Here is a 55,749-nt window from a genome sequence, read left to right on the forward strand (position 1 = left end):
CCAGATCCGGCCCGAGGACGAACGCATCCATGGGGCCCGCGCCGCCGACATCCGCTCCGAGGCCTGTCTGCGGCTCGATCTCGGCCCCGGCACGCGGCCGGGGATGCTGGTCCTGGGGTCCGAGGATCCGCATCATTTCTCGCCCCAGCAGGGGACGGACCTGCTGGCCTTCTTCGGCGCGGTGTTCGAACGGGCACTGCGGCGGTGGCTGGCCTGACCGACGCATCGCGGATGACAGGAGCCGGACGATGACGGCCAGCAGGCCATGACCGACGGCCTGGCCATCGCGCCCGCCCTGCGCGCGGCCCTGTCGGACTGGCTGGCCGAAGGCTCCGCACGGCGGGGGCTTTCGCCCCATACCCTGGCGGCCTATGCGGCTGATGTGAGCGCCTTCCTGCATTTCCTGGCCGGGCACCGGGGTGGCGCAGGCGGGGTGGCCGGGATCGCCGATCTTGCCGTCGCGGACCTGCGGGCCTTCATGGCGCATGAGCGCGGGCGCGGCCTGTCGGCCCGTTCGCTGGCGCGCCGCCTCTCGGCCGTGCGGGGCTTCCTGCGCTGGCTGGCCGAGAGGGAGGGCTTCGACGCCACGGCCGCCCTTTCGGCCCGCGGGCCGCGCCCCAAACCCCGCCTGCCCCGTCCGCTGCCCCCCGAGGCCGCGCATGCCGTGCTCGCAACAGTGGGACAGGAGCCCGCCGAACCCTGGATCGCCGCACGCGATGCCGCGGTGATCACGCTGCTGTGGGGTTGCGGGCTGCGCCTGTCCGAGGCCCTGTCGCTGCGCGGAGGCGAGGCCAGTCTGCCCGAGGTTCTGCGCATCACCGGCAAGGGGGGCAGAGAACGCCTTGTCCCCACCCTTCCCGTCGCGCGCGAGGCGGTGGCCCTCTATGCCCGTCTCTGTCCCCATCCGATCCGGCGCGAGGGTCCGCTGTTCCTGGGGGCGCGGGGCGGACCGCTCAATCCGCGCCTGGTCCAGCGGGCGATGGAGCGGGCGCGGCTTGCCCTCGGCCTGCCGGCCACGGCGACACCCCATGCGCTGCGTCACAGCTTTGCCACGCATCTGCTGGCCGCCGGGGGCGATCTGCGCGCGATCCAGATGCTGCTCGGCCATGCCTCGCTCGCGACGACGCAGGGCTACACGGCCATCGACATGACCCGCCTGCTGGCGGTCTATGACGCGGCGCATCCGCGGGCGTGACAGCGGCGCGCCCGCCCCTATCTTGGCCCGTCACGAAGGAAGAGGAGACAGGAATGATCGGCGGGCTGGCCACGGATGCCTGGGATGCGACGCGCAACATGGCCGAAAGCCTGACCGCCCCCTTCCGCGATCCGGTGCTGCGGCTCGGCGTCACGGGGCTGTCACGGGCCGGCAAGACGGTCTTCATCACCTCGCTGGTGGCGAATCTGCTCGACCGCGGGCGGATGCCGCAACTGCGCGCCCATGCCGAAGGGCGCATCCTGTCGGCCTGGCTCCGCCCCCAGCCCGACGACAGCGTGGCCCGCTTCGCCTATGAGGATCATCTGGCCGCCCTGACCGCGCCCCAGCCCCGCTGGCCCGAGGGGACGCGGCGCATCTCGCAGCTCCGGCTGTCGCTGCGTCTGGCGCCGGGCGGCCTGCTGGGCCAGCTCCGCGGGCCACGGACGCTCCATCTCGACATCGTGGACTATCCCGGCGAATGGCTGCTCGACCTCGGGCTGCTGTCGCAGGACTATGCCGCCTGGTCCGAGGCCGCCCTGCGCAAGGCGGGGCATCGGCCCGGGGGGACGGCCTTCCTCGACCGTCTGAAGGGCCTCGATCCCGCCGCCCCTGCCGGCGAACCCGTGCTGAAGGCGCTGGCCGAGGCCTATGCCGCCCATCTGCGCGAATCGCGCGCGGCGGGCTTTGCCGATCTTGCGCCGGGCCGCTTCCTGCTTCCCGGCGACATGGAGGGATCCCCCGCGCTGACCTTCGCCCCCCTGCCGCCCGCACCGGGCGCCCCCCGCGGCAGTCTCTGGCGCGAGGCCGCCCGGCGCTACGACGCCTATCGGCGGCTGGTCGTGAAGCCCTTCTTCCGCGACCATTTCGCGCGCATCGACCGGCAGGTGGTTCTGGTGGACGTTCTGGGCGCGCTGGCCCGCGGGCCGCGCGCCTTCGACGACCTGCGCGAGGCGATGGCCGGCGTGCTCTCGGCCTTCAACCCCGGCCGTTCGGCCCCTCTGGCCCGGCTGCTCGGTCAGCGGCGGGTCGAGCGCATCCTCTTCGCGGCGACCAAGGCCGATCACCTCCATCACAGCCAGCACCCCCGCCTGGCAGCCCTGACCGAGGCCCTGCTGCGCGAGGCGCGCGACCGCGCCGCCTTTGCCGGCGCCCGCATCGAAAGCATGGCCATTGCCGCCCTGCGCACCACCGTCGAGGATCAGGCACGCCTTGGCGGAGAGATGATCGATGTCGTGCGCGGGCGGCTGTCCGACGGGCGGCAGGTGGCGCTCCATCCCGGCGACCTGCCGGAGGATCCCGCGCGCCTGCTGGCCCCTGCCCGCGCGGGCCGGGACTGGGACGGCGAGCGCTTTGCCATGCCGGATCTGGCCCCGGCCCCGCTGACGCTGCGCCCGGGCGAGGGTCCGCCCCATATCCGCCTCGACCGGGCGGCGGAATTCCTGATCGGAGACCGGCTGTGAGCGAACCCGACCGCCCTGCCCCGCCCCCCCGCGGCCCCGTCCTGCTGGAGCTGGGGGACCTCCCGCCGCCGGCCCCCGAATCGGCCCCGCCCGTGGAAGAGGTCGCGCCGCCCCCCGCCATGGCCCGCGCCATGCGGCTTGCCGCGCGGCCGCGATCGCGCCTTGCCGGCCTGTTCTGGTCGCTTCTGGGCAGTTTCCTTCTCTTCGCCCTGTCGCTGGCCGCCTGGGACTGGGCAGCGCGCCTTCTCGAGCGGCACCCTCTTCTGGGGGCGGTGGCCACGGGCCTGCTGGCGGGAACGGTGGTCGTCGCCATCGTCATCGCCGGGCGCGAGATGCTGGCCATCCGCCGCCTCGCCCGCATCGACCATCTCCAGCGGCGTGCCGCCACGGCCCTGGCCACCGGAAGCCTGGCCGAGGCGCGGGCCGTCGCGGCGGATCTTGCGGATCTCCATGCCGGCCGCGGGGGAGAGCTGGCCGGCGCCGCGGCCCGTCTCCGCCAGCACGGCACGGAGATTCTGGACGCCGATGGTCTTCTGCGGCTGGCCGAGGCCGAACTGCTCGTCCCGCTGGACCGGCTCGCCTCGCGCGAGGTGGAGGCAGCGGCGCGGCAGGTGGCCGCCGTCACGGCGGTGGTGCCGCTGCCCCTGGCCGATGTCGCCGCGGCCCTCGCGGCCAATCTGCGCATGATCCGGCGGGTGGCCGGGATCTATGGGGGCCGTTCGGGATTTCTCGAATCGCTGCGGCTGGTGCGGGCGGTGATGACCCATCTTGTCGCCACCGGGGCCGTGGCGGTGGGCGATGACCTGATCGGATCGGTCGCGGGGGGGACCGCGCTGGCCCGTCTGTCGCGCCGCTTCGGCGAGGGCGTCGTCAATGCCGCCCTCACCGCCCGCGTGGGCCTTGCCGCCATGGAGGTCTGCCGCCCCCTGCCCTTCCTCTCGCAGGAGCGCCCGACGGTCACGGCCGTCCTTGGCCGGGCGCTCCGGGGCCTGTTCGGCCGCGACTGACGCCCGTCCGGCGACGCAGACCCCGCGCAGGCAGAGGCCGGGGCGGATACGCCGGGGGGGCGGGCCGGGGGTGGTCAGGCGCGTCCGCGCTCGGCCGCAAGGACCATGTCGATCATGCGCTGGGTTCCACGGCTCCATTCGAGGGGGCATGGGTAGGGCACCCCTTCGCGCAGCGAACGGCCGAAGGCCTCGACCTGCAGGACATAGTGGTTCGCGGTCGGCCAGCGTTCGGTCCGGCGTTCGTGGCCGATCTCGATCGTCAGCTGCGCCAGGTCATGGACACCGGCATTGAAGGGGGCCGGGGCCACGCGCAGCACCCCCCTTTCGCCATGGAAGACGACTTCCTGCCGCGGCGCCATGCGCATGGCCGTGAAGCCCGACCAGGTGAAGGAGGGAAAGCGCGCGACGACATGGGCAAAGACATCCACCCCGTTTTCCCGCCGGACATGGGCGTGTTCGATGGCCTCCGGCTCCTCGCCGGTGACGAAACGGGTGGATCCGAAGGTGTAGACGCCGATATCGGGCAGCGATCCGCCGCCGGTCTCGGGCCGGTTGCGGATATTGCCCATGTCCGTGAGGTGATAGCTGAAGGCCGCATCCACATGCCGCAGGGCCCCGATCGCCCCCCCCTGCACGAGCTCGCGCGCCCGCTGCCACTGGGGATGGTGGACGATCATGTAGGCCTCGGCCACGAGCACCCCGGCCCGATCGCGCGCCGCGATGAGGCGGTCGAACTCCTCCTCGGCCATGGCGATGGGCTTTTCGCAGAGGACATGCTTGCCGGCCTCTGCGGCCCGGATGGTCCATTCGACATGGAGATGGTTGGGCAGCGGGATGTAGATCGCCTCCACCTCCGGATCGGCCAGCAGGGCCTCATAGCTGTCATGCACGCGCAGGCGCGGCTGGAAGGCGCGAAAGCCTTCGGCCTTGGCCGGATCCGAGGTGGCCAGCGCCACGAGATCGGCCCCTTCGGCCATGTGGATCGCCCGCGCCATCTGTTCGCGCGCGAAATTGGCGGCGCCCAGCACGCCCCAGCGGACTGGTTCCTGCATCGCTTTCCCCCCGTTGTGCTGCGCCGGCAGGCTAGCAGCGCAGGCGCGGGGTGCAAGGTGCCGTCAGATCCGGTGCAGCACCAGCAGCGTCATCAGCCTGAGCGGCGGCAGGCGCCGTTCCTCGCCCGGGCGCAGGCGCGGCTCGGACAGGACCTCGGCGCGGGAGAAGTCGGAATGCCATCCCAGACGGTCGGCCAGCGGCGCCATCGCCCGCTCCAGCGCGGCCCGCGCGCCCCGCCCCTCGACGGCGAAATGCGTGACCGTGACAGCCTGTCCGCCGGGGCGCAGGACGCGGGCGATCTCGGCCATCACGCGGCGCGGCTCGGGCACGACGGAAAGGACATGCATGGCCGCCACCACATCGAAGCTTTCATCGGCAAAGTCGAGCGAGCGGGCATCCATGATCCGCAGGGATTCGACCGTGGGCCGCCGGCCATGGGCCGCCCGCGCGCGCTCGAGCATGGCCTCGCTGGCATCGATGCCGGTCACGCGGATATGGGGCGCGTAATGGGGCAGCGCGAGCCCCGTGCCCACCCCGATCTCGAGCACGCGCGTCACGCCGTCCCGCCCCGGGGGGATCGCGTTGATCCGTGCCACCGCCTCGCGTCGGCCTCTCTGGGTGACGGCACCGAAGGTGCGGTCATAGATCGGCGCCCAGCGGCGATAGCTTGCCTCGACGGCCTCGATCTCCATTCAGTTCCTCCTGTACCGGCGGACAGCGGCCCGCGCCACCACCAGAAGATAGGCCGCGCAGAACAGCAGCAACGTGACCCAGGGGAATGTCAGCACGAGGGCCAGCGCCGCGACAAAGCCGACGACCACCCATTTCGCCCGCTCGGCGGGGATCCGCATGGCCTTGGTGGAGGGCGTGGGAATGCGGCTGATCATCAGATAGGCCACGAGCAGGACATAGGCCTCGATCACCAGGGGCGGGCGGGGCAGCCCCGGCCAGACGGCCGAGAGATAGATCGGCACGAGGGCCAGCGCCGCCCCGGCCGGGGCCGGCACACCGACGAAATGGCTGTCATCCCGTTCCTCCTTCGGCCTGCGCGCGCCGACATTGAACCGCGCGAGCCGCAGCACGCAGGCGATGGCCAGCACGAGGACCACGACCCAGACCAGGGCCCGATCATCGGCCAGCGACCAGAAATAGAGCGTCAGCCCCGGCGCCACGCCGAAATTCACGAAATCGGCCAGCGAATCGAGCTCGGCGCCGATCTCGCTCTCGCTGCGGAGCAGCCGGGCCAGGCGCCCGTCCACCGCATCGAGGGCGCCGGCCACGAGGATCAGCAGCACCGAGAGGTGATAGTCCCCCAGTGCTGCAAAGCGGATGGCGGTGAGGCCGGCGCAGATCGCCCCGACGGTGACGAGATTGGGCAGCAGGCGCCACAGGGGCATGGTCCCCGACGGCCCGTCCGGGGGAGCATCCTCGGGGAGGCGCGGTTCCATGGCCCGGTCGCCTCAGTCGCGCCGCGCCTGGCGGCGCGGCTCGTCCGAGGCCATGTCGGCCAGGACCGTCTCGCCGGCGATCATGGTCTGCCCGACGGCCACCAGCGGCTCCACCCCCTCGGGCAGATAGACATCGACGCGCGATCCGAAGCGGATCAGGCCGAAGCGCTCTCCCACCGCCAGCACGCGCCCCTCATCGGCAAAGCTGACGATCCGCCGCGCCACCAGCCCCGCGATCTGCACCACGACGACGATGCGGCCATCGGCCATCCCGATGGCATAGGCCATGCGTTCGTTGTCCTCGCTCGCCTTGTCCAGCGAGGCATTGAGGAACCGCCCCGGCCGGTAGGCGCGGCGGATCACCCGTCCCGGCACGGGGGCGCGGTTCACATGACAGTCGAAGACATTCATGAACACGCTGACCCGCGTGAGAGGCACCGCCGGCAGGCCCAGTTCGGCCGGGGGAATGGCCGGTCCGATCATGGAGACGACGCCATCGGCGGGGCTGACCACCAGCCCTTCGCGCAGCGGCACGCTGCGGGGCGGATCGCGGAAGAAGTAGTAGCACCAGACAGTCAGCCCGACGCCGAGCCAGCCCACCGCACCGAAGGCCAGGAACAGGATCAGCGTCAGCACGGCCGCCCCCAGCAGGAAGGGACGCCCCTCCGGGTGCATGGGCTTGATGACCGTGTCGATCATGTTCATGCGCGCCTCCCCTGCGGCCGGAGCGCCGCCGGGCCGCGCCCGCCCGGGATGCAGCCGCCGGTCACCGCCCCGGCCGGCTCTCCTGCCATGCGTCCCGCCGGGCCTCCGGTCATGGCGTCGTCATGCATCCTCGAGCAGGCCGCGCTCGCGGGCGAGCTCGGTCATGCGTTTCTGGAGCTTCTCGAAGGCGCGCACCTCGATCTGCCGGATCCTCTCGCGCGAGACGCCGTAGCGCTCGCTCAGCTCCTCGAGCGTGACCACCTCATCGCTCAGCCGCCGCTGGACCAGGACATCCCTTTCGCGGTCGGTCAGGACGGACATCGCGGCGGAGAGCAGCTCGCGCCGGGCCTCGAGTTCGTCGCGCTCGGCAAAGGCCGCTGCCTGATCGGCATCCTCGTCCTCGATCCAGTCCTGCCACTGGGTCGCGCTGTCCTCGGCCGCCCCCACCGTCGCATTGAGCGAGGCATCGGCTGCCAACAGACGGCGGTTCATGGACACGACCTCATCCTCGCTGACGCCGAGATCGGCGGCAATGCGCCGCACATTCTCGGGGCGCAGGTCGCCTTCCTCGAGAGCGCCGATGCGGGCCTTGGCCTTGCGCAGGTTGAAGAACAGCTTCTTCTGCGCGCTGGTGGTGCCCAGCTTCACGAGGCTCCAGGAGCGCAGGATGTATTCCTGGATCGCGGCCCGGATCCACCACATGGCATAGGTGGCCAGGCGAAAGCCCTTGTCCGGATCGAACCGCTTGACGGCCTGCATCAGGCCGACATTCGCCTCGGAGATGACCTCCGACTGCGGCAGCCCGTAGCCGCGATAGCCCATGGCGATCTTGGCGGCCAGCCGCAGATGGCTGGTGACGAGCTTGTGGGCGGCACTGGCGTCCTGATGGTCCACCCAGCGCTTGGCCAGCATGTATTCCTCCTCGGCATCCAGCATCGGGAACTTGCGGATTTCCTGGAGGTAGCGGTTCAGCCCCTGCTCCGGCGAGGGGGCGGGAAGATTCGCGTAGGTCGCCATGTCGGCCCCCCTTTCCAGATGTTACGATGCCTAACATGCCCTCGGGAACGGGGGCAAGAAAAGCCCACGCCCATCCGGGCGGAGATGAAGAAATGGTGATCGGATGCCCCCGCGGACATCGCCGATGGCATGGCTCAACCCCTGAGCTGCCCGAGCAGTTCCCCCATGTCCGCCGGCAGCGGCGAGTCGAAATGCAGCCTCTGTGCCGTGACGGGATGGATGAAACCCAGCGTTGCGGCATGCAGCGCCTGACGGGGAAAGGCCGCCGCCGCCCCGGCGCCCGGTGCGGAAGCGGGCATGCGCCGCTGCCGACCATAGACCGGATCGCCCAGAAGCGGATGACCGACATGCGACAGATGCACCCGGATCTGATGGGTCCGCCCGGTCTCCAGCCGGCATTCGACGAGGGCGGCCGCCCCGTGAAAGGCCTCGAGGACGCGGACCCGCGTCACGGCATGGCGCCCCCCCTCATGGGTGACGGCCTGCCGCTGCCGGTCCGTCCGATGGCGGGCGATCCCCGTGGCGATGCGCAGGATGCCCCCGGCTTCCCAGGTCACGCCGCGCAGGCCGGCCAGACGCGGATCGGCCGGATCGGGCACGCCGTGGCAGAGCGCGAGATAGCGCCGTTCCACGGCATGTGCGGCAAACTGATCGGCCAGGGCCCGATGCGCCCGGTCGCTCTTGGCGGCGACCAGAAGGCCCGAGGTGTCCTTGTCGATGCGGTGGACGATCCCCGGCCGCATCACGCCCCCGATGCCGGACAGGCTGTCCCCGCAATGATGCATCAGGGCATTGACCAGCGTGCCTTCGCGACTGCCGGGGGCGGGATGGACGACCATGCCGGCGGGCTTGTCCACCACGATCAGGTCGTCATCCTCCCACAGCACGCGCAGGGGGATGGGCTGGGCGCCGATGGCGCTCGGCTCCGGGGGGCCGAGATCGATCTCCACCGCGGCGCCGGCGCGGACGGGGGCGGCAGGATCGGTCGCCACGCGGCCGTCCACGCGCACGGCCCCTTCGGCGATCAGCCGGGCCAGGCGTGAACGGCTGAGCATCCCATGCGCCCCCGCCTCTGGCACGTCCCGGGCCAAGGCTCTATCAAGGCGCGGCGGCGGATCGGCCGCGAGAGTGAAGGTCAGACGCTCGGTCATGGACGAGGACTCCGGCAACCCGGCCGTTCTACCCCCCGGGCTGCGCGCGCTCCAGCGCCTCGTGACGGTGCTGACCGTCACGATGATCCTGGGCATCGCGATCCTGGTCGGGGCCTTCCTGTGGCGTCTGAACGCCGCGGGTCCCGATCTGCCGGCCGGCATCGCGCTGCCCGATGGGGCGCGGCCGTTGGCCTTCACGCAGGGGGCTGACTGGTTCGCGATCGTGGTGGAGCAGGACGGGGCAGAGCGCATCCTGATCCTCGATCGCCTCACGGGCCGGCTGCGCCAGTCCGTGACGATCGACGCCAGCCCCTGACCGTCCGCCGGCAGATCGGCCCCGATCGCCCGATCGACAGTGGCGCGGCCATCGCCGGAAAACCTGCCCCATGCCGCCAGGCTGAGGCAGGAGGACCGAAGGCCTCATGCATCCGGGACCGGACCGCGCCGACGCCCCGATCCCGCGGGCCTGCCCCTGCGACCCCAGGACGCCGCTGCGCAATGACCCCCCGCAGCACCCTGATCCAAGGCTGTATGACCCCGGGCTTGGGGATCGGGCTGGCGATTCCCCCTCGCCTGAACGTCTTATCGGTTTGTTCATTAATTTGGGGTAGGATGCATTCATCCGGAGGTTGAACACCCTTCGGTTGAAACCGAATCGGGGATTCTGCCGATGATGCCATCCATCGCCGCCGGATCGGACGGTTCTGCCCCCGCTGGTGGGGGGGCCGTCATGCATCGGCTTCCCCGCCGCATCGCCTGCGTGATCGCGGGGACGGTCCTGCTGTTCGTTCTCACGACGGTCCTGGCGATCTGGTGGCTGGCCGGCGCGCTCGACCGGCAGGCGCAGGAGCAGACGGCCGCGCAGGTCGGCATCGCGCGGGCGAACCTTCTGGGCGATGCACGGATGATCGCCCTCGATTACGCCAAATGGGATTCGGCCGATCAGGCCGTGCGTCGGGGGGATGCGGCCTGGCTTCTGGACAATGTGGGCTCTGCCGCGCTGATCGGACAGGTCGTGCAACTCGTGGCCATCTGGGGGGGGGCCTTCGACAGGCCCATGGCCTGGCAGGACGATGGCCTGGTGGAACCGCGGGCGGATCTGATCGATCCCGCCCTTCTTGCCGCGGCAGAGGGGCAGATCGCCCAGGCCCTGCCCGGCGGGTTCGATGCGTCTGCCTTCTTCGCCTGGCATGACGGCGCCCTGTTCGTCATGGCCGTCTCGCGTTTCGAGGCCATCGAGCAGGCCGCCGCCTATCCGGAGGAGGAGCGCTTCTCCGGCCATCTGCTGATGGGCATCCGCCTGGACGCGGCGATGGTGGCCGGCATCGCGGATACCCTGCTGCTTGAGGATGCGAGGGTCCTGCCTGCCCGGCCGGCAACGGGCTCCATGCTGCCGCTTCCGGGCATCGATGGCAGGCCCGTCGCCTGGTTCGCGTGGGAGACGCCCCGGCCCGGCACGGCGATGCTGGGGCGGCTGCTGCCCTTCCTGATCCTGCTGATGATGCTGTCGGCCGGGCTCGCCTGGGGCGGGGCGCGCCTGATGCGTCGAGGCGCACGCGACCTTCTCGCCGCCGAGCAGCGGGCCTCGCTGGCCGCGCGCACCGATACCCTGACCGGCCTGCCCAACCGCGCCGCCCTGCATGAGGCCCTGGCGCATCCGGCCCGCACCGGGGAAAGGGGGGTTCTGTTTCTCGATCTCAATGGCTTCAAGGACATCAACGACAGTCTGGGCCATGCCGCCGGGGATGCGGTGATCGTCGATACGGCCCGGCGTCTGGCCGCGCTGGCGGATGATCGCGTGTTGGTTGCGCGGATCGCAGGCGATGAATTCGTGCTGCTCGTGACGGGGCCCGATACGCGCGACCGGATCGAATCCCTTGCCCGGGCCATCGCCGAGAGTTTCGACAGGGAGCCCTTCATGGTGATGGGGCATCATCTGCCTCTCCATGCGGCCATCGGCTATGCGGTCCAGGACGAGGACGGGCAGACAGGGGCCGATCTTCTCCGCCAGGCCGATCTGGCGATGTACGAGAGCAAGCGCCTCAGGGCCCGCAGGCCCGTGGCCTTCAGCGCCCTTCTGGAGGAGGCCGCACAGAACGCCTTCCTTGTGGAGCGGGCCCTGCGCACGGCGCTCGTCTCGCGGCCCGAGGAGATCAGCGTCGCCTATCAGCCGATCGTGGCGCCCGATGGCAGCTTTCACCAGGCCGAGGCGCTGGCCCGCTGGACCGCACGCGACCACGGGCCGGTCCCTCCCTCCCGTTTCGTTGCCGTGGCCGAGAAGGCGGGCCTCGTGATGGATCTGGGCCGCGTGGTCCTAGGCCATCTGTTGCGGGATCTGCGCGATCACCCGGCCTGCGGGTCAGCGTGAACATCTCGCCGCTCCAGCTTGCGGCACCGGATTTCATCCCCGATCTGGTGGCCGATCTCGACCGCCACGGCATCGACCCCCACCGAATCGAGGTGGAGCTGACCGAATCCGTCCTCATCCGCGATCCCGTCCTGGCTGCCCGCCATCTGGAGGAGCTGCGTGCGGTGGGATTCCGCCTCGCGATCGATGATTTCGGAACCGGGTATTCCTCCATCGCCTATCTGGAGCAGCTTCGCTTCGACACGCTCAAGGTGGACCGCTCCTTCGTTTCGGGTGTGCGCGCCTCACCCAAACGCCATGCCCTGCTCAGCGCCATGATCGCCATGGCGCATGGGCTTGATCTGTGCGTGGTCTGCGAAGGGGTGGAGACGGCCGAAGATCTGCATCTCCTCCGGGAACTGGGCTGCGATCTGATGCAGGGGTTCCTGTTCGACCGCCCCCTTCCGATCGCAGAGCTGGAGAAGCGCTGGCTGAAGCGCGCGGGGCAGGCGGCGGCATGACAGTCGCTCCACGGCGGGGCAAGGCGGCGCCGAAGGGCTGGCGTTAACGATTTATTTACCTTGTTGCTGTTCAATGGCGGCAGCGAATCACCTCGGAAAGGATCTGCTGCCGACACTGCCGACACAATTCCGTATCCGCTGTTTGGTCCCGATCCGGCGCGTCTGCAGCCGGGGGCCCTCTTCCGACCACCGTCCTGCCGGTCCCTGACCGGCCCTGTCCCCGTGCAAGGCTGGCGGGGCGGGGTGGTCTGTTGTCCCAAGCATGGAGATCAGAAGGTCATGTCCTGGTGGAAGGGTCTCGACAGGGACCTCTATGTTGCGCTCGAGAGTATCGAACGGGCGGCTCCGCCCCTGCCGCTTGCCCGTGCGCTGCGCGACCGGCCCGGGGCGGGTGCGTCCTGCAGGCCGGTGGCGGTCCTGGCCCGTCAGATCGCCACCCCGAATTACGAGACGTTCTGGTTCGTCCGCCTGGCCCGGCGCCATGGCTTCCGGCCCGTGGTGATCGAACATGCGTCAGACCGCTTCACCGTCCACAATCCGGTCAAGCGGGCGCTTGTCACGCTTCCCGTCGTCGTGGGGCGAAGCCGCAACGGCCGTGCCATCCTGCGCCGTCAGCGGATCGTGACGGCCGAGGCGGCCGAAGGATGCCCGATCGAGGCGATCCGCCTGCCCACGGGAGAACGCCTGGCCGACTATCATCACCGCAAGCTCCGCTCCGTGATGGGCGATCAGGCGCCCGAGGTGATGGATCTGCGGGCCATCCTGCCCGACGCGGCCGCCGGGCCCGAACAATACTATCCGGAATTCTTCAAGCTCCTTTCGGGCGGCCTTGTCCTGCTGGAGGATTTCGTCGCCTGCGACCGGACCGCAGCCTTCTTCCAGCGCGTTGTCCTGCCGGCCTGGCAGCAGGCGGTTGCCGCAACAGGGCGGCGCCCCCAGATTGCGCGGCTGATCCCCGGGCATCGCACGGCATCGCCGCGCTGGATCGCCTATCCCCCTGCCATGGCGGATGATCCGGCATGGCTGCGCCCCCTGCACCGTTCTGAGGCTGTCCCGGGGATCGCGGCATGATGCAGGCAGGCTGCCCCCGGCAAGGGCGGGCAGGCGTTGGTCCCTCGTCCCGGCGGCAGGCGGCACGGGGTCCGGTGCATGTCCTGCCGTGCCGCCGCCCTGGCGACGAGCTCCCCCGCCCCTTCCGGCGCAGGCCGGATCACGGCCGGGCGGAGGGGGGATCTGCGGCAGCGCCCCCCGATCGGGGGCGGGGCCTCGCCTGCAGCGGCCCCGGCTGTCCCGGTCCGGCGCAGCATGGACGGGGATCGGCAGCATGGACGGCGGACCGGGGGGCCGCTATGCGGGGCGCGGAGGTTCCGCCATGCCCAGATCCGCCCTGCCGAACGCCTCTGTTCCCCCCATGGCCCGGGCCGCCCGATGAGCGGTCGCGTGCTTGTCACGGGGACGGCCGGCTTCATCGGCTTCCATCTGGCCCGCCTGCTGCTGGAGGAAGGGTTTTCCGTCCATGGCTATGACGGCTTCACGCCCTATTACGACCCGGCTCTCAAGCGGCAGCGCCATGCCATTCTGCTTGATCATCCTGGCTTTACCGCAACCGAGGCCCTGCTGGAGGAGAAGGGCCGGCTGATCGAGACGGCCGAACGCTTCGTGCCCGATGTCATCGTCCATCTGGCCGCGCAGGCCGGCGTGCGCCACAGTCTGGAGGCCCCGCGCAGCTATCTGGAAAGCAATGTGGCCGGCAGCTTCGAACTGCTCGAGGCGGCACGGATCGTCGGGGTGCGTCATCTGCTGATGGCGTCCACCTCATCGGTCTATGGCGGGAATGCCACCCTTCCCTTCCGCGAGACGGACCGCACCGACTGGCCGCTGTCGATCTATGCGGCCAGCAAGAAGGCGGCCGAGGACCTGGCCCATTGTCATGCGCATCTGTGGAACCTGCCCACGACGATGCTGCGGTTCTTTACCGTCTACGGGCCCTGGGGGCGGCCCGATCTTGCGCTCTACCGCTTTGTCGAAGCAATCCTCGAAGACCGGCCGATCGATCTGTACAATCATGGCAACATGCGGCGGGACTTCACCTATGTGGATGACCTCGTCCGGGCGATCCGGCTGCTTATGGATGTGGTGCCCCGGCGACCCGAGGATGGCCGGGTCCCCGAGTGGGACAGCCTGTCGCCCGTCGCGCCCTACCGGGTCGTGAATATCGGCAGTTCGCGGCCGGTCTGCCTTCTCGCTTTCGTCGCCGCCGTCGAAGCGGCGCTGGGCCGTCAGGCGCGGCGCAACCCGATGCCGATGCAGAAGGGGGATGCACCCGCCACCTGGGCCGATGCCTCGCTGCTCGAGCGGCTGACCGGCTACCGTCCCGATACGCCGCTCGATATCGGTGTGGCACGCTTCGTCGCCTGGTATCGGAGCTGGACTGGCCGGTAAGGCGCCAGCGGGCCGGCCTCATGCCAGCGCTGCCTTGCTATTCGGCGGCCCAGGCCAGAGCCGGGGCAGGCAGCCTCTCACGCAGCCGGCGCTGTTCGATCGACAGTCGGGTCAGTTCTCCGGCCAGGGCACCGATCGGGCGCCAGCAACCGGATGGGTCTTCGGCCGCCCGATCCGTGTTCGATCTTTGTTCCAGCATGAAGCCCCCCTTGGCGATCCCGCCAGACGGTCAATAGGTGCGGATCAGTCCCACAAGCCGGCCCTGCACGCGCACCCGATCTTCGGAGAGAAGGCGCGTTTCATAGGCGGGATTGGCGGCCTCGAGGGCAATCATCCCAGCCTGGCGCCGGAAGCGCTTGAGCGTCGCTTCCTGCCCGTCAACAAGGGCGACGACGATGTCCCCGTTGTCGGCGGTATTCGTTTCGCGGATCACGACGACATCGCCGTCATTGATCCCCACATCCCGCATCGAATCGCCCCGCACCTCGAGCGCGTAATGCTCGCCATGGCTCAGCATGGATTGCGGGACGGCGACATGGCGCATGACCTCGCTGATGGCGGCAATCGGCACGCCGGCCGCGATGCGCCCCATGAGGGGGGATTTCGCAGGCCGCCGCCTCGACCGGCAGGCCCCCCCGGGGAGCGGGCAGACCCGTGCGATCCCCCCTGGATGACGCGCGGCGTGAAGCCGGAGCGGCGCCCGCTTCTCTCGGCCAGGGCGTCGGGCATCCGGACGATCTCCAGCGCCCGGGCGCGATGCGGCAGGCGGCGGATGAACCCCCTTTCCTCCAGCGCCGTGATGAGGCGGTGAATCCCCGACTTCGACCGCAGATCGAGCGCCTCCTTCATCTCGTCGAAGGAGGGGGGCACGCCGTCGCGTTGCAGGCGGCGATCGATGAATTCGAGCAGGTCGAGCTGCTTTCTGGTGAGCATCGGGGAAACTCCCGGTCCGGCCTTCCCCATGTTCTGGAGTCGTTCCCGTTTTGTGTCAAGCCGTTCCCGTCAAATCGGAAGGATTTCCACCCTGGCGCCCTCGGAGAGCGGCGGGCTTCCGGCCGGCTGGAGGAGAAGGCAGTCGGCTTCGGCAAGCACCGAGAGAAGCGACGAATCCTGCCGGGGGAAGGGAATGACGCGCCCATCGGGGCCAAGACGCGCCCGCAGGTAGTGCTCGCGCGGGCCGCCGGCGGGCAGAGCGGCCCCGAGAACCGCCGTCTGCCGCGGGGCGGGCTGCGGCGGCAGACCCAGCATGGCAAGGATCATCGGACGCAGGAAGACGATGGCGCAGACCATGGCGCTGACCGGGTTGCCGGGCAGACTCAGCAGCAGACGTCCGTCCGGAAACCGGCCGGCGAGCAGAGGCTTGCCGGGCCTCATCGCGACCTTGTGAAAGGACAGTTCGGCCCCGGCCGCCTGCGCCACCGGCGCCACGAGATCGTGATCGCCCACCGATGCGCCGCCGATCGTCACCACCAGATCGGCGCCTTCGGCCAGCGAAAGGGCATAGGTCAGGGCCTCGCGGTCGTCGGGCACGACAGGCAGGATGCGCGGCGCGGCACCGGCCTCGGTCAGCAGGGCATGAAGGCCGAAGGCATTGGCTGCGAAGATCTGGTCCGGTCCCGGCATCTCGCCCGGCATGACGAGCTCGTCGCCGGTGGACAGGATCGCCACCTCGGGCCGCCGGGCCACGGACAAGGCCGGATGGCCGAACGCGGCCAGCAGGGCGATCTCGACAGGCCGGAGGCGGCGCGGCGCGCTGAATGTCATGCCAGCGGTGAAATCCCCCCCCCGCAGGCGGACATGGCCGGCGACCGCATCGGGAGAGAGACGGACATGATCGCCATCGCGGATGACCTCTTCCTGGATCACCACGGCATCGGCCCCTTCGGGCAGAGGGGCGCCGGTGAGAATCCGCACTGTCTGCCCCTCTGCCAGGCGCCCCGCAAAGCCCTTTCCGGCAGCGGACTCGCCCACGATGCGCAGGCGCGCGCCGGGGGCCGCATCGGCCCGGCGCACGGCCCATCCATCCATTGCGGAACTGTCGAAAGGCGGCTGATCGCGCAGCGCCGGCACGGGCCGCAGCAGCACGCGCCCGACCGCAGCCTCGAGCGGAACCGTCTCCTCCCGCACGGGGCCCAGCAGGGCGAAGAGCTGCTCCAGTGCCTCGGCGACGGAGATCATGCATGCCTCATGGGGCTTCGTAGTGACCCGACCGGCCGCCCTCCTTGCGGCGCAACCGGATGCTCCCGAGGTTCATCGCCCTGTCCGCGGCCTTGAGCATGTCGTAGAGTGTCAGGCCCGCCACGGCGACGGCGGTCAGGGCCTCCATCTCGACCCCGGTCCGGCCCGTCGTTCGCACCGTGGCGGTGATCCGCACACCGGGAATGGCCTCGTCGGGTTCCAGGTCGATCGCGACCTGCGAACGCGGCAGGGGATGGCAGAGCGGGATCAGATCGGCCGTGCGCTTGGCGGCCATGATCCCGGCGATGCGCGCCACGCCCAGGGCATCCCCCTTGCCCACCCGCCCTTCCTGCACGAGGGCGAGGGTCGCTGGGGCCATGGTCAGAACCCCTTCCGCGATGGCAAGGCGCTCGGTCACCGCCTTGCCGGAAACATCCACCATCCGGGCGGCGCCATCCTCTCCGAAATGGGTCAGGGTCATGCGCCACCCGCCGCCGGAAGGGGAGAGGCCAGCAGACGGCGGGTTGCCGCGGTGACATCCGCCTCGCGCATCAGGCTTTCTCCGATGAGGAAGGCCCGCGCCCCGTGCCGGGCGAGATCCGCCAGATCCTCGGGGCGGAAGAGGCCGCTTTCGGCGACGACCAGGCGGTCGGCGGGGACAAGCGGGGCGAGGCGCCGGCTGACATCCAGCGACACGGCGAAGGTCCGCAGATCGCGGTTGTTGATGCCCAGAAGCGGCGAGCGGAGGCGGAGTGCGCGTTCCAGTTCGGCCTCGTCATGAACCTCGATCAGCACATCCATGCCCCAGTCGAGGGCGGCGGCCTCCAGTTCGGCCGCCTGGGCGTCCGAAACGGCGGCCAAAATGACGAGGATGCAATCGGCCCCGAGCGCCCGCGATTCGGCGACCTGCCAGGGATCGAAGAGGAAGTCCTTGCGCAGCACCGGCAGGCCGGCCGCCTCCCGGGCCTGCGTGAGATAGAGGTCCGCCCCCTGGAAGGAGGGCGCATCGGTCAGGACGGACAGGCAGGTGGCCCCGCCTTCGGCATAGGCCCGGGCGAGGCCGGGAGGATCGAAATCCGCCCGGATGAGGCCCCGTGAGGGCGAAGCCTTCTTGATCTCGGCGATGAGGCCATAGCCCCGACCGGCGGCCTCCCGCAGGCGGCGGGCAAAGGGGCGGGGCGCCGGGGCGGCGCGGGCGGCGGCCTCCAGATCGGCCAGGGGGGTGGCCGCCTTCCGGGCGGCGATTTCCTCGAGCTTGTAGGCCCGGATGCGGTCGAGCGTATGCATGGCCCCCTGATAGTGCCGCGGAAGGCAGGGCGGAAGGGGCGAAGCCGCTGTCCGGCGCCGATCCTGAAGGCGCCCCCTGGCGCGTGCGGCCCCGCGGCCCGCGGGCTCAGCCTTCGCTGCCGGGGGGTTTCAGTGGCAGTTCCGGCGTCCCCTGCCCTGACAGGAAGCCCGCTGCCCGCAGCTCGGCCAGATTCGGCAGATCCGCGGGCGAGGCGAGTCCGAAATGATCCAGGAACGCCTCGGTGGTGACATAGGTGACGGGCCGCCCCGGTGTCTGGCGGCGTCGGCCGAGGCGGATCCAGCCGATCTCCATCAGATGGTCGAGCGTGCCGCGGCTGACCGAGACGCCGCGGATCTCCTCGATCTCGGTCCGCGTGACCGGGCCGTGATAGGCGACGATGGCAAGCGTCTCGATCGCGGCCCGCGACAGGCGTCGTGTCTCCACCGCCTCGCGCGAGAGCAGATGCGCCAGATCCGGGGCGGTGCGGAAGGCCCATCCCCCGCCCACCTGCCGCAGCACGACCCCCCTGCCCTCGTAGTGCCGGCGCAGCCGATCGACCGCGGCGCGCGCATCCGACCCCGGGGGCAGGCGGCGTTCGAGTTCCGCCAGCGGGACCGGATCGGGCGAGGCGAACAGGATGGCCTCGACCATGCGCGCCTGCTCCTCGGGCGGGGGCGGATCGGGCGGGGTCATTCCGGCCGACGGGCGCGCAGCTCGATGGGAGAGAAGGGGACCGGCTGGCGAAGCTCGGCAAGACCTTCCTTCACCAGTTCCAGCGCTGCCGCAAAGGTGGCCGCCATTGCAGAGCGCCGGCGGGCCGGTTCCTGTGTCCAGCCCGCGGGCAGCCAGTCGGAGAGGAGCGACCAGTCAAGCATCTCGCCGATCAGCGGGCGCAGCCGTTCCAGCGCCTCCTCCATCGTCAGGACGGCCCGGCGATCGAGCGCGAAGGGGCGGAACTCGTCGCGGGTCCGGATGCGCGCATAGGCGGCAAGAAGGTCATGAAGGCTGGCGGTCCAGCGAATCGTCACGCATTCATCCCCCTTTTCGGGCGCGCCGCGCGGGAACACCTCGCGGCCCAGTCGGGGACGCGCCATCAGCCGCTCGGCCGCCTCGCGCATCGCCTCGAGCCGGGCGAGCCGGAAGGCGAGGTCGCGGGCCATCTCCTCGGCGTCCGGCTCCTCTCCGGGGGGTTCCGGCAGCAGCAGACGCGACTTGAGATAGGCCAGCCAGGCGGCCATCACGAGATAGTCCGCGGCCAGATCGATGCGGGCCCGGGCCGCCCCCTCGACAAAGGCGAGATACTGCTGCGCCAGCGCGAGGATGCTGATCTCGCGCAGATCCACCTTCTGGCTGCGTGCCAGCGCAAGAAGCAGGTCCAGCGGCCCTTCGAAGCCCCCGACATCGACGATCAGCGCCGCGGGCACCGGATCGGGATGAGGGGTCCCGTCCATCAGGATCCTCCGGCGAGAAGATCCCCGATCTCTTCCTCGAGCGCCCGGAGATCCGCCGGCTCGGGGATCCGGCGGGCAGCCAGGGCGCGGGCGGCTCGACGCTCGGCCTGAGGGGTGAGGGACCCGGCCGCGCCGGCGACCTGTTCCATCCCTTCGCGATCGCCCTTGCAGTGCAGGACCAGGTCCACACCGGCGGCGAGCGCTGCGCGCGTCCGTTCGGCCATGCTGCCCGAGAGCGCCTCCATGCCGATGTCGTCGCTCATCAGCAGGCCGTCGAAGCCGATCTCCTCGCGGATGAGGCGGATCGCCTCGGGCGAGGTGGTGCAGGGGCGGGATGGATCGATGGCGCTGAGGACTATATGCGCGGTCATCCCCAGCGGCAGGTCGGCAAGCGCCCGGAAGGGGACAAAATCCCGTTCCTCGAGCCTCTCGCGCCGGGCATGCACGCGCGGCAGCTCCAGGTGGCTGTCCACGCGGGCGCGGCCATGGCCGGGGATGTGCTTGAGCACCGGCAGAACCCCCCCGGCCAGAAGACCCTCGGCGCAGGCACGGGCGGCGGCCACCACCGTCTCCACATCGCGGCCATAGAGGCGGTTGCGCAGGACCGGATGGGTCTCGTCCTCGACGAGATCGGCCAGGGGGGCACAGTTGACGTCGATCCCTACCTCGCGCAGCTCGGCCGCGATCAGGCGGTTGCGGATCCACTGGGCGCGCAGCGGATCGACCGCGGCTTCCATCTGCTCGAGGGCGGGCCGCCAGTCCCGCCAGTGCGGCGGGCGAAGCCGCTGAACGCGCCCCCCTTCCTGATCGATGAGGATGGGCGCCTCGCGGCCCACCGTGTCGCGCAGCGAGGCAGTCAGCGACCGGAGCTGAGGCGGATCCTCCACATTCCGGGCGAAGAGGATGAAGCCCCAGGGATCCGCCTCGCGCAGGAAGCCGCGTTCCCAGGGATCGAGGGCGGTGCCCCCCACCCCGAGGATCGCGGCCATCGCCATCAGCGTGTCACCACGGGAATGCACTGCGCATTCTCGGCGACCAGGGCCGCGCAGAGGCGGCGTGCGTCGGCGAGATCGGCAAAGCCCCTGGCCCGCAGACGGTAGAAGGTCTGCCCGCCGCTTTCGGCCTGCTGGATCACCCGTTCATGCCCCGCCAGGAACTCGCCGAACAGGCCGTTGAGACGCTCCCATTCCCGGGCTGCCACCTCGGCGGAGTCGAAGGCGCCAAGCTGCACCAGCGGCGTGCCGGGCGGGATGTCGGTCGTCAGGGCCACGGGCTGGGCGGCAGGGGCCGACGCTTCGGCGCCCGGGGCGGGTGCTGACGTGGCGGCGGCGATGAGAGTCGCCCCGGCAGGCCGCGCAGGGGGGCGGATCGCGATGGCGACACCCGGCACATCCGCAGGGATGATGGCCAGGGCAGGCGCCGCTTCGGAAACAGGCGACGGCCCGGGAACGGGCGCCAGCGCCGTCTCGACCGGCGGGGCATCGGGTGCGGGAGTCACAGGGGCCATGGCTGCGGCCCCGGCGGCGATCCGGTCGGCAAAGGCGATCACCTCTTCGGCGGTCATCGGCCGGTCTGTCGGCACCGTCAGGGCGGGATCGGAGGCCGTGCCGGGATCCGCGACCGCGGCGGGAGGAGGTGCCTCCAGTGCGGCGGTCGCGGTCACGCCCGTCACAGCCAGCGAAGTCCCGGCGGTCGCTGCGGGCAGAACCTCGCCCTCTTCGGCGCGGGTCTGGACGACCTCCATGTCCTCGGGCGCAAGACCCGGGACCGGAGGAGCAAGGGTCAGTACGTCCGAGGGCGGGGCCACCTCGCCCGCGGCGGGAATCGCATTGACGGCCAGGCCCTGGTTCGGCGCCTGCTCGCCCCCCGGATCGGCCGGCAGCACCCTCATCTCCCCTGCCGGAGCAGTCACCAGCGGAGGGCCGAACATCTCGCGCTTGACGACCTTGTAGCCCCAGATCCCGATCCCGGCGACCAGCGCCAGCGAGGCGATGCCGCCCGCCATCCAGACGGCCATGCGCAGCTTGTCGAGCGGGCCCGCATGGCGAGCGTTGAAATCCGCCAGGGCGGCACCCGCGCTGGTCATGCCCAGGCCCCCGCTTCCGACACCGGCACCGAAACCGGCCCTAACAGCACCGGGATGGCGGCCGGGGCCGCCGTGTCCGTAACGGGTTGCGGCAAGACGGCCGGACTGTCTGCCTGTTCCCTCTGCGCGCGTCGCGTCAAACGCGACCGGTCCTGCATTGGCGGTCAAATCGGCCATGCCATGCCTCACTGCTCTCTGTGTGTTCCGGGCACTGACGGCCCGGCTCTGCCTCGCTCGCCCCGGCGCGTGCGCTTCAGCGCATCTCTTCCGCAGGGGTCACGCCGAGGATACCGAGACCCGACGAAATGACAACCGCCACGGCCTGCACGAGGGCGATCTTGGCGCGGGTTGTGTCAGCCGCGCCCTCCTGCAGGAAGCGCAGGGCGGGATCGTCGTTCCCGCGATTCCACAGGGAGTGGAAATCAGACGCCAGATCATAGAGATAGAAGGCGATCCTGTGGGGTTCGAGGCCGCGCGCGGCAATCTCCACAAGGCGGGGCCATTCGGCCAGCCGACGGATGATTCCGATCTCGGCCTCATGGCCGAGATGCGACAGATCCGCCCCGGCCAGCGAGGAGGGCGCCGTGTCGATCCCCGTCTCGGCGGCCTTGCGCAGGACGGATCGGGCACGCGCATGCGCATACTGGACGTAGAAGACCGGGTTGTCCCGGGACTGCTCGCGCACCTTCACGAAGTCGAAGTCGAGCGGCGCATCGTTCTTGCGCGTGAGCATCGTGAAGCGGGCGACATCCGGCCCCACCTCCTCCACCACGTCGCGCAGCGTCACGAAGGTGCCGCGCCGCTTGGACATCTTGACCGGCTCGCCTGCCTCCATGAGCTTCACGAGCTGCATCAGGCGGATCTCGATCGGCACGCGCCCCCCCGTCAGGGCGGCCACCACGGCCTTGATCCGCTTGACATAGCCGCCGTGGTCGGCCCCGAACACGTCGATCAGCAGGTCGAAGCCGCGCTGCGTCTTGTCGTAGTGATAGGCGATGTCGGGGGCGAAATAGGTCCAGCTTCCGTCGCTCTTCCTGACGGGACGGTCCACATCGTCGCCATGGGCGGTGGAGCGGAACAGCGTCTGTTCGCGCGGCTCCCAGTCCTCGGGGAGCTTGCCCTTGGGCGGCTCGAGCACGCCTTCATAGATGAGGCCGAGGGCGCGCAGCCTTTCGATCGCCTGCTCGATGCGGCCGGTGCCATAGAGGGCCCGTTCGCTCGAATAGACATCCATGCGCACGCCCAGCGCGGCGAGATCCTCGCGGATCATGGCCATCATCATCTCGATGGCGAGATCGCGCACCGGGGCCAGCCATTCCGATTCGGGCCGGTCGAGCAGCGAATCGCCATAGCGATCCTTGAGCGCCTGGCCCACCGGCACGAGATAGTCGCCGGGATAGAGCCCCTCGGCGATCTCGGGCGAGAGGCCATGCGCCTCGCGGTAGCGTTCATAGGCACTGCGGGCGAGGACATCGACCTGGGCGCCGCCATCGTTGATGTAGTATTCGCGCGTCACATCCCAGCCGGCGAAGGCGAGGAGCGAGGCCAGCGCATCACCGAACACGGCGCCGCGGGCATGGCCGACACTGCATGGCCCCGTGGGATTGGCCGAGACGAATTCCACATTGACGCGCCGCCCCTGCCCCAGATCCGATCGCCCGTAACCCGAGGGATCCTCCAGCACCGCGCGCAGAACCCCCTGCCAGACAGCGGGGGCAAGGCGCAGATTGAGGAAGCCCGGCCCCGCCGGCTCGGCCGAGGCGATGCGGGGATCCGCGCGCAGCCGTTCGGCCAGTGCGGCGGCGATGTCGCGTGGCGCCCGCCCCGCCCCCCTGGCCAGCACCATCGCGGCATTGGTCGCCATGTCCCCGTGACCGGGATCGCGCGGCGGCTCGACCGTGATGGCGTCGGTGCCCAGCCCCTCCGGCAGCGCGCCGTCCCGCACGAGCGCCCCGACGGCGTCGAGCACGAGGGTGCGGATGTCGGAGAAGAGATTCATGATGCGGCCCTGTCCTGATCTGTGGCGTCTGCCCCTAGCATGAGAGGAAAGGGTTAAGAAAGGGTAAGGGCTGCGAACGCTCGGCGGATGATTCGCGCAACACCCCTGTGGCCGGCCCTGTGGCCGGGCGGATCGGTCAGCCCTGTCCGCGCAGCGCCCGCGTCCGGTCCACCATGTCGCTGCCCAGAAGGCGCGCATGCGTCTCGATGGCAAAGCGGTCGGTCATGCCGGCGATGTAGTCCGCGACGATGCGCGCCAGCGCGGCCTCGCCCTCGGCCTCGGCCACATCGCGCCGCCACTGGCGCGGCAGCTCTTCGGGATGGGCCATGAAGAGCGGAAAGAGATCGCGGATGACCCCGGTGACGGCCTTGCGCATCTCGACCACCGAAGGGGCGCGATACATGCGGTGAAAGAGGAAACGACGGATCACCTGCAGATCCTCCCACAGGCCGGGCGAGAAGCGGATCGTCATCCGCCCCGCGAGGCGGATGTCCTCGACATCGCGGGGGGCGAGCTCGGCCAGGGTGCGGCGGGCGAGCAGGATCACATCCTCCACCAGCACGCCGAAGAAGCGGCGCAGCGCTTCGTGCCGGCGGCGATAGTAGTTGAGACCGGGGTATTTCCGGTCCACCTCGGCAAAGCAGTCGTGCAGGATGGGCAGTTCGGCCAGTTCGTCGGTGCCGAACAGTTCGGCGCGCAGGCCGTCATGCAGATCGTGATGGGAATAGGCGATGTCGTCGGCCAGGGCGGCGACCTGGGCCTCGGCCGAGGCATGGGTGGACAGGCGCAGGTCGTGGCGGCGGTCGTAATCCTCGATCGCCCAGGGGGCGGGACGCGGAACGGGGCCGTTGTGCTTGGCGATTCCCTCGAGCGTCTCCCATGTCAGGTTGAGCCCGTCCCATTCCGCATAGTGGCGTTCGAGCGCCGTGACGATGCGGATCGCCTGGGCGTTGTGGTCGAAACCGCCATAGGGGGCCATGAGGTCATTGAGCGCCTCTTCCCCGGTATGGCCGAAGGGCGGATGCCCCAGATCATGGGCCAGGGCGACGGCCTCGGTCAGTTCGGTGTTGAGGCCGAGGGCCCCCGCGACGGTGCGCGCCACCTGGGCCACCTCGATGGAATGGGTGAGGCGGGTGCGGAAATAATCGCCCTCATGTTCCACGAAGACCTGCGTCTTGTGCTTCAGGCGGCGGAAGGCGGAGGAATGGATGATCCGGTCGCGATCGCGCTGGAAGGGCGTGCGGAAGGTGCTTTCGGCCTCCGGATGGAGGCGGCCGCGCGAGCGGTCCGGCAGGCAGGCATAGGGGGCATGCATCGGATGGGCATCTCCTTCCCGTCCCCCTATAGCGCGCAGGGAACGAAAGCACAGGGCAGCTGCGCAGGAGGGCAGGCCGCGGCCCCGTTCCGGTGTCCCGGTCGGGAAGGCGTGGTGCGGCCCCGTTGAGGGGCGCCGGCTGCATGCCTATATTGCCCATCCCGCGAGGAGATCCGCCGCATGACCGTCCAGACGCCGATCCTGCCCCCCGTCGTGACCCCCCGCGCCTTCGCCCGCCTGGCCGAAATCGGCGCGGCGGCACAGGGCAAGGCGCTGCGCGTCGCCGTGACGGGCGGGGGATGTTCGGGCTTCAGCTATGCCATCACCCTCGATGAGCCGCAGGAGGGGGATCTGGTCCTGACCGGCGAGGGGGAAAGGGTCGTGATCGATTCCGTCTCGCTCCCCTTCCTGGCCGGGGCGCGAATCGACTTCACCGAGGAGCTGATCGGCGCACGCTTCGCCATCGACAATCCGAACGCGACCGCCTCCTGCGGCTGCGGCATCTCCTTCTCGATCTGAGCCGATCCGGCCGCCTCTGGCCTTCGGGCCGGCCTTCGGCCAAGGATGGGCCGGTCAAGGATGGGCCGGAGCGGCAGCCGGAAGGAGGGCGGTGATGCGGATCGCGACATGGAACGTCAACGGGATCCGCGCGCGGCTCGGCCCGGTGACGGACTGGCTGCGCGACCGGGCACCGGACATCGCCCTGCTGCAGGAGATCAAGACGCAGGACGACGGCTTCCCGCGCGAGGCCATCGCGGCCCTGGGCTACGAGATCCACACACACGGGCAGAAGGGGTTCAACGGCGTGGCGATCCTGTCGCGGCTTCCGGTCTCGGACGTGATGCGGGGTCTGCCCGGCGACGAGGCGGACGGACAGGCCCGATGGATCGAGGCGACCGTGACCGGCACGCGCCCCGTGCGGGTGGCCTGTCTCTATCTGCCCAACGGCAACCCGGCGCCGGGGCCGAAATACGACTACAAGCTCGCCTGGATGGAACGCTTGCGGGCCCGTGCGCGTGCGATCCTGGCCAGCGAGAGGCCGGCCGTGCTGGCGGGGGACTACAATGTCATCCCCACACCCCAGGATGCCCGCCGACCCGAAGCCTGGGCGCAGGATGCCCTGTTCCTGCCCGATTCGCGCGCCGCCTTCCGGCGGCTGGAGCATCTGGGCCTCTATGACGCGATCCGTCTGAGGCATCCCGATGGCGGACACTATACCTTCTGGGATTTCCAGCGCGGGGCCTGGGAACGCGACGACGGCATCCGCATCGATCACCACCTGCTGACGCCGCAGGCCGCCGACCTGCTGACCGATGCCTGGGTCGAACGCGAGATGCGGGGGGGCGAGCGGCCCTCGGATCATGTCCCGGTCTGGGTGCAGCTGGACGCCTGACCGCCGATCCGCGACAGCCTGTCGGAAGAGGACCGGGCCAGACGCAACGACCGGCGCAGCCCTCCCGGCATCCGGGGGCGCGAGCATCGCCCCGGATGGACGGCGGCGAATCCCCGGCCCTCAGCCGCCGCGAGTGACATCGAGATCGTGCAGCCAGCGATAGCGGTTCATGAAGGCCGCCGGCGCGATGCGCCCCGCCAGCGACAGCCCCGCCAGGGCGGCCCGCCGCGGCAGTCCCGACAGGTGATAGTGGCGTGCATTGGCATTCGCCGCGGCGATGGCCCGTTCGACCCGCGGGCGCCGCTGGGCCTGATAGCGGGCCAGGGCTTCGTCGAGGCGGCCGCCCCGCGCCACCTCACGCGCCAGGACCCAGGCATCCTCGAGCGCGAGATTCGCCCCCTGAGCCAGGAAGGGCAGCGTGGGATGGGCCGCATCCCCCAGGATCGCCGTCCGGGCATCGTGCCAGCGCAGAGGCACCGGATGGCGGAAGAGCCCCCAGCGGCCGACCTCGGTCACGCGGTCGAGCAGGGCCCGGAGTTCCGGGCAGAGATCGGCAAAGGCCCGGCGCAGCACTTCGGGATCGTCGCGGTGGTGCCAGCCGTCGTCGCTCCAGGCGGATTGGGCCCGCACCGCCACAAGATTCACGCGCCCGTCCCGCAGCGGATAGGTCACGACATGGCGGCCGGGGGCCATCCAGATCCGCGCCGCCGGCATCGGCGGGGCGGGATCCTGCAGGGCCGGCAGCAGCGCCCGCCAGGCGACCTGCCCGGTGAAGAAGGGATCGCTTCCCCCGACAAGATGACGGCGCACCACGGAATGCAGCCCGTCGGCGCCAAGGATCAGCCCGGCCCCGATCCGTTCGCCGCCGGTCAGCACCGCCTTGCCGCCCTCCAGCCGCTCGACCCGGGCCGCCGTGCGGATCGCGACCCCTGCCCCGCACGCGGCCCGATAAAGCAGCGCGATCAGGGCCGCGCGATGCAGGAACAGCCAGTTCCCCCCGCCAGGAAGCGGAAAGCGCGCGGCACAGCGTCCGGAGAGGGCATCGCACACCTCCAGCGCCTGGCCCGCCAGCCCTGCCGCCGCGGCCGCCTCGCCCAGGCCCAGCGCCCGCAGGACAGCCATGCCGTTGGGCGTGATCTGGATCCCGGCGCCGATCTCGGCCACCGTATCATGCTGTTCGAGAAGCAGCGGGGAGAAGCCCCGGCGCGCGAAGGCCAGCGCAGTCGCCAGCCCCGCGATCCCGCCCCCGACGATGAGGATGTCAGTCGTCGCGATGCACCTTCTCGCGGCGTTCGTGGCGTTCCTGCGCCTCGAGCGTCATGGTGGCGATGGGGCGGGCATCGAGACGCTTGAGGCTGATCGGCTCTCCGGTGATCTCGCAATAGCCGTATTCCCCATCCTCGATGCGGCGCAGCGCGGCGTCGATCTTGGCGATCAGCTTGCGCTGGCGGTCGCGGGTGCGCAATTCGATGGCGCGGTCCGTCTCCTCGCTGGCCCGGTCGGCAAGATCGGGGATGTTGCGGGTGCTGTCCTTCATGCCCTCGATGGTCTGCATCGATTCGGCCAGGATCTCGGCCTTCCAGGCAAGAAGTTTGCGGCGGAAATACTCGAGCTGCCGCTCGTTCATGAAAGGTTCGTCCTCGGCGGGGCGGTAGTCGTCCGGCAGGAAAATCTCGGCTTTCATGATGGTTCCCTTGTCCCGCCCGGGCTGGGGCACCGCAGGCGCCCGTCGCCCGGCAACCTCACTGTTCTTGCGGGCTCCTTATCGCCAGCCAGGGAGTCTGTCACGCGCAGAATGCAACATCCTTGCGCGTCGCGGCCGCCGCTGCCGCCCGCAGACCGGACCGCCGCCCTGCAAGCCCTTGTCCAAGCCCTTGTCGTGGCGGATTCCGTCCCGGCCCGCGCGGGCAGAGCGTAGCGGAAGAACCACGCCGCCCCGGGCAACCGGCCGATGCCGTCATGTTGCCTTCATCATGCCTCATTCGATCCGCGTCTTCGCCCCATTCAGGCCGGAGATTCGCGCCGGCATCACGCGACGCACAGGCAGGCCCATGCCGGACGGCACGACCATGAGGCAAGGCCGCCCCCCGAACGGCCCGCAGCGATGAGCCCGCTCCGGCTGCTTCTGGCGGCCCTGTTGCTGGGCGCCCTTGCGCCCGATCCGGCCGTGCCCCCCGCAACCCGCGCCCTGCCGGAGAGCACCGGGCTTTCGCTGATGCACCGGCCGGGGCCGGGCCGCGCCGATCCCCCCCTGCGCCCCAATGCCGAGATGGTCGGGGATATCCTCGATCTCGCCTTCGCACTCGAGAGCGGGCGCCCGCTTTCCCGCCTCGGCCGCTTCGAGGGGCCGGTCCGCCTGACCGTGGCCGGCCCCGCCCCCCCCAGCCTGATGCCGGATCTGGACGCCCTGCTGAGGCGGTTGCGCGTGGAGGCCGGCCTCGATGTGGCCCTGGCCGGAACCGGAGCGGACGGACCGGAAGCGGCCATCGTCATCGAGGCCGTGCCGAAGGCGTCGCTCGCCCTGGCGGCCCCGCAGGCCGCCTGCTTCGTCGTGCCGAATGCGACCTCCTTCGCCGAGTTCCTGCGCCTGCGCGGCAGTCCCCTGCTCGACTGGGAAGGCATCACGACGCGGCGGCGCGCGGCGGTCTTCGTCCCCGCGGATGCCGCGCCGCAGGAGATCCGCGACTGCCTGCACGAGGAGCTGGCCCAGGCCCTCGGCCCCCTGAACGACCTGTCCCGCCTGCCCGATTCGGTCTTCAACGACGACAACATGCATTCGACACTGACCGGCTTTGACATGCTGGTGCTGCGGGTCATCCATGCGCTGCCCGTGGGGATCACCCGGCAGGAGGCCGCCGCACGCCTGCCGGATCTCCTGGCGCGCCTCAACCCGCAGGGCGAGCAGGACGGGCGGCCCGACGCCGGCCGCACTGCCATGGCCCGCCCGGATGACGACATCGACCGGCGCGAGGGCCTCGCGCATTATGCGCTGGGGCGCAGCCGGGCCGCCCGGGACCCTGCCGCGGCGCAGGCGGCCTTTGCCGCGGCGCGCGAACATTTCCGGCGATCGCCCCTGACGGCGATCCATCGCGCCCATGCGGAGATGCAGCTGGCAGCCTATGCCCTGGCCGCCGGCGATCCGGACCGCGTCCTGTTCCTGACCGGCGAGGCGATCCCGACAGCCGAGGCGCATGGCAATGCGGCGCTTCTGGCGACGCTGCTCCTGCTGCGGGCGGAGGCACTCGAGGCCATGGGCCGGGGCGAGGAAGCCGCCGCGCTGAGACTGGACGGCCTTGCCTGGGCGCGCTACGGGTTCGGCCGCGGGGAGGCGGTCGACGCCCGCCTGCGCGAGGTGCAGGCCCTCAATCCCTGGCGAATGGCACGGAGCATGGCCGGATGATCTTTCCCCTTGTCGGCATCGTCTTCGGAGCCCTCTACGGGGCGCTGGCCGCGCGCCGCCGCGGCGGCAAGGTCCCGGACCTGCTGCAATGGGCCGCCGTCTGGGCGATCATCATGGGGCTGGCCGGCCTGTTCCTGTCGATTCTGCTCCAGCGTCTCGTGATGGCTTGAGCTCCATCGCCACCGTCCCCATATCGGGGGCGTCATGCTCAAGCTCCTGCCCTTCCTGCTGATGATCGCGGCAGCGGTGATCCATGCGCGGCTGGCTGCACGGCGCACGGCGCGCGAACTCGACGAGCGGTCGGCCGAGCTGCTGGAGCCCTCGCTGCGCCCGGCCCTCGCGCGGCTCGCGGCGGCGCTCGATCTGGGGGCGATCCGGGTTCATCTCTATGACGTGCCCATGGTCAATGCGCTTGCGCTTCATGACGGGCGGATCTTCGTCACCCGCGGCTTCCTGGATCGCTATCGCGCCGGCCAGGTGACGGCCGAGGAGCTGACAGCGGCGATCGCCCATGAGATCGGCCATGTCGCGCTGGGCCACACGCGGCGCCGGCTGATCGACTTCACGGGGCAGAATGCGGCGGCCATGGGGCTGGGCATGGTGCTCGGCCGCATCATCCCTGGCCTCGGCCCCCTGCTGGCGCAATGGCTCATGGGGCTGGTGGCGGCGGGTCTGTCCCGGAAGGCGGAATACGAGGCCGACGAATACGCCGCTGCCCTTCTGATGAAGGCCGGCTATGGTGCGGGGCCGCTCAAGTCGCTGCTGCGCAAGCTGGGCGCCCTGTCGGGCCTGCGCGGGGCGCAGCCGCCGGCCTGGCTGCTGACCCATCCGAAGACCGAGGCCCGCATCGCCGCCATCGAGGCGCATGAGGCGCGCTGGCTCGGGTCCGTCAGCGGGGGCTCTGCGCCCTGAGCGTCCAGCCGGCGTTGGCGCGTTCGAAATAGCGCGCGGGAAGACCCGCAGACGCGAGAGAGCGCCACAGGCGCCGCGCCGCGCCAAGGGCCGCCTCGTCACCGCCATCGAACAGGATGCAGACGCGATGGGCGGCCCTCACCTCGTCCAGCGTCACGGGCGCGCCGTCCAGCGCCACGAGACAGTCCCGGCCCCCGTCCCGCTGCCCCAGGTCAGCAGGACGGGCTGGCGGGCATCATGCTCTCCCCCCATCAGGCCGTGGGGACGGAAATCCTCTCCCGGGCCCCAGAGCCGCAGATCGATCCGCTCCATCCGGGCCCGATCGGGGCCCCGCAGCTCCACGCGCCAGCCCTGGGCCAGCACACGATCGAGAAGCTGGGGCAGAACCGTCTCCGGCGCGGCACCCATGAGCTGATAGAACACCGCCTCGGCCATGGACGGGCAGATCCCGGTCAGCCGCGGGTTTCGAAGCGGTCACGCACAAGGCGGTCGAGCGTCATCACCCCCCAGCCGGTCGCCCCCTTGGGCGCAAGGGCCGTCTCCTGCTTCAGCCGCGTCACCCCGGCGATGTCGAGATGGCACCAGGGCATGCCGTCCTGCACGAAGCGCCGCAGGAACTGGGCCGCGGTGATCGCCCCCCCTTCGCGGCCGCCGACATTCTTCATGTCGGCCAGGTCGCTCTTGAGGAGGGCATCATAGGCCTCGCCCATCGGCATCCGCCAGGCGCCCTCTCCCTCCTCCTGCGCGGCGCGCAGCAGCGCCCCGGCCAGATCGTCGTCATTCGAGAAGACGCCCGCATTCTCATGCCCGAGCGCGACGATGATCGCCCCCGTGAGCGTGGCGAGGTTGACGATCGCCCGCGGCCGATACCGGTCCTGTGCATGCCACAGCAGATCGGCCAGCACGAGGCGTCCTTCGGCATCGGTATTGATGATTTCCACCGTGTCGCCCTTCATCGACCGGACGACATCGCCGGGCCGGGTGGCAGAGCCGGAGGGCATGTTCTCCACAAGACCGACAAGACCCACGACATTCGCCTTCGCGCGGCGGCGCGCCAGCGTGTGCATCACCCCCGCCACGACCGCGGCGCCGCCCATGTCCATCGTCATCTCCTCCATGCCCGCTGCGGGCTTCATGGAGATGCCGCCGGTGTCGAACACCACCCCCTTGCCGACAAGGGCAAGGGGCGGCTCCTCCCCCCCGCCCTGCCAGCGCAGGACGACGGCCCGGGACGGGCTGTCGGACCCCTGCCCCACGGCCAGCAGCAACCGCATCCCGAGACGGGCCAGATCCTCCTCCCCGAGCACCTCCACCTCGAGGCCGAGGCTGCGCATCCCTTCCAGGCGGCGGGCGAATTCGGTCGTGGTGAGGATGTTGGCGGGTTCGTTCACGAGATCGCGGGCCAGGAAGACCCCTTCGGCCAGGGCGGCAAGGCTTTCGAGCCGCACCGCCACCCCTTCGGGATCGCGGCAGAGGATCGTCACCGGACCGGCCGCCGGCCGGGGGGACGGCGCGGTCCTGTGCTCGGCAAAGTCATAGGCCCGCAGGATCAGCCCCAGCGCCATGTCCTCGGCCAGGGGCAGGGATCCGGCAGCCACCGTCAGCGGCCCTTCGCCCCGCAGCTTGGCGATCGCCGCACCGGCGGCCCGGGCTTCCTTGCGCGAGGGGCGGCGCGGCAGCTTGACCACAATCAGGCCCTCGGCGGCAAGACCGGCCGGAAAGGCCAGATGCATCGCCTCGCCGGGCTTCAGCTTCGCCCAGCCGGACGAGGCCAGGAGGCGCCCCAGCACCTGACGGACCGCCCGCGGCAGGCCGCGCGCGCCGTCCTGAAGCCGCCCCTCCGGTTCCGCGAAGATCGCGATGCGTCCCTCCGCCCCGGCCAGGGAAAGGGAATCAAGGGGCTGGAAAGCGGGGCGGAGCGGCTCGGTCATGGCGGAAGTCCTGCGGTTGTTCGGCGATGTCCGGCCGTTCCTAGCCGGTCCCCCCCTTGCCCGCCAGATCGCGGTTCAACCCGGCCGCGATCCGCGCTACCCCTTGCCAGGGGCGGAGCGGGGGCACGCTTGGGACGGATCGACCGTTACATCCTGTCGCAACTCTTGATCGTGTTCGGGTTCGCGGCGCTTGTGCTGGTGATGATCTACTGGATCAACCGGGCCGTGATGCTGTTCGACAGTCTCATCGCGGACGGGCAGACGGCCTGGGTGTTCCTCGAATTCACGGCGCTGTCGCTGCCGGCCATCGTCAAGCTGGTCCTGCCTCTTGCGGCCTATGTCGCGGTGTTGATCACCGTCAACCGTCTGGCCGGGGATTCGGAACTGACCGTGATGCGGGCCAGCGGCATGTCGCCCTGGCGCCTGGCCCGGCCCGTCCTCGCCTTCGGCCTTCTGGTCGGGGTGACGGTGGGGATCCTGGCCCATCGGCTGGAGCCGGCCGCCGCGCAGCGCCTTGCCTCGCGCGAGGCGGAGATCGCCGAGACAGCCACGGCCCGCCTGCTGCGCGAGGGCGAATTCGCCTCGGCCGCCGATGGCGTGACGATCTATGTCGCCGAGGTCACGGCGCAGGGCGAATTCCGGGGCCTGCTTCTCGAAGATCGCCGCAACGCCGCACAACCGACCACCTATACCGCCGCCGAAGCGTATCTGGTGCGTGTCCCTTCGGGGCCGCAGCTTGTCATGGTGGACGGGCAGATCCAGCGTCTGGATGCGTCCGGTCGCCTGCTCGTGACGACCTTCGACGATCTTGCCTATGATCTGGCCCCGCTTCTGGGCGGGGGTGAGAGCGGGCGGCGCGACCTGCGTTCCCTGCCCACGGTCGCCCTGCTGTTCCCGGATGCCGAAACGCTCCGCAGCACGCAGGCCGATGCAGCACGTCTGCGGATCGAGGCGCTGGAGCGGTTCGCCGAAACGGCCCTGCCGCCGGTTGCCGTGCTGATCGCGCTGGCCGCCATGCTGCAGGGAGAATTCAGCCGCCTCGGGCTGTGGCCGCAGATCGCCCTGGCCGTCGCCCTGGCCGTCGCCGTGAAGGCCGTCGAGGCCTCGATGGTGCAGGCGGCACGGGCCGATCCGGCAGCGCATTGGCCACTGGTCTTCGTGCCGACGGCAGGAGGGCTGGCCGTGGCCGCCGGCCTTCTGTGGCAGGCGACAGTGCCGCGACGGCAGCGCGGCCGCCGGACCCGGAAGAGCCGCCCGCCCCGAGGCGACACCGGGGGGGCCGCGGCATGATCCTCGACCGCTATCTTGCCCGGCGCTTCGCCCGCAGCCTCGGGCTGACGATGCTGGCCTTCTTCCTGATCCTGTCGCTGATCGACCTTGTCGAGCAGATCCGGCGGCATTCGCGCGAGGCGGATGGCCTGGGGCCGATCCTCCAGCTGACGCTGCTCAATGTCCCGCGCGGCCTCTACGAGATCCTGCCCCTGATCACGATCCTGGCAGGGGTGGCGCTGTTCCTGGGGCTCGGGCGCTCCTCGGAGCTGATCGTCGTCCGGGCCGCCGGCCGTTCGGCGCTGCGCGCCCTCCTCGGCCCCGTTGCGGTCACGCTCGTCTTCGGTCTGATCGCCATCGCCGTGCTGAACCCGATCGTTGCGGCCACCACCGCCGAATACGAAGCCCGCGAACGCCGGATCGAAGGGCGCGACCCGGTCCTCGCCCTCGCAGAGGGGGGGGTCTGGCTCCGTCAGGGCGGAGAGGCGGGGCCGACCGTGATCCGCGCCGCCACCGCCAGTGCGGACGGCACGCGGCTTGGCGGGGTCACCTTCCTGTCCCTCGATCCCGCAGGCCGCCCGGTGGAGCGGATCGAGGCGCGGGATGCCCGGCTCGAGACCGGGCACTGGATCCTGTCCGACGCGAAGGCCTGGAGGCTTGCTGCCCCGAACCCGGAGGCCGACGCAACGACCCATGCGGTGCTGGAACGCCCCGCCACGCTGACCGCCGGCGAGATCCGCGACAGTCTGGGCGAGCCGTCGCAGATCTCGATCTGGGAGCTGCCGCGCTTCATCGAGAGGCTGGAGGCGGCGGGATTCACGACGCGCCGGCATGTCGTCTATCTGCAGATGGAGATGGCCCTGCCCTTCTTCCTGGTCGCCATGATCTTGCTGGCGGCGACTTTCACGATGCAGCCGCAGCGGGGACGGCGGATGGGGACGCTGGTCCTCGCCGCCGTGCTGACCGGCTTTGCGGCGCAGATGCTGCGCAACTTTGCGCAGGTTCTGGGCGAGACCGGACAGGTGCCGCCTGCCCTGGCCGCCTGGGCCCCGCCCATCGCCGCGATCCTGTGCGCCCTCGGTGTCCTGCTGCATCTGGAGGAAGGATGAGGCGTCTTCTCGCCACGCTCTTCGGCCTGCTCCTGCTGGCTGCGGCAGCCCGGGCGCAACAGGCATCGCTGATGGCCGACCGGCTGTTCATCGATGCCGAAGGCCGGCTCGTGGCGCAGGGGAATGTCCAGGCCTTCCACGAAGGCACGATCCTTTCTGCGGCCGTCATCGCCTATGACCCGGCGACCGACCGTCTGACCATCGAGGGACCGATCCTCATCCGCGATCCCTCCGGCGCGATCCTGACGGCCGAGCGGGCCGAACTCGATCCCCGGCTCGAGGACGGACTGCTGCGCGGGGCGCGGCTGGTCCTGAGCCGCCAGCTCCAGATCGCTGCCAACCGGATCGACCGGCTGGGCGGACTCACGGCGATGACGGGGGCCGCCGCCAGTTCCTGCCAGGTCTGCCCCGGACGCCGACCCCTGTGGGAGATCACCGCAACCCGCGTCGTCCATGACGAGGCCGCAGGGCTGCTGCATTTCGACGATGCGACCTTCCTCATCCGCGGCGTCCCCATCCTGTGGCTGCCGCGCCTGCGTCTGCCGGATCCGGAAAATCCGCGGGCTGCGGGCCTCCTGATGCCCTCGCTGCGCACCACGGACCGGCTCGGCCCCGGCCTGCGCATGCCTCTCTTCATTCCGCTTGGTCCGTCGCGGGATATCACCCTCACCCCCTATCTGGCACCGGCCACCCGCACGCTCGAGGCGCGCTACCGTCAGGCTTTCCTCGCCGGCGATCTGACGCTGCGCGGGGCCGTCACCGCGGACGATCTGGACGTGGAAGAGACGCGGGGGTTCCTCCAGGCCGAGGGGGAATTCCGGCCGGGCGCGGGGGTGACGCTGTCCTTCGACCTCACCACCGTCAGCGACGAGGCCTATCTGATCGACTATGGCTGGTCGGATGCCGACAGGCTGGCCTCCTCCCTGCGGATCGAGCGGGCGACCGGCCCGGCACTGCTGACCGGAGAGCTGAGCTTCATCCGCTCCTTCCGGGAGGGAGAGACGACCGGTTCCCTGCCACCGGTGCTGGGCCATCTCGAAGACAGCCGACGCTGGACGCTGGGTGGCGGCTTCCTGACCGCCGGGATCGGCGCGGACGGCCATCTGCGGACGGCCGAGGGCACGACAGAGAGCGCACGCGACGGGCTGCGCCTCGGCGCCTTCGCGGACTGGCGCGCCGGGCGTATCTTCGGTCCCGGCCTGCTGATCGAGGGACAGGCCCGGATCGACCTGGATGTCTGGCGCATCGCGGACGACCCCGCCCATCCCGATCCGATCCTGCGGACCGCGCCGGCGGGGGCGGTGACGCTGCGCCTTCCGCTGGCGCGGCACGCGGGCAGCATCTCGGATCTGCTGCAACCCATCCTGTCCTTCGGCGCAACCGGCGCCTGGGGAGACGATCCCCCGGACGAGGATTCGCGTCTGGCCGGACTGGACGGCGGGAACCTTCATGCGCTGCGCCGGCTGCCCGGCGAGGACCGCCTGGAGGAAGGCGCCCGCCTGTCCTATGGCCTGGCCTGGACGCGCGAAGCGGGAGGCTATGCCGCAACGGCCGTGATCGGACGCATCCTCCGCGATCTGCCGCTGTCCGCCTCGGACGCCTCGGGCCTGTCAGGCGTGACATCCGCTACCCTGGCCGAGGCCCGACTGGACCTGGCCGACGGCTTTGCCCTGACCGCACGCAGCCTTCTGGAGGACTGGAACTTCGGCAAGAGCGAGGCCCGGATCGACTGGGCCGGCAACAGGGTGACCCTGTCGGCCGCCTATGTCCATCTGCCCGCCGATGCGGACGAAGACCGGACCGACGCCGCCGCCGAATGGACCATCGACGGGGAATGGCGCCCCTCGGACCGCTGGGCGTTGCGCGCGGGGGGGCGCTATGACCTCGTGGCCGAGGCCCCCGCCCGCGCCAGTGCCGGCATCGTCTGGCGCAACGAATGCGTCGAGGTGGACCTTTCCGCGACGCGCCGCTACACCGAATCGAGCAGTCAGGGGCCGTCAACGGATTTCGGGGTGGCGGTGAATCTGCTCGGTTTCCGGGCCGGGGCACCGGGCGCAAGGGCCGGCACCTGCCGGAACTGAGGAGGAAGGACGGGCATGGTCAGGGGTCTCGGGCGCATCCTCGGCGGCATGGTCTGTGCAGCCGTCATGCTGGCGGGCCAGATGCTGCCGGCGCAGGATTTCTCTCCCGTCATCGTCGTCAACGACCGTGCGGTGACAGGCTGGGAACTGGACCAGAGGGAGCGCCTGCTGCGCTTCTTCGGCACGCCGGGGGATCTGCCCACCCTCGCACGCCGGCAGCTTGTGGACGATCGCCTGAGACAGCAGGAACTCGAACGGGCCGGAGTCTCTCTGACCGAAGAGGGGCGGGCCCGGGCGATCGAGGACTTTGCCGCCCGCGCCGGGCTGAGCGCGGAAGAGCTCTTCGCCGAACTGGCCCGCAGCGGCATCGACCGCCGGACACTGACGGATTATGTCGAGATCAGCACGCTCTGGCGCGACTATATCCGCGCCCGCTACGGCAGTCGCATCGACCCCGCCTCGGAGGAGGAGATCGACCGACGCCTCGCGCAGGAGCAGGTCCGGCAGGCCGGGATCGAGGTCCTGCTGTCCGAGATCATCATCCCGGCCCCGCCCGAACAGGCCGCCGCCGTGCAGGCCGTCGCCGAGGAGATCGCGCGCACCCCATCCATCGCCGCCTTCGAGGCCGCCGCACGCCAGTATTCCGCCGTCCCCTCGCGAGAGAGGGGAGGGCGGCTGGACTGGGTGCCGCTGTCCAACTACCCCCCTGCCCTCCAGGGCCTGCTGCTCTCGCTGGCGCCGGGCGAGGTGACGCCGCCGCTGACCCTGACGGGGGCAGTCGCGCTGCTCCAGCTCCGCGACATCCGCGAGGGGACCGTCCCCGAAGCGCAACCGGACTCGCTCGATTACGCGATCCTGCGGATCCCCGGCGGGCTGACCGCTCCCGCCCTCGCCCGGGCGGCACGGATCGATGCCGAAGCGGACCGCTGCGACGATCTCTATGGCTATCGCCTTCCGGCAGACCAGCTCCTGCGCCTGGAGCAGACGCCGTCGGAGATCCCTCAGGACATCGCCCTGGCGCTGGCCGCGCTCGACCCCGGCGAGGCCAGCTGGGGCCTGACGGCCGACGGGGGGCAGACCCTGCTCTTCGTCATGCTCTGCGCCCGCCATTTCCCGCTGCCCGAAGGCGTGCCCGACCGCGACACGGTGGCCGGCGCGATCCGGGGCGAGCGGCTTCAGCAATATGCCGATGCGCTGCTGGCCGAGCTGCGTGCCGCCGCCACCATCGTGGGAGAGTGATGACCGCGCTTCCGATCGCCGTCTCCTGCGGGGAGCCGGCCGGCATCGGACCGGAGGTGGCCGCCAAGGCCTGGGCCGCGACGCGCCTGCCCGTCCTGTGGATCGGGGACCCCCGCCATCTGCCGCCCGGCACGCCCTGGGCAGAGGCCGCCCCGGAGGAGGCAGCCCGCATCGCCCCGCGGGCGCTGCCTGTCCTGCGCCGCGACTTCGGCCCGCCGGCCCGGCCCGGCTGTCCCGATCCGGCCCATGCCCCCCATGTGATCGCGGCGATCGAAGAGGGGGTGGCGCTGCTGCGCGCAGGCCGGGCCTCCGCTCTTTGCACCGCACCCATCGCCAAGGCGGCACTGGCGCGGGGGGCAGGCTTCGCCTTTCCCGGCCATACCGAGTTCCTGGCCCATCTTGCCGGGGGGGCCGAGGTGGCGATGATGATCGCCTCGCCCCTGCTGCGCGTGGTGCCGGCGACGATCCATGTTCCCCCTGGCCGATGTGCCGCGCCTGATCACCGCCGGGCGGCTGACCCGCCTCCTGCGCCTTGTCCATGCGGCGCTGCGCGAGGACTGGGGGCTGGAGGCGCCGCGGATCGCCGTGGCCGGGCTCAACCCGCATGCCGGCGAGGACGGACGCATGGGGCGCGAGGAGATCGAGATCATCGCCCCCGCGATCGAGGCCCTGCGCGCCGAGGGGCTGGATCTTGCCGGGCCGCTTCCGGCCGACACGATGTTCCATCCCGAGGCACGGGCGGGCTATGACCTGGCCGTCTGCATGTATCACGATCAGGCCCTGATCCCGGCCAAGACGCTCGACTTTGCGGGCGGGGTCAATGTCACGCTGGGGCTGCCCTTCCTGCGCACTTCGCCCGATCACGGGACGGCCTTCGGCCTGGCGGGCCGGGGCGTGGCAGACCCCTCCTCGATGATCGCGGCGCTGCGGCTGGCCGCCGATCTGGCCCGGCGGAGGGGCGTTCCGTGGCGACGCTAGACGGACTGCCGCCCTTGCGGGAGGTGATCGCCGAACATGGGCTTTCGGCGCGCAAGGCCCTGGGGCAGAACTTCATCCTCGACCTCAACCTGACGGCGCGGATCGCCCGGGCGGCCGGCGATCTGACGGGGACGGATGTCCTCGAGATCGGCCCCGGACCGGGGGGGCTGACGCGCGGGCTGCTGCTGGAAGGGGCGCGCCATGTCGTGGCGGTGGAGAAGGACGCGCGCTGCCTGCCTGCCCTGGCCCGGATCGCCGAACGCTATCCGGGGCGGCTGACCGTGGTGCAGGGCGATGCGCTGGAGATCGATCCTGCGGCCCATCTGACCCCGCCGGTGCGGATCGTGGCGAACCTGCCCTACAATGTCGGAACCGAACTCCTGATCCGCTGGCTCACGCCCTCCCTGTGGCCGCCCTTCTGGAGCACGCTGACGCTCATGTTCCAGAAGGAAGTGGCCCATCGGATCGTGGCCAGGCCCGGCGATGAGGCCTATGGCCGCCTGGCGATCCTCGCGCAGTGGCGGACCGCACCGCGCATCGTGCTCGAGCTGCCGCCCCAGGCCTTCGTGCCGCCGCCCAAGGTCTCGTCTGCGGTGGTCCATCTGGAGGCGCTGCCCCGACCGCGCTTTCCCGCCCGTGCCGCGACGCTGGAGAGGGTCACGGCCGCCGCCTTCGGCCAGCGACGCAAGATGCTGCGATCGAGCCTCAGAGGCCTGTCGCCGGACATCGAGGCCCATCTGGCCGCGGCCGGCATCCCGCCGACCGAGCGGGCCGAGCAGGTGGGGCTCGAAGCCTTCTGTGCCCTGGCCCGCAGCCTCGACGGCGAGGCGGCGGACCAGGAACGGGATCGATAGGCCGAAGGATGCGCGGGCCGCTCAGCCGGCCGCGTCCGGCTTCGCCTCGTCCCGGGATGCGCGGGGCTTGCGCGGGCGGCGGCCGCGGCTGCTGCGCTCTCCGCCCTCGGACGGGGCCGAAGGCGCCGCCTCCTCCCCTGCGGGGGCCGATGCCGCCTTGGGCATGCGCGGACGGCGCGGACGGCGCGCCGGGGCCTGCGGCGCTGCGGAGCCCTCCTGCTCTGCCGTCCCGGCTGCAGCGTCGTCATCGGCAGGGGATGGGTCAGGGGGATTCGGCAGGCCCGGCGGCGGGGGCCTTGTCGGAGATTGCATCCTCCTCCTGCGGCGTCCCGGCCGGGGCCGCCGAGGGCGGGATCATGTCGTCCTCGGGCTCGGCCACGAGGACGGGAAACAACGGCTCGCGCAAAAAGCCGGGACCGGAGGGCTGCATCTCCTCGGACTGGCGGGGGCGCCGATCCGCGCGATCGCGGGCGAATCCGCCATCGCGGCGATCCTCGCGGGGCTGCTCGCGGGGCTGCTCGCGCGGGTCACGGCCTTCGCGCATCTCGCGCATCTCGCGCTCGGCCTGCTGGCGTTCGCGGCTCTGCTCGAACTGGCGCTCGCGCTCGGCCTGACGTTCGCGGTGGAGCTGTTCCTGCTCCTCGCGGGCGCGTTCCACCTCGCGCATCGCCTCGGCCAGCATGCGCGTGTAATGCTCTGCGTGCTGGGCGAAATTCTCGGCCCCCACCCGGTCCCCCGCGAGCTGGGCATCGCGATGGAGCTGGACGTATTTCTCGATGATCTGCTGGGGCGTGCCGCGCACCTTCCCCTCGGGGCCGGAGCTTTCGAAGACCCGGTTGATGATGTTGCCGCCCGAAGGACGGTTCTGGCGGTTCTGCTTGTTGCGCTGCCGCTGCTTGGAGGATCGCATGTCCGCTTCCGAAGGGGAATGTGTCGTCTGCGCCGGGATCGCCCGGCCCGCCCACCTGCCGGACCGCAGGGGGCCGGAGGAGCCCCGAAGGTCGGTCTGGGGTGCAGGGCGATTTGCGGACGGTCCCTGCCGATCACCGGGGAAGCACCCCGGCGCCGTTCCCGTCCGTCGGGGGTCTCTAAGCACGCATGCAGGCCCTTCGCAAGGCCAAAAGGACGCCCGGGCCTGCAGAAGGGCGTTTCCGGCCCGTCACGCGGCACGAAAGACGCAGACCCGCGCCCGTCCGTGCAGATCCGGCCGCGTTCCCAGCGGCGTCAGACCTGCCGCCTGTCCGATCGCGAGGACGGCGGGCGCCTGCCCTGCCCCCACCTCGACAGCGACACGGCCGCCGGACCGCAGATGCGGCCTTGCTCCACCAAGGACTGCCCGATAGGCGGCAAGGCCGTCCCCCCCGTCGGTCAGGGCCAGATGCGGCTCCCAGTCACGGACTTCGGGCTCGAGGCGATCCAGCTCGGCCGCGGGAATGTAGGGGGGGTTGGACAGGATCAGGTCGAACTCTCCCGAGACGGCCTCGTACCAGTCCGAAAGGAGCAGATCCGCCCGCTCCGCGACGCCATGCCGGGCCGCGTTCTGCCCCGCAACCGCCAACGCCGCGGGCGAAAGGTCGATCCCGATGCCGGTCGCCTCCGGACATTCGGCCAGCAGCGTGACAAGCAGACAGCCCGTCCCCGTCCCCAGATCGAGCAGGCGCGCAAAGGGCTCTTCCAGCGCACAGGCGACAAGCGTCTCGGTCTCGGGGCCGGGGGTCGAGCGTGTCGCGCGTGACGCGGAAGGAGCGGCCCCAGAACAGCCTCTCGCCCAGGATCTGGGACACGGGCTCGCGCCGGATACGTCGGGCCAGCAAGGCACCGAAGGCCGCCGACTGCGCGGGAGACATCCCCTCGGCCAGGCGGATCGTCAGACGGCCCGGCTCCACGCCCAGAGCATGGGCAAGCAGCCGCCGGGCATCGGCCGCCGCATCGGGGATGCCGGCCTCGCGCAGGGCCTGCACGCCCTGCGCAAGGATCCCTGCGGCTGTCGGCGCCTGCCTCATCCCTCCATCCGGGCCAGCGCCGCCGCCTGCGCATCCGCCACCAGCGCGTCGATCACCTCGTCGAGGTCGCCCTCGAGGATCGCGTCCAGACGGTAGAGCGTCAGACCGATGCGATGATCGGTCAGCCGCCCCTGCGGCACGTTGTAGGTGCGGATGCGTTCGGAGCGGTCGCCCGTCCCCACCATGGCCCGCCGGTCGGCCGAGCGGGCCCCCTCGATCCGTTCGCGCTCCCTTTCATACAGGCGGGCGCGGAGAACCCGCATGGCAAGATCGCGGTTCTGGTGCTGGGACTTGAGCGAGGAGGTGACGACGATCCCCGTGGGCAGATGGGTGATGCGCACGGCCGATTCGGTCTTGTTCACATGCTGACCGCCGGCCCCCGAGGACCGCATCGTGTCGATGCGCAGATCGGCGGGGTCGATGGCGATGTCCACCTCTTCGGCCTCGGGCAGGACGGCGACCGTGGCGGCACTGGTATGGATGCGGCCCGAGGCCTCGGTCGCGGGCACGCGCTGGATGCGATGCACGCCCGATTCGTATTTGAGGCGTGCGAAGACGCCCTCGCCCTCCACGCGGGCGACCAGTTCCTTCAGGCCGCCCAGATCGGTGGGCTGTTCCTCGATCACCTCCCAGCTCCAGCCGCGGCGTTCGGCATAGCGGGCATACATCCGCGCCAGATCGGCGGCGAAGAGGGCGGCCTCCTCTCCGCCGGTGCCCGGGCGGATCTCGATCATCGCGGGGCGGGCATCGGCGGCGTCCTTCGGCAGAAGCTCGAGCCGCAGCCGCTGCTCCGCCTCGGCAAGCCTGTCGCGCAGGGCGGGCAGCTCCTCCTCGGCCAGGGGGCGCATCTCGGGATCGGCAAGCATGGCCTCGGCATCCGCGATCTCGGCCTTCAGGGCGCGCCAGGCCTCTGCCGCCTGCACGACAGGGCGCAGCGCCGACCATTCGCGCGAGGTCGCGGCCAGTTCGGCGGGGGGTTGCGGCTGCTGCAGCCTTTCCTCGAGAAAGGCAAAGCGGGCGGCAATCTCGTTCAGGCGGTCCTCGGGGATCATGGGCGGGGCCTGTCGCCGCTCGGGCAGCCGGGGTCAAGGGCCGGCGGCATCACGGCTCTGCCGGCCGGATCCGGGCATTGCGGCCGCCCCGCCGGCGTGCCCCGTCCGGCGGGGTCAGCGCCGCCTCCAGGACAGCGGTCATCGGATGGCCCGGCGTGCCATACCGTTCGAGCAGGACCCGGGCCGAGAGGGCCGGATCGGCCCCCGCAGGCAGCGACAGCGCCCAGTCGAGAAAGATCGACCGGCACTCGCCCTCGGTGATGCCGGGGATGCGATAGGCCTCTCGCACCAGGTTCTTGGGATCGTGGGAATCGCTCAGGGCATGGCCTCCAGCCGTGTCGAGATGATCGCCTCCGCATCGGCTGCCGCAGCGGCAAGCCGTCGTTCCAGGTCTTCGAGGGTCTCGGCGCCGGTCTCGCGCAGCAGGAACCGGCGCCCTCCCTCTCCGACCGCGGCCGGATCGAGACGCCCTTCGGTGAGCAACCGCCCCGCCGACTGCAGCCGCCAGAAGAGATCGGCCGCCGCGGTGAGGCGCTGGGCCTCGGAGGGGCCGATCAGTCCTGCGGCAAGGCCGTCCCCGATCTGCGCCGCCGTCCCGCGCCGGGGAGATCCCGCCAGCAGGGCCAGAGTCTGGGCGAACAGCTCGATGTCCCGCAGGCGCCCCGGACCGGCCTTGGCATCCCAGGGGCCGTCCCCCCCCTGATGGGCGGCCAGACGGGCGCGCATCTCGGCGACATCGGGGGGGATGCGCGGATCGCCGCGCCGGCCGGCGACCAGATCGGTCCGGAAGCGCTCCACCCGATCGGCGAGCCTCTGCCAGTCGCCCGCGCCGGCGACGACCCGCGCCCGGGTCAGCGCCAGATGTTCCCAGGTCCAGGCCTCGGTTCTCTGATAGCTTTCGAAGGAAGCCCAGGAGGTGGCGACCGGCCCCTGCCGCCCCGAGGGGCGCAGCCGCATGTCCGCGGCATAGAGCCGCCCATCCGCCATCGGTGCCGACAAGGCGGTCAGCAGGGCCTGCGTCAGGCGTGCGAAATAGGCCCGCGGCGCAAGGGGGGCGGGTCCGTCGGACTGCTCTCCCCCGGCCTCGTAGATCATGATGAGATCGAGATCGGAGGCCGCATTGAGCCGTCCGGCGCCGAGCGACCCCATGCCGAGCACGACCGCGCCCCATCCCGGACCGCTGCCATGGCGGCGTGCGAATTCCGCAGTCACGGCGGGGAACAGCCGGTCCAGCACGGCACCGGCCAGATCGGCATAGTGCTGCCCCGCCTCTGCGGCATCGATGAGCCCCTGCAGGTGATGGACGCCGATGCGGAACCACCATTCCCTGGCCCAGCGCCGTGCCGCGTTCAGCTGCGCCTCGTAATCCGCGGCCTCGGCCATGGCAGCCCCCAACGACTCGGCCAGGCGTTGCTGCCCCGGCCAGGGCGCGAAGAAATCCCCCCCGATCACGGCATCGAGCACGCCCGCATTGCGCGACAGATAGCGGGCCAGGGCGGGCGAGGTGGCGGCAATCTCCACCATCAGCCGCAGCAGATCGGGGTTGGCCTCGAACAGCGAGAAGAGCTGGACGCCCGCCGGCAGCCCCGAGAGGAAGGCATCGAAGCTGGTCAGCGCCTCGTCGGGGCGGGCGGCCTCGCGCAGGCGGCGCAGGATCTCGGGCCGCAGGCGCCGGAAGATGCCGACCGCCCGCTGCGACCGCAGCGCCGGATAGTCCGGCCAGCGCGCCGTCACCTCGCGGCCCCAGTCGTCCTCCTCGGCGGGGGGCGATGCCGGGGCGAGAAGCCCTCTGTCAGGTCATGGACCTCCTCGAGACGCTCCTGCAGGTCGCGCCGCAGGGCGTCCTCCTCCTCTCCCATGAGGCCGCAGAGCCGACCCCATCCCTCGGCTGTGGAGGGAAGCCTGTGGGTCTGCTGGTCGGCGATCATCTGGAGGCGATGTTCCACCTCGCGCAGGCGGACATAATGGGCATCGAGGCGCCCGGCCGCGTCCTGCGGCACCCATCCGGCCGCGACGAGGGCCGCCAGGGCTTCGCGCGTGCCGCGCAGCCGCAGCGAGGGATCGCGTCCCCCGGCGATCAGCTGGCGGGTCTGGACGAAGAACTCGATTTCCCGGATGCCCCCGCGCCCGAGCTTCAGATCGTGGCCATCGAGAACGACCGGCCCGTGATAGCCCTTGTGATCGCGGATGCGCAGACGGATGTCATGGGCATCCTGGATCGCCGCGAAGTCGAGATGGCGGCGCCAGACGAAGGGCCGCAGGACGGCAAGAAAGCGCTCTGCCGCGGGCCGGTCGCCCGCGCAGGGCCGGGCCTTGATGTAGGCGGCGCGCTCCCAGGTCCGGCCGACACTCTCGTAATAGCTTTCCGCGGCCCCCATCGGCAGGCAGACCGGGGTGACGGCCGCATCCGGCCGCAGCCGCAGATCGACGCGGAAGACATAGCCGTCCGCCGTCCGGTCCTGAAGCAGGGCCGTCATCGCCCGGGCGACACGCACGAACCCGGCCCGTGCCGCAGCAAGGTCGCCGGGCTCGAAGCGCGTCTCATCGAAGAGAAGCACAAGGTCGATGTCGCTCGAATAGTTGAGCTCGCAGGCGCCCATCTTGCCCATGGCAAGGGCGACCATCCCGCCGGCCTCGGCCCCGTCCACGGGTGGCAGGCGCCCGCGGGCGGTCTCGGCCTCCACGAAGCTCCGCATCGTCCGGTCCACCGCCAGATCGGCCAGTTGCGTCAGCGCCCCCGTGACGGCCTCGAGCGGCCAGGCCCCGGCAAGGTCCATCAGCGCCACGAGCAGCGACAGACGCCGCTTCGCCTGCCGCAGCACGGGGCCGAGCCGGTCCGGCGGGGCCTCGCGCACCGCATGCAGGAGCACCTCGAGCGCTCCGCCCGGCGCATCGAGCGCCGCGACCGCCCAGCCCCCTTCCCCCTCCAGCAGCCCGGCCAGATGGGGGCTGGAGCCCGCCGCCCCCCTGATCAGGGCGGCCCGGTCGGGGTCGAGCCCCCCGAACCGCGCAGCGATCTCCTCCCCGCGTCGGGGGTCCTGCGCATGGGGCATGCGGCTGGGGCGAAAGGGCGGAAGGCGGGTCATGTCGGGCGCGACCATGCGGAGCGGGACAGGCGAAGGTCAACGGCCTCTTCCTGCGACGGCAGGGGACGGGGCGGCGATTTCCGATCGCCATGTGAATGTTTTTTACATCACCCCTTGAAGGGGGCCGTTCCGGTCCCGATATGCGCGATGTGAAATCAATTCACATTCCCACTGGCCCCAAGGAGGCATCGCCGATGACAACCGCCGACCTGCATGCCCCCGCCGAATACCGGCGGGATTTCGCCGGACCCGTCTGGTTCCTGCGGATCGTGGACTGGCTCGACGAGCGCGGGAAATGGGCTTGGCTGGCCGCCATGGTGGCCGGCTTCGTCCTCTTCTGGCCGATCGGCCTCGCCATCCTCGCCTACATGATCTGGAGCAAGCGCATGTTCTCTTCCCGCCACGCCCTCGCCCCTGACGGCTCCCGCGGGCTGCGCTGCGGCCGCCGCCATGCCCGCAGCGAAGCCTGGGCCCATGCCCGCACCGCGCTGCGCCCCTCGGGCAATGCCGCCTTCGATGCCTACAAGGCTGAAACGCTGCGCCGCCTCGAGGAGGAACAGCGGGCCTTCGAGGAGTTCCTGAGCCGCCTGCGCGAGGCGCGCGACAAGGCCGAGTTCGACCAGTTCATGGAAGAGCGTGCCCGCCGTGCCCGCGAAGCCCGGGACATCCGTCCCGCCGACGAGGGCTCCCAGGACGCCTGAGCCGGTTGCCGGAGGCCGCGCGGCCTCCCAGATACCCGATATCCGCACAGGTTCCTGCGCTCCGCCCGGACGGCGGGGCGCCTCCGTCCTGCCGAGGGAGGATGCCATGATGGCTGGCACAAGACCGCTCATCGGCCTGCCCGATCCGGTGCGGGAGCCGGCCTTCTATCGCGGCGTGACGGTCAAGCGCGGCCTCGCCTGGCTGGTGGATGCCGCGATCACCTTTCTTCTGTGTCTTCTGGCCCTGCCCTTCACCGCCTTCACGGCCCTGTTCTGGTGGCCGCTTCTGTGGATGATGGTGGGATTCCTCTATCGCTGGGCGACGCTGTCATCGGGCTCGGCCACCTGGGGAATGCGGCTGATGGCCATCACGATCCGCGACCGACACGGGGCCCCGCTCGATCCCCTGCAGGCCTTTCTCCACACCTTCGGCTATACGGTCTCGGTCCTCGTCTTTCCGCTCCAGCTCCTTTCCGTGGCGCTGATGGTGGCGCTCGGACGCGGGCAGGGCCTGACGGACCTGCTTCTGGGCACGGCAGCCATCAATCGCCCGGCCTGACGGACGGCCCGCGGCCCGAACGAAGCGAACGACTCTTGGCGGTCGGGGGGACGCGCGCTAGCATCGCCTGCGTTCGCCTTCCCTTCCCTGCCGATGGCCGATGCGACACACGCTTCCCCTTGCGCCGCAGTTCTATGTGACGGCCCCCCAGCCCTGCCCCTATCTCGAGGGGCGGATGGAGCGCAAGCTGTTCACGGCCCTTCAGGGCGAAGGGGCGGAACGGCTCAACAACGCGCTGTCCAAGCAAGGCTTCCGTCGCAGCCAGAACGTCCTCTACCGCCCCTCCTGCGCCGACTGTCAGGCCTGCTATTCCGCACGCATCCGGGTGGCGGATTTCGTGCCCTCCCGGTCGCAGGCGCGGGTGCTGCGCCGCAATGCCCGTCTGCGTCGCCGTCCCACCTCGCCCTGGGCGACCGAGGAACAGTTCGCGCTGTTCCGCCGCTATCTCGACGGGCGCCATGCAACCGGCGGCATGGCCGACATGGACATCTTCGAATTCGCCGCCATGGTGGAGGAGACGCCGGTCCGTTCGCGCCTTGTGGAATACCGCGACGCCCCCGCCCGAAGGCCGTCTCCGCGCGGTCTGCCTGACCGACATCCTCGATGACGGCCTGTCGATGGTCTATTCCTTCTTCGAACCGGAGCTGAGCCGGGATTCACTCGGCACCTATGTGATCCTCGATCATGTGCGGATCGCCGCCGAGATGCACCTGCCCTATGTCTATCTCGGCTACTGGGTGCCCGGCAGCGCAAAGATGGGCTACAAGGCCCGCTTCGGGGCCCTTGAGGTCTACAGCCGGGGACAGTGGCTGCCCCTGCGCAACCCGGCCGATTACGGTGCCGATGTGCATCCCCTTTCGGTGGATCCGATCGCCGAGCAGGTGGCCAACATCCAGCTTCCCGACATGCGCGATCAGCGCGGCTGAGGCTTGCGCGCCGCGCATCGACCCCCCCTGCGCCGCTTCCCCGGCCCCCTGACCTTGCGGCAGACGGGACCTGGACGGTTGACGCATCCTCCCCCGGCGCAGAGGAATCGGAACAACAGCACGCGCCGATCGAACCGGGCGCGCGACGACGGGAGGTGTCATGACTGCACTGCTCGCCCTGTCGCGGGGCATCGACTGGCTCAACGAGCGGATCGGGCGATCCGCGATCTGGCTGATCCTGGCTGCCATCCTCATCAGCGCGGTCAATGCCGTGGTCCGCAAGCTCCTCAATACCTCCTCGAACGCCTGGCTCGAGGTGCAGTGGTATCTCTACGGCGGGGCCTTCATGCTCGCGGCGGCCTATACGCTCAAGCACAACGAGCATGTGCGCATCGATATCTTCTATGCCTCGCGATCCCGGCGCACACAGCACTGGATCGACCTCTTCGGGCATGTCCTGTTCCTCATGCCCTTCGTGGCGATCATGGTCTGGATGCTGGTGCCCTATGCGCTCCAGGCCTGGCGGAGCGGGCAGGTCTCGACCAATGCGGGCGGTCTGGTGATCTGGCCGGCGCGCTTCATCCTGGTCGCCGGGTTCGTGCTGCTGCTGATCCAGGGCATCTCCGAGATCATCAAGAAGATCGCGGTGATCCGCGGCCTGATCCCCGATCCCGCCCCCTTCCTGTCGCAGCATGCCGCGGCCGTGCGCGATGCGGCCGCGGCGGTCGAAGCCGACCGGGACGAGTCCGGCCAGAAGGACGCCGCCCGATGATCGAACTCCTCGCGATGGAGCTGGCTCCGATCATGTCCGTGAGCCTGATCCTGTTCCTGATCCTCGGCTATCCGGCGGCCTTCGCGCTGGCGGCCAACGGCCTTCTGTTCTTTGCCATCGGGGTCTGGCTGGCCCCCTATTCCAACGGCACCATCACCCTCGACTGGCCGCTGCTCTACACGATGCCCCAGCGATTGTGGGGTGTGCTGTCGAACGAGACGCTGCTGGCCATCCCCTTCTTCACCTTCATGGGGCTGATCCTCGAACGCTCGGGCATGGCCGAGGATCTGCTCGATACGGTGGGCCAGCTCTTCGGGCCGATCCGGGGCGGGTGCCTTTGCGGTGATCCTGGTGGGGGCGCTGCTGGCCGCCACCACGGGCGTCGTCGCCGCCAGCGTGATCGCGATGGGGCTGATCTCCCTGCCGGTGATGCTGCGCTACGGCTATGACCGCCGGATCGCGACCGGGGTCATCTCGGCTTCGGGGACGCTGGCCCAGATCATCCCCCCCAGCCTCGTGCTGATCGTCCTCGCCGACCAGCTCGGCCGCTCGGTGGGGGACATGTATCGCGGCGCCCTGGTGCCGGGGCTGATCCTGACCGGTCTCTATATCGGCTATGTCGCGGCCATTGCCATCTTCCGTCCCTCGGCCCTTCCCCCCCTGCCCCCCGAGGCGCGGACCCTGGGCTCGGGCGTGACATCGCTTCTGGTGGCCATCGCCGCCGGAACGGGCATCGCCTGGGCCGCCCGTCTGTGGCTCTTCGACGGTCAGGGCAGCAATGGCACCATCCTCGGGGCGACGCTGGGCGCCCTGGCGGTCTATCTCTATGCGCTTGCCGACCGCCATCTGCGGCTCGACACCCTGTCGCGGCTTGCACAGCAGGTCATCATGGTGCTGATGCCGCCGCTGGCGCTGATCTTCCTCGTGCTCGGGACGATCTTCCTCGGCATCGCCACCCCGACCGAGGGTGGCGCGATGGGGGCCGTCGGCGCACTCGTACTCGCTGCGGCCAAGGGGCGCCTCGGGATGGCGATGATGACCTCGGCCCTGCTTGCCACCACGCGGCTGTCTTCCTTCGTGATGTTCATCCTGATCGGGGCGCGGGTCTTCTCGCTCACCTTCTATGGGGTGAACGGCCATGTCTGGGTCGAGCATCTGCTGACCGCCGTGCCGGGAGGGGAACTGGGCTTTCTCGTCGTCGTCAACGCGATCATCTTTGTCCTCGGTTTCTTCATCGACTTCTTCGAGATCGCCTTCATCATCGTGCCGCTGCTGACCGCGCCGGCCCAGACGCTCGGGATCGACCTGATCTGGCTGGGCGTCATCATCGGGGTGAACCTGCAGGCCTCCTTCCTCACCCCGCCCTTCGGCTTTGCGCTCTTCTACCTGCGTTCGGTCGCCGCGCGCGTACCCTATGTGGACCGCATTACCGGCCGGCGGATCGAGGCCATCCGCACGATCGACATCTATCGCGGCGCCGTGGCCTTCATCGCCGTGCAGACCCTGATGATCGTGCTGGTGGTCGCAATGCCGGGGATGGTGCTGCATTATCGCGGCCCGCAGGTGGACCCGGCCAGCGTGACCATCACCCTTCCCCCTCCCGGGAGCCTCGGTGCACCCGCGATCGGCACGCCCCAGTTCGGTGCACCCGCGATCGGCACGCCCCAGTTCGGGGCACCGGGCGCGGGAGGCACGACCGGAAACGCGACGGGAGGCGCGCCGGGGGTCCCCGCGGTGGGACAACCGAACTTCGGCGCGCCGGCCGCACCGGCACCCGCTTCGCCCCCGCCGGTCGGCCAGCCGAACTTCGGAACACAAACGACATCGCCCTGACCGACGGATCCCCGCCATGACAGCGGGGACGGGGACATGCAAACGGGCGCCCCGAGGGGCGCCCGTCGCAGTCCTCCGGCAGGGCTCGGTCCGTCCGGATCAGAGCTGGCCAGCGTTCGCCTTGGCCATCATGAAGGTATCGTAGTTGTATTCGGCCACCTGCGACCAGGTATACCATTCGGAGCGGAAGGCCTTGATCGAATCCCAGAGCGTCTTGAATTCGGGATTCGTCGCATCCAGCTCGGCATAGACCTCGTTGGCGGCGTTGAAGCAGGCCTCCAGGATCTCGGGCGAGAAGCTGCGAAGCTGGGCCCCCTGCGCCACCAGATTGCGGATCGCGATCGGGTTCAGCCAGTCGTATTTCTGGAGCATGTCGGCATCGGCGGCCTGTGCGGCCGTGCGCAGCAGCGACTTGTAGTTCGCGGGCAGGGCGTCGTACTGCTCCAGGTTGAACATGAAATGGACGGTCGGGCCGCCCTCCCACCAGCCGGGGTAGTAGTAGTAGGGCGCCACCCGCGCGAAGCCGAGCTTCTCGTCATCATAGGGGCCGACCCATTCGGCCGCGTCGATCGTGCCGCGTTCGAGCGCCGAGTAGATCTCGCCGCCGGCGATCTGCTGGGGCACGACGCCGAGCCGGCTCATGATCGAGCCGGCAAAGCCCCCGGCCCGCATCTTGAGACCCTGCAGATCGGCGACGGTGTTGATCTCCCGCCGGTACCAGCCGCCCATCTGCACCCCGGTATTGCCGCCGGGGAAGGCGATCAGGCCCTGCTTGGCATAGAACTGGTTGGCCAGGTCGATGCCGCCGCCATGATAGTGCCAGGCATTCATCCCCCGCGCATTGAGCGAGAAGGGAATGGCGGCCGGCACGGCCCAAGCGGGATCCTGCCCCCAGTAATAGTAAGACACCGTATGACAGGCTTCGACCGAGCCGGCCGCCGTAGCCGGGGCGGCCTCGAGCCCCGGCACCAGCTCGCCTGCGGGAAAGACCTGGATCTCGAAGTTGCCGTCCGTCGCCTCGCTCAGATACCGGGCCAGGGTCACGGCCCCGCCATAGATCGTATCGAGCGAATTGGGAAAGGACGAGGTCAGGCGCCAGCGGATCTGCGGATTGGACTGGGCAACGGCCGGAGCGGCAAGCGCGGTGGCCGCTGCGGCACCGATGGCGCCTCTGGTCAGGAACGAACGACGATCCATGATACCTCCCTGGGGATCCCGCTTCATGCAGAACTGCTTTCGGGCGAGATTACCGGCCATCCGCCCCTGAGCAAGCGCCAAGAGCACCTGCCGCCGCGTCATGTCCGGACAGGAAGGGAACGGAAGGGCGACCGGGCGGCCGACAGTCGGACCGATCGCGGCCGCAGCCGGGATGCGGCGGAACACAAGGCCATGCCTGACGTTGGCCAAGAAACCGTTCCGGGAGAGATCGATCATGACCGACACACCGGCCTCCGGGGGGGCCGCGGCGAACGGCAGGGGCCGGCCCGTCGGGACGGACTGGGCAAGGCTCGCGGTCAGCCTCCACAGGGAGATGACCGAGGACCGGATCGCCCTGATCGCCGCCGGCATCGCCTTCTACGCCCTGCTGGCGATCGTCCCAGGCCTTGTCGCCCTGATGGCGATGGGGGGGCTTGTCCTCGACCCGGCCAGCGTGGTGACGCAGATCGAGGGGCTGGCTGGTCTCCTTCCCGACGAGGCCGCAGCCATCGTCATCGATCAGGCCGTGGCCGTGGCCGGCAGCGCGCAGGGCGGCCTCGGCCTGGCGGCCGTCTTCGGCCTTGTGGTTGCCTTCTATTCGGCCTCAAGGGGATTTCCGCGCTCGTCCAGGGCCTCAACGCAGCCTTCGAGGTCCGCGAGACCCGCGGCTTCGTCCGGCTCTACGCCATCATCTTCGCGCTGACGCTCGGCGCGATCCTGGGATTCCTGCTGATCGTGGGGTTTCTGGCGGTGCTGCCGGCGGCACTGGCCTTCCTGAATCTCGGTCAGATGGGCGACATGCTGCTGCGGCTGGCGCGCTGGCCGCTCCTGCTGCTGCTTGTCGCCGTCGGTCTGGGCCTGCTTTACCGCCATGGCCCCGATCGCGGTCCCCTGCCCTGGCGCTGGATCACGCCCGGTGCCATCGCCGCCTGCCTCCTCTGGCTCGTCGGCACCCTGGCCTTCACGACTTACGTCGCGAATTTCGGATCCTACAACGAAACCTTCGGCGCACTGGGCGGGGTCATCATCCTGCTGACCTGGCTGTGGCTGTCGGCCTTCATCATCCTGATGGGTGCCGAACTCGACGACGCGATCGAACGGCAGCACAGGGCCGCCGGCGACAGCACCGGGCGGTGACGACCGCCAGGGCCATCGAAGGCGGCCTGGGCAACGGCGTCAGCTCCGCAATGACATTGCCCTGATCGGCCATTGCGGCGCAATCTTTCTGCCGAAAGCGGTTGACCTGTCCGCCTTGGGCAGGCATAAGACGCGCGCAGCGCAGGGAGGGGCGGATGGGCCGCGGACTCGTAGATGACGGGATCAGGCGCATGGGCCCTTGACGGCGGCCCCCTTCCGGACCCATGCGCCCCCGAGGACCACCGGCCCGGGGGCTTTTTCGTGCCCGAGGAGTGACAGATGGACGGCAGCAGGCAGACCCCCTCCCGCGAGATGACCGGCGCCCGGATGGTGGTGCAGGCGCTCAAGGATCAGGGCGTGGACACCGTTTTCGGCTATCCCGGTGGCGCGGTGCTGCCGATCTATGACGAACTGTTCCAGCAGAACGACATCCGTCACATCCTTGTCCGGCACGAACAGGGCGCCGTTCACGCGGCCGAAGGCTATGCCCGGTCGACAGGGGAAGGTCGGCGTGGCGCTGGTCACCTCCGGCCCGGGGGCGACCAACTCCGTCACCGGCCTGACCGACGCCCTGATGGATTCGATTCCCATCGTGGTGCTGACCGGCCAGGTTCCGACCTTCATGATCGGCTCGGATGCCTTCCAGGAGGCCGATACCGTCGGCATCACCCGCCCCTGCACCAAGCACAACTGGCTGGTGAAGGACACCGACCGTCTGGCCCAGACCCTGCACGAGGCCTTCCATGTCGCCCGGTCGGGCCGGCCCGGACCGGTTCTGGTGGACATTCCCAAGGATGTGCAGTTCGCCACCGGCACCTATGTCGGCCCGACGGATCACCGTCCCCGCTACAATCCGCGCCGCAGCCCCGACCTGGCCGCCATCGCCGCGCTGGTCGAGATGATGGAAACCGCGGAACGTCCCGTGTTCTACACGGGTGGCGGTGTCATCAATTCCGGCCCCGAGGCCTCGCGCCTGCTGCGCGAGCTGGTGGATGCCACGGGCTTTCCCGTCACCTCGACGCTGATGGGCCTCGGGGCCTATCCCGCCTCGGGACGCAACTGGCTGGGGATGCTGGGGATGCACGGCCTCTACGAGGCCAACATGGCCATGCATGGCTGCGACCTGATGATCGCCGTCGGCGCACGCTTCGACGACCGTATCACGGGGCGCATCGATGCCTTCTCGCCCGGTTCGCGCAAGGCCCATATCGACATCGACCCCTCGAGCATCAACAAGGTCATCCGCGTCGATGTCCCGATCGTCGCCGATGTGGCCGAGGCGCTGCGCGCGATCCTCGATCTGTGGACCGCGCGCGGCCGGCAGGTGAACCGCGAGGGTCTGGGCCGCTGGCATGCCCGGATCGCCGAATGGCGTGCGCGCGACTGTCTGGCCTACCGGCCCTCGAGCACGACCATCAAGCCGCAATACGCACTCCAGCGGCTCGATGCGCTGACCCGCGGCATGGACCGCTATATCTGCACCGAGGTCGGCCAGCACCAGATGTGGGCGGCCCAGTTCCTCACCTTCGAGGAGCCGAACCGCTGGATGACCTCCGGGGGCCTCGGAACCATGGGCTATGGCTTTCCCGCCTCGATCGGCGTCCAGCTCGCCCATCCGGATTCGCTCGTGATCAATGTCGCGGGCGAGGCGTCCTGGCTCATGAACATGCAGGAGATGGGCACGGCGGTGCAGTATCGCCTGCCCGTCAAGCAGTTCATCCTCAACAACGAACGCCTCGGCATGGTGCGCCAGTGGCAGCAGCTCCTGCACGGAGAGCGCTATTCCCATTCCTGGTCCGAGGCCCTGCCCGATTTCGTCAAGCTGGCCGAGGCCTTCGGGGCCAAGGGCATCCTGTGCCGGGATCCGGCCGATCTGGACGATGCCATCATGGAGATGATCCGTCATCCCGGCCCGGTCATCTTCGACTGCGTCGTCGAGAAGCACGAGAACTGCTTCCCCATGATCCCCTCGGGCAAGCCGCACAACGAAATGCTGCTGGGTGAGGCGAGCACCGAAGGGGCGATCCGGGCCGATGGTGCGGTGCTGGTCTGAGGGGCGCCGGAGCGGCCGGACGGGACAGGGACGACGACATGACGCTGAACATCGCCAAGGGCTCCACGAGCCATTCCGCCTACAACCTGCGGTCCACCTATGCCGAGACCGTGGAACGCCACGTCCTCGCCGTGATCGTGGACAATGAGCCGGGCGTGCTCGCCCGGGTGATCGGCCTCTTTTCCAGCCGCGGCTATAACATCGAGAGCCTCACCGTCGCCGAGACCGACCACAAGGGCCACACAAGCCGCATCACCATCGTCACCTCCGGCACGCCCCAGATCCTCGACCAGATCGAGGCCCAGCTCGGCCGCATCGTCGCGGTCCATGAGGTCCATGACCTGACCGCCGAAGGCCCGGCGGTGGAGCGCGAGCTGGCGCTCCTCAAGGTCGCCGGAACCGGTGAACACCGGGTCGAGGCGCTGCGCCTGGCCGACATCTTCCGCGCCAAGGTGATGGATTCGACGCTCGAATCCTTCATCTTCGAGATCACCGGCTCGCCGGAGAAGGTGGATGCCTTCGCCGATCTGATGCGTCCGCTCGGCCTGACGGAGATGGTCCGCACCGGGGTTGCCGCGCTGTCGCGGGGGACCCGGACGGC

At 70.3% G+C, this 55,749-nt stretch carries 45 protein-coding genes and 10 pseudogenes (2 of these 55 running past the window's edge); 27 read left to right on the plus strand and 28 right to left on the minus strand.

Annotated elements, in window-relative coordinates; genetic code table 11:
• From RUTHE_RS07255 to RUTHE_RS07270, 4 genes and pseudogenes are all read left to right on the plus strand, one after another.
• Positions 1-217: pseudogene (locus tag RUTHE_RS07255) on the plus strand (DUF484 family protein) (it extends 490 nt beyond the left edge of the window).
• A gap of 48 nt (positions 218-265) precedes the next feature.
• A complete protein-coding gene (locus tag RUTHE_RS07260) occupies positions 266-1,195 on the plus strand; it encodes a tyrosine recombinase XerC (RefSeq protein WP_021097695.1) in 930 nt (309 codons plus the stop codon).
• Positions 1,196-1,248: 53 nt separating this feature from the next.
• On the plus strand, positions 1,249-2,655 hold the full coding sequence (locus RUTHE_RS07265; protein WP_021097696.1) for a YcjX family GTP-binding protein: 1,407 nt from the start codon (positions 1,249-1,251) through the stop codon (positions 2,653-2,655).
• Positions 2,652-3,662, plus strand: a complete 1,011-nt coding sequence (locus RUTHE_RS07270; RefSeq protein ID WP_021097697.1) for a YcjF family protein — start codon at positions 2,652-2,654, stop codon at positions 3,660-3,662. The genes RUTHE_RS07265 and RUTHE_RS07270 overlap by 4 nt, the downstream gene beginning before the upstream one ends.
• Positions 3,663-3,736: 74 nt before the next feature.
• Here RUTHE_RS07270 and RUTHE_RS07275 read toward each other — a convergent pair whose 3' ends face one another.
• The 6 genes from RUTHE_RS07275 to RUTHE_RS07300 all read right to left on the minus strand — a co-directional run bounded on the left by RUTHE_RS07275 (position 3,737) and on the right by RUTHE_RS07300 (position 9,036).
• Positions 3,737-4,714 carry a Gfo/Idh/MocA family protein gene (locus RUTHE_RS07275; RefSeq protein ID WP_021097698.1) on the minus strand — a complete coding sequence of 326 codons (978 nt, stop codon included), beginning with the start codon at positions 4,712-4,714 and terminating at the stop codon, positions 3,737-3,739.
• Between the two features lie 63 nt (positions 4,715-4,777).
• Entirely contained in the window at positions 4,778-5,407 is a 630-nt protein-coding gene (locus RUTHE_RS07280; protein WP_021097699.1) for a class I SAM-dependent methyltransferase, read from the minus strand.
• Positions 5,408-6,163 carry a CDP-alcohol phosphatidyltransferase family protein gene (locus RUTHE_RS07285; RefSeq protein WP_021097700.1) on the minus strand — a complete coding sequence of 252 codons (756 nt, stop codon included), beginning with the start codon at positions 6,161-6,163 and terminating at the stop codon, positions 5,408-5,410.
• A gap of 12 nt (positions 6,164-6,175) precedes the next feature.
• Positions 6,176-6,868 carry a phosphatidylserine decarboxylase gene (locus tag RUTHE_RS07290; protein WP_021097701.1) on the minus strand — a complete coding sequence of 231 codons (693 nt, stop codon included), beginning with the start codon at positions 6,866-6,868 and terminating at the stop codon, positions 6,176-6,178.
• A gap of 120 nt (positions 6,869-6,988) precedes the next feature.
• Positions 6,989-7,885, minus strand: coding sequence for an RNA polymerase sigma factor RpoH (gene rpoH, locus RUTHE_RS07295; protein ID WP_021097702.1), 897 nt, complete (start codon positions 7,883-7,885; stop codon positions 6,989-6,991).
• Positions 7,886-8,019: 134 nt separating this feature from the next.
• Positions 8,020-9,036, minus strand: coding sequence for an RluA family pseudouridine synthase (locus RUTHE_RS07300; protein WP_021097703.1), 1,017 nt, complete (start codon positions 9,034-9,036; stop codon positions 8,020-8,022).
• Between RUTHE_RS07300 and RUTHE_RS07305 the strand changes: the two genes are divergently transcribed.
• The 4 genes and pseudogenes from RUTHE_RS07305 (at position 9,035) to RUTHE_RS07320 (ending at position 14,346) form a co-directional block, all read left to right on the plus strand.
• Complete coding sequence (locus RUTHE_RS07305; RefSeq protein WP_040645062.1) at positions 9,035-9,352, plus strand: DUF6476 family protein; 318 nt, start codon at positions 9,035-9,037, stop codon at positions 9,350-9,352. The two genes, RUTHE_RS07300 and RUTHE_RS07305, sit on opposite strands and share 2 nt — an antisense overlap.
• 1,224 nt (positions 9,353-10,576) lie before the next feature.
• Positions 10,577-11,904 (plus strand): annotated as a pseudogene (locus RUTHE_RS17490) (putative bifunctional diguanylate cyclase/phosphodiesterase).
• A gap of 279 nt (positions 11,905-12,183) precedes the next feature.
• The gene (locus RUTHE_RS16440; RefSeq protein ID WP_021097707.1) at positions 12,184-12,975 is read left to right on the plus strand and encodes a hypothetical protein; all 792 of its coding nucleotides are present in this window, start codon (positions 12,184-12,186) and stop codon (positions 12,973-12,975) included.
• 357 nt (positions 12,976-13,332) lie between these two features.
• Positions 13,333-14,346, plus strand: coding sequence for an NAD-dependent epimerase/dehydratase family protein (locus RUTHE_RS07320; RefSeq protein WP_021097708.1), 1,014 nt, complete (start codon positions 13,333-13,335; stop codon positions 14,344-14,346).
• A 37-nt stretch (positions 14,347-14,383) separates the two neighbouring features.
• Here the strand turns inward: RUTHE_RS07320 and RUTHE_RS16645 are convergent, their stop codons facing one another.
• From RUTHE_RS16645 to RUTHE_RS07370, 11 genes and pseudogenes are all read right to left on the minus strand, one after another.
• Entirely contained in the window at positions 14,384-14,545 is a 162-nt protein-coding gene (locus RUTHE_RS16645) for a hypothetical protein (protein WP_021097709.1), read from the minus strand.
• A gap of 30 nt (positions 14,546-14,575) precedes the next feature.
• Positions 14,576-15,279 (minus strand): annotated as a pseudogene (gene lexA / locus RUTHE_RS16015) (transcriptional repressor LexA).
• Positions 15,280-15,348: 69 nt separating this feature from the next.
• Complete coding sequence (locus RUTHE_RS07330) at positions 15,349-16,524, minus strand: molybdopterin molybdotransferase MoeA (protein ID WP_021097711.1); 1,176 nt, start codon at positions 16,522-16,524, stop codon at positions 15,349-15,351.
• A 7-nt stretch (positions 16,525-16,531) separates the two neighbouring features.
• A complete protein-coding gene (moaC, locus tag RUTHE_RS07335) occupies positions 16,532-17,005 on the minus strand; it encodes a cyclic pyranopterin monophosphate synthase MoaC (RefSeq protein ID WP_021097712.1) in 474 nt (157 codons plus the stop codon).
• Entirely contained in the window at positions 17,002-17,811 is an 810-nt protein-coding gene (gene trpC, locus RUTHE_RS07340; protein ID WP_021097713.1) for an indole-3-glycerol phosphate synthase TrpC, read from the minus strand. Before trpC ends, moaC begins: the two co-directional genes overlap by 4 nt.
• A 106-nt stretch (positions 17,812-17,917) precedes the next feature.
• On the minus strand, positions 17,918-18,505 hold the full coding sequence (gene scpB, locus RUTHE_RS07345; RefSeq protein WP_051150389.1) for an SMC-Scp complex subunit ScpB: 588 nt from the start codon (positions 18,503-18,505) through the stop codon (positions 17,918-17,920).
• On the minus strand, positions 18,502-19,263 hold the full coding sequence (locus RUTHE_RS07350; RefSeq protein WP_021097715.1) for a segregation and condensation protein A: 762 nt from the start codon (positions 19,261-19,263) through the stop codon (positions 18,502-18,504). The genes scpB and RUTHE_RS07350 overlap by 4 nt, the downstream gene beginning before the upstream one ends.
• On the minus strand, positions 19,263-20,258 hold the full coding sequence (locus RUTHE_RS07355; protein WP_021097716.1) for a glycoside hydrolase family 3 N-terminal domain-containing protein: 996 nt from the start codon (positions 20,256-20,258) through the stop codon (positions 19,263-19,265). Before RUTHE_RS07355 ends, RUTHE_RS07350 begins: the two co-directional genes overlap by 1 nt.
• Positions 20,258-21,349 carry an SPOR domain-containing protein gene (locus RUTHE_RS07360; protein ID WP_051150390.1) on the minus strand — a complete coding sequence of 364 codons (1,092 nt, stop codon included), beginning with the start codon at positions 21,347-21,349 and terminating at the stop codon, positions 20,258-20,260. The genes RUTHE_RS07355 and RUTHE_RS07360 overlap by 1 nt, the downstream gene beginning before the upstream one ends.
• 253 nt (positions 21,350-21,602) lie before the next feature.
• Positions 21,603-23,348, minus strand: coding sequence for an arginine--tRNA ligase (argS, locus tag RUTHE_RS07365; protein WP_021097718.1), 1,746 nt, complete (start codon positions 23,346-23,348; stop codon positions 21,603-21,605).
• A 136-nt stretch (positions 23,349-23,484) separates the two neighbouring features.
• Entirely contained in the window at positions 23,485-24,663 is a 1,179-nt protein-coding gene (locus tag RUTHE_RS07370; RefSeq protein ID WP_021097719.1) for a deoxyguanosinetriphosphate triphosphohydrolase, read from the minus strand.
• A gap of 180 nt (positions 24,664-24,843) precedes the next feature.
• Here RUTHE_RS07370 and RUTHE_RS07375 point away from each other — a divergent pair, with 180 nt between their 5' ends.
• Together RUTHE_RS07375 and xth are read left to right on the plus strand one after the other, a co-directional pair.
• Positions 24,844-25,182, plus strand: coding sequence for a HesB/IscA family protein (locus RUTHE_RS07375; RefSeq protein WP_021097720.1), 339 nt, complete (start codon positions 24,844-24,846; stop codon positions 25,180-25,182).
• Between the two features lie 94 nt (positions 25,183-25,276).
• Positions 25,277-26,056: an exodeoxyribonuclease III gene (xth, locus tag RUTHE_RS07380; RefSeq protein WP_021097721.1), complete on the plus strand. Its 780-nt coding sequence runs from the start codon at positions 25,277-25,279 to the stop codon at positions 26,054-26,056.
• 120 nt (positions 26,057-26,176) lie between these two features.
• Here xth and RUTHE_RS07385 read toward each other — a convergent pair whose 3' ends face one another.
• Together RUTHE_RS07385 and dksA are read right to left on the minus strand one after the other, a co-directional pair.
• Positions 26,177-27,331, minus strand: coding sequence for an FAD-dependent oxidoreductase (locus RUTHE_RS07385; RefSeq protein ID WP_342662221.1), 1,155 nt, complete (start codon positions 27,329-27,331; stop codon positions 26,177-26,179).
• Entirely contained in the window at positions 27,318-27,740 is a 423-nt protein-coding gene (gene dksA / locus RUTHE_RS07390) for an RNA polymerase-binding protein DksA (RefSeq protein WP_021097723.1), read from the minus strand. The genes RUTHE_RS07385 and dksA overlap by 14 nt, the downstream gene beginning before the upstream one ends.
• Positions 27,741-28,160: 420 nt before the next feature.
• Here dksA and RUTHE_RS07395 point away from each other — a divergent pair, with 420 nt between their 5' ends.
• Genes RUTHE_RS07395 through RUTHE_RS07400 form a run of 3 tightly spaced genes read left to right on the plus strand, consistent with a single transcriptional unit; the run spans position 28,161 to position 30,368 of the window.
• Positions 28,161-29,456: a DUF2927 domain-containing protein gene (locus RUTHE_RS07395; protein ID WP_021097724.1), complete on the plus strand. Its 1,296-nt coding sequence runs from the start codon at positions 28,161-28,163 to the stop codon at positions 29,454-29,456.
• Positions 29,453-29,626, plus strand: coding sequence for a hypothetical protein (locus RUTHE_RS16795; RefSeq protein WP_021097725.1), 174 nt, complete (start codon positions 29,453-29,455; stop codon positions 29,624-29,626). Before RUTHE_RS07395 ends, RUTHE_RS16795 begins: the two co-directional genes overlap by 4 nt.
• Positions 29,627-29,660: 34 nt before the next feature.
• Positions 29,661-30,368 carry a M48 family metallopeptidase gene (locus tag RUTHE_RS07400; protein ID WP_021097726.1) on the plus strand — a complete coding sequence of 236 codons (708 nt, stop codon included), beginning with the start codon at positions 29,661-29,663 and terminating at the stop codon, positions 30,366-30,368.
• Here RUTHE_RS07400 and RUTHE_RS18240 read toward each other — a convergent pair.
• Genes RUTHE_RS18240 through RUTHE_RS07410 form a run of 3 tightly spaced genes read right to left on the minus strand, consistent with a single transcriptional unit; the run spans position 30,346 to position 32,299 of the window.
• Entirely contained in the window at positions 30,346-30,525 is a 180-nt protein-coding gene (locus RUTHE_RS18240) for a hypothetical protein (RefSeq protein WP_342662214.1), read from the minus strand. The two genes, RUTHE_RS07400 and RUTHE_RS18240, sit on opposite strands and share 23 nt — an antisense overlap.
• The gene (locus tag RUTHE_RS18245; RefSeq protein ID WP_021097728.1) at positions 30,522-30,803 is read right to left on the minus strand and encodes a DNA polymerase III subunit chi; all 282 of its coding nucleotides are present in this window, start codon (positions 30,801-30,803) and stop codon (positions 30,522-30,524) included. Before RUTHE_RS18245 ends, RUTHE_RS18240 begins: the two co-directional genes overlap by 4 nt.
• 17 nt (positions 30,804-30,820) lie before the next feature.
• Positions 30,821-32,299 (minus strand): leucyl aminopeptidase, encoded by a 1,479-nt coding sequence (locus RUTHE_RS07410; RefSeq protein WP_021097729.1) that lies wholly within the window; start codon positions 32,297-32,299, stop codon positions 30,821-30,823.
• A gap of 129 nt (positions 32,300-32,428) precedes the next feature.
• Here RUTHE_RS07410 and lptF point away from each other — a divergent pair, with 129 nt between their 5' ends.
• From lptF to rsmA, 6 genes and pseudogenes are all read left to right on the plus strand, one after another.
• Complete coding sequence (gene lptF / locus RUTHE_RS07415; protein ID WP_021097730.1) at positions 32,429-33,589, plus strand: LPS export ABC transporter permease LptF; 1,161 nt, start codon at positions 32,429-32,431, stop codon at positions 33,587-33,589.
• Entirely contained in the window at positions 33,586-34,677 is a 1,092-nt protein-coding gene (lptG, locus tag RUTHE_RS07420; protein ID WP_021097731.1) for an LPS export ABC transporter permease LptG, read from the plus strand. Before lptF ends, lptG begins: the two co-directional genes overlap by 4 nt.
• A complete protein-coding gene (locus tag RUTHE_RS07425; protein ID WP_021097732.1) occupies positions 34,674-36,758 on the plus strand; it encodes an LPS-assembly protein LptD in 2,085 nt (694 codons plus the stop codon). The genes lptG and RUTHE_RS07425 overlap by 4 nt, the downstream gene beginning before the upstream one ends.
• Before the next feature lie 15 nt (positions 36,759-36,773).
• Positions 36,774-37,997, plus strand: coding sequence for a peptidylprolyl isomerase (locus RUTHE_RS07430; protein WP_021097733.1), 1,224 nt, complete (start codon positions 36,774-36,776; stop codon positions 37,995-37,997).
• A pseudogene (pdxA, locus tag RUTHE_RS07435) lies at positions 37,997-38,975 on the plus strand (4-hydroxythreonine-4-phosphate dehydrogenase PdxA). The gene RUTHE_RS07430 and the pseudogene pdxA overlap by 1 nt, the downstream one beginning before the upstream one ends.
• On the plus strand, positions 38,963-39,829 hold the full coding sequence (rsmA, locus tag RUTHE_RS07440) for a 16S rRNA (adenine(1518)-N(6)/adenine(1519)-N(6))-dimethyltransferase RsmA (protein ID WP_021097735.1): 867 nt from the start codon (positions 38,963-38,965) through the stop codon (positions 39,827-39,829). The pseudogene pdxA and the gene rsmA overlap by 13 nt, the downstream one beginning before the upstream one ends.
• A gap of 262 nt (positions 39,830-40,091) precedes the next feature.
• Here the strand turns inward: rsmA and RUTHE_RS07445 are convergent, their stop codons facing one another.
• The 5 genes and pseudogenes from RUTHE_RS07445 to RUTHE_RS07465 all read right to left on the minus strand — a co-directional run bounded on the left by RUTHE_RS07445 (position 40,092) and on the right by RUTHE_RS07465 (position 45,970).
• A complete protein-coding gene (locus RUTHE_RS07445; RefSeq protein WP_021097736.1) occupies positions 40,092-40,739 on the minus strand; it encodes a DUF4167 domain-containing protein in 648 nt (215 codons plus the stop codon).
• A 249-nt stretch (positions 40,740-40,988) separates the two neighbouring features.
• Positions 40,989-41,832: pseudogene (prmC, locus tag RUTHE_RS07450) on the minus strand (peptide chain release factor N(5)-glutamine methyltransferase).
• On the minus strand, positions 41,829-42,884 hold the full coding sequence (gene prfA, locus RUTHE_RS07455; RefSeq protein WP_021097738.1) for a peptide chain release factor 1: 1,056 nt from the start codon (positions 42,882-42,884) through the stop codon (positions 41,829-41,831). Before prfA ends, prmC begins: the two are co-directional and overlap by 4 nt.
• Before the next feature lie 49 nt (positions 42,885-42,933).
• Entirely contained in the window at positions 42,934-43,173 is a 240-nt protein-coding gene (locus RUTHE_RS07460) for a hypothetical protein (RefSeq protein ID WP_021097739.1), read from the minus strand.
• Between the two features lie 26 nt (positions 43,174-43,199).
• Positions 43,200-45,970: pseudogene (locus tag RUTHE_RS07465) on the minus strand ([protein-PII] uridylyltransferase family protein).
• 194 nt (positions 45,971-46,164) lie between these two features.
• Here RUTHE_RS07465 and RUTHE_RS07470 point away from each other — a divergent pair.
• The 5 genes and pseudogenes from RUTHE_RS07470 (at position 46,165) to RUTHE_RS07490 (ending at position 50,761) form a co-directional block, all read left to right on the plus strand.
• Positions 46,165-46,671, plus strand: a complete 507-nt coding sequence (locus tag RUTHE_RS07470) for a DUF2852 domain-containing protein (RefSeq protein WP_021097742.1) — start codon at positions 46,165-46,167, stop codon at positions 46,669-46,671.
• A gap of 106 nt (positions 46,672-46,777) precedes the next feature.
• Entirely contained in the window at positions 46,778-47,230 is a 453-nt protein-coding gene (locus tag RUTHE_RS07475) for an RDD family protein (protein ID WP_021097743.1), read from the plus strand.
• Between the two features lie 100 nt (positions 47,231-47,330).
• Positions 47,331-48,156 (plus strand): annotated as a pseudogene (locus RUTHE_RS07480) (arginyltransferase).
• A 160-nt stretch (positions 48,157-48,316) separates the two neighbouring features.
• Positions 48,317-48,928: a TRAP transporter small permease subunit gene (locus RUTHE_RS07485; RefSeq protein WP_021097746.1), complete on the plus strand. Its 612-nt coding sequence runs from the start codon at positions 48,317-48,319 to the stop codon at positions 48,926-48,928.
• Positions 48,925-50,761: pseudogene (locus tag RUTHE_RS07490) on the plus strand (TRAP transporter large permease). The gene RUTHE_RS07485 and the pseudogene RUTHE_RS07490 overlap by 4 nt, the downstream one beginning before the upstream one ends.
• Positions 50,762-50,860: 99 nt before the next feature.
• On the opposite strand, the gene RUTHE_RS07495 reads toward RUTHE_RS07490, so the two are convergent.
• Positions 50,861-51,958, minus strand: a complete 1,098-nt coding sequence (locus RUTHE_RS07495) for a TRAP transporter substrate-binding protein DctP (RefSeq protein ID WP_021097749.1) — start codon at positions 51,956-51,958, stop codon at positions 50,861-50,863.
• Positions 51,959-52,292: 334 nt separating this feature from the next.
• Between RUTHE_RS07495 and RUTHE_RS07500 the strand changes: the two are divergent.
• From RUTHE_RS07500 to ilvN, 3 genes and pseudogenes are all read left to right on the plus strand, one after another.
• A pseudogene (locus RUTHE_RS07500) lies at positions 52,293-53,095 on the plus strand (YihY/virulence factor BrkB family protein).
• Between the two features lie 312 nt (positions 53,096-53,407).
• Positions 53,408-55,148: pseudogene (locus RUTHE_RS07505) on the plus strand (acetolactate synthase 3 large subunit).
• A 38-nt stretch (positions 55,149-55,186) separates the two neighbouring features.
• Positions 55,187-55,749 carry the 5' portion of an acetolactate synthase small subunit gene (gene ilvN, locus RUTHE_RS07510; protein ID WP_021097753.1) on the plus strand. The gene runs 7 nt beyond the window's last position, so the window shows 563 of its 570 coding nt (coding positions 1-563); the start codon lies at positions 55,187-55,189; its stop codon lies beyond the right edge, outside the window.

The sequence above is a fragment of the Rubellimicrobium thermophilum DSM 16684 genome, assembly GCF_000442315.1.
GTDB classification, from domain to species: domain Bacteria; phylum Pseudomonadota; class Alphaproteobacteria; order Rhodobacterales; family Rhodobacteraceae; genus Rubellimicrobium; species Rubellimicrobium thermophilum.

What these genes read in the sequence shown, in the direction of transcription:
- RUTHE_RS07260 (WP_021097695.1), top strand. Translation starts at nt 266, where the DNA reads ATGACCGACGGCCTGGCCATCGCGCCCGCCCTGCGCGCGGCCCTGTCG.
- RUTHE_RS07265 (WP_021097696.1), top strand. Translation starts at nt 1,249, where the DNA reads ATGATCGGCGGGCTGGCCACGGATGCCTGGGATGCGACGCGCAACATG.
- RUTHE_RS07275 (WP_021097698.1), bottom strand. Translation starts at nt 4,714, where the DNA reads ATGCAGGAACCAGTCCGCTGGGGCGTGCTGGGCGCCGCCAATTTCGCG.
- RUTHE_RS07280 (WP_021097699.1), bottom strand. Translation starts at nt 5,407, where the DNA reads ATGGAGATCGAGGCCGTCGAGGCAAGCTATCGCCGCTGGGCGCCGATC.
- RUTHE_RS07285 (WP_021097700.1), bottom strand. Translation starts at nt 6,163, where the DNA reads ATGGAACCGCGCCTCCCCGAGGATGCTCCCCCGGACGGGCCGTCGGGG.
- RUTHE_RS07290 (WP_021097701.1), bottom strand. Translation starts at nt 6,868, where the DNA reads ATGAACATGATCGACACGGTCATCAAGCCCATGCACCCGGAGGGGCGT.
- rpoH (WP_021097702.1), bottom strand. Translation starts at nt 7,885, where the DNA reads ATGGCGACCTACGCGAATCTTCCCGCCCCCTCGCCGGAGCAGGGGCTG.
- RUTHE_RS07305 (WP_040645062.1), top strand. Translation starts at nt 9,035, where the DNA reads ATGGACGAGGACTCCGGCAACCCGGCCGTTCTACCCCCCGGGCTGCGC.
- RUTHE_RS07300 (WP_021097703.1), bottom strand. Translation starts at nt 9,036, where the DNA reads ATGACCGAGCGTCTGACCTTCACTCTCGCGGCCGATCCGCCGCCGCGC.
- RUTHE_RS16440 (WP_021097707.1), top strand. Translation starts at nt 12,184, where the DNA reads ATGTCCTGGTGGAAGGGTCTCGACAGGGACCTCTATGTTGCGCTCGAG.
- RUTHE_RS07320 (WP_021097708.1), top strand. Translation starts at nt 13,333, where the DNA reads ATGAGCGGTCGCGTGCTTGTCACGGGGACGGCCGGCTTCATCGGCTTC.
- RUTHE_RS16645 (WP_021097709.1), bottom strand. Translation starts at nt 14,545, where the DNA reads ATGCTGGAACAAAGATCGAACACGGATCGGGCGGCCGAAGACCCATCC.
- RUTHE_RS07330 (WP_021097711.1), bottom strand. Translation starts at nt 16,524, where the DNA reads ATGATCTCCGTCGCCGAGGCACTGGAGCAGCTCTTCGCCCTGCTGGGC.
- moaC (WP_021097712.1), bottom strand. Translation starts at nt 17,005, where the DNA reads ATGACCCTGACCCATTTCGGAGAGGATGGCGCCGCCCGGATGGTGGAT.
- trpC (WP_021097713.1), bottom strand. Translation starts at nt 17,811, where the DNA reads ATGCATACGCTCGACCGCATCCGGGCCTACAAGCTCGAGGAAATCGCC.
- scpB (WP_051150389.1), bottom strand. Translation starts at nt 18,505, where the DNA reads ATGACCCCGCCCGATCCGCCCCCGCCCGAGGAGCAGGCGCGCATGGTC.
- RUTHE_RS07350 (WP_021097715.1), bottom strand. Translation starts at nt 19,263, where the DNA reads ATGGACGGGACCCCTCATCCCGATCCGGTGCCCGCGGCGCTGATCGTC.
- RUTHE_RS07355 (WP_021097716.1), bottom strand. Translation starts at nt 20,258, where the DNA reads ATGGCGATGGCCGCGATCCTCGGGGTGGGGGGCACCGCCCTCGATCCC.
- RUTHE_RS07360 (WP_051150390.1), bottom strand. Translation starts at nt 21,349, where the DNA reads ATGACCAGCGCGGGTGCCGCCCTGGCGGATTTCAACGCTCGCCATGCG.
- argS (WP_021097718.1), bottom strand. Translation starts at nt 23,348, where the DNA reads ATGAATCTCTTCTCCGACATCCGCACCCTCGTGCTCGACGCCGTCGGG.
- RUTHE_RS07370 (WP_021097719.1), bottom strand. Translation starts at nt 24,663, where the DNA reads ATGCATGCCCCCTATGCCTGCCTGCCGGACCGCTCGCGCGGCCGCCTC.
- RUTHE_RS07375 (WP_021097720.1), top strand. Translation starts at nt 24,844, where the DNA reads ATGACCGTCCAGACGCCGATCCTGCCCCCCGTCGTGACCCCCCGCGCC.
- xth (WP_021097721.1), top strand. Translation starts at nt 25,277, where the DNA reads ATGCGGATCGCGACATGGAACGTCAACGGGATCCGCGCGCGGCTCGGC.
- dksA (WP_021097723.1), bottom strand. Translation starts at nt 27,740, where the DNA reads ATGAAAGCCGAGATTTTCCTGCCGGACGACTACCGCCCCGCCGAGGAC.
- RUTHE_RS07395 (WP_021097724.1), top strand. Translation starts at nt 28,161, where the DNA reads ATGAGCCCGCTCCGGCTGCTTCTGGCGGCCCTGTTGCTGGGCGCCCTT.
- RUTHE_RS16795 (WP_021097725.1), top strand. Translation starts at nt 29,453, where the DNA reads ATGATCTTTCCCCTTGTCGGCATCGTCTTCGGAGCCCTCTACGGGGCG.
- RUTHE_RS07400 (WP_021097726.1), top strand. Translation starts at nt 29,661, where the DNA reads ATGCTCAAGCTCCTGCCCTTCCTGCTGATGATCGCGGCAGCGGTGATC.
- RUTHE_RS18245 (WP_021097728.1), bottom strand. Translation starts at nt 30,803, where the DNA reads ATGGCCGAGGCGGTGTTCTATCAGCTCATGGGTGCCGCGCCGGAGACG.
- RUTHE_RS07410 (WP_021097729.1), bottom strand. Translation starts at nt 32,299, where the DNA reads ATGACCGAGCCGCTCCGCCCCGCTTTCCAGCCCCTTGATTCCCTTTCC.
- lptG (WP_021097731.1), top strand. Translation starts at nt 33,586, where the DNA reads ATGATCCTCGACCGCTATCTTGCCCGGCGCTTCGCCCGCAGCCTCGGG.
- RUTHE_RS07425 (WP_021097732.1), top strand. Translation starts at nt 34,674, where the DNA reads ATGAGGCGTCTTCTCGCCACGCTCTTCGGCCTGCTCCTGCTGGCTGCG.
- RUTHE_RS07430 (WP_021097733.1), top strand. Translation starts at nt 36,774, where the DNA reads ATGGTCAGGGGTCTCGGGCGCATCCTCGGCGGCATGGTCTGTGCAGCC.
- RUTHE_RS07445 (WP_021097736.1), bottom strand. Translation starts at nt 40,739, where the DNA reads ATGCGATCCTCCAAGCAGCGGCAGCGCAACAAGCAGAACCGCCAGAAC.
- prfA (WP_021097738.1), bottom strand. Translation starts at nt 42,884, where the DNA reads ATGATCCCCGAGGACCGCCTGAACGAGATTGCCGCCCGCTTTGCCTTT.
- RUTHE_RS07470 (WP_021097742.1), top strand. Translation starts at nt 46,165, where the DNA reads ATGACAACCGCCGACCTGCATGCCCCCGCCGAATACCGGCGGGATTTC.
- RUTHE_RS07475 (WP_021097743.1), top strand. Translation starts at nt 46,778, where the DNA reads ATGATGGCTGGCACAAGACCGCTCATCGGCCTGCCCGATCCGGTGCGG.
- RUTHE_RS07485 (WP_021097746.1), top strand. Translation starts at nt 48,317, where the DNA reads ATGACTGCACTGCTCGCCCTGTCGCGGGGCATCGACTGGCTCAACGAG.
- RUTHE_RS07495 (WP_021097749.1), bottom strand. Translation starts at nt 51,958, where the DNA reads ATGGATCGTCGTTCGTTCCTGACCAGAGGCGCCATCGGTGCCGCAGCG.